The 57671-nt window shown below is 35.9% G+C and carries 58 protein-coding genes and 1 riboswitch (1 of these 59 running past the window's edge); of the genes, 16 read left to right on the forward strand and 42 right to left on the reverse strand.

The genetic code is table 11. The features are described 5' to 3' along the window. On the forward strand, window positions 1–90 hold a 90-nt coding region (locus tag HP569_RS05450), incomplete at its 5' end, for an IS3 family transposase (protein ID WP_182200158.1). Between the two features lie 59 nt (window positions 91–149). Here HP569_RS05450 and HP569_RS05455 read toward each other — a convergent pair. After that, window positions 150–1682: an AbgT family transporter gene (locus HP569_RS05455; protein WP_425501822.1), complete on the reverse strand. Its 1533-nt coding sequence runs from the start codon at window positions 1680–1682 to the stop codon at window positions 150–152. A gap of 229 nt (window positions 1683–1911) precedes the next feature. Here HP569_RS05455 and HP569_RS05460 point away from each other — a divergent pair, with 229 nt between their 5' ends. Then, window positions 1912–2847 carry an NADP-dependent oxidoreductase gene (locus HP569_RS05460; RefSeq protein WP_182200160.1) on the forward strand — a complete coding sequence of 312 codons (936 nt, stop codon included), beginning with the start codon at window positions 1912–1914 and terminating at the stop codon, window positions 2845–2847. Window positions 2848–2874: 27 nt separating this feature from the next. Here HP569_RS05460 and HP569_RS05465 read toward each other — a convergent pair whose 3' ends face one another. The 3 genes from HP569_RS05465 to serC all read right to left on the reverse strand — a co-directional run bounded on the left by HP569_RS05465 (window position 2875) and on the right by serC (window position 7154). Continuing rightward, the gene (locus HP569_RS05465) at window positions 2875–4911 is read right to left on the reverse strand and encodes a bifunctional diguanylate cyclase/phosphodiesterase (RefSeq protein WP_182200161.1); all 2037 of its coding nucleotides are present in this window, start codon (window positions 4909–4911) and stop codon (window positions 2875–2877) included. A gap of 105 nt (window positions 4912–5016) precedes the next feature. Continuing rightward, window positions 5017–5853, reverse strand: coding sequence for a transporter substrate-binding domain-containing protein (locus tag HP569_RS05470; protein ID WP_182200162.1), 837 nt, complete (start codon window positions 5851–5853; stop codon window positions 5017–5019). 212 nt (window positions 5854–6065) lie between these two features. After that, entirely contained in the window at window positions 6066–7154 is a 1089-nt protein-coding gene (serC, locus tag HP569_RS05475; protein WP_182200163.1) for a 3-phosphoserine/phosphohydroxythreonine transaminase, read from the reverse strand. 268 nt (window positions 7155–7422) lie between these two features. On the opposite strand from serC, the gene HP569_RS05480 reads away from it, so the two are divergent. The 8 genes from HP569_RS05480 to HP569_RS05515 all read left to right on the forward strand — a co-directional run bounded on the left by HP569_RS05480 (window position 7423) and on the right by HP569_RS05515 (window position 15122). After that, window positions 7423–8124 (forward strand): HAD family hydrolase, encoded by a 702-nt coding sequence (locus HP569_RS05480; RefSeq protein ID WP_182200164.1) that lies wholly within the window; start codon window positions 7423–7425, stop codon window positions 8122–8124. A 40-nt stretch (window positions 8125–8164) separates the two neighbouring features. Next, complete coding sequence (locus tag HP569_RS05485) at window positions 8165–8941, forward strand: MurR/RpiR family transcriptional regulator (RefSeq protein WP_220464449.1); 777 nt, start codon at window positions 8165–8167, stop codon at window positions 8939–8941. Window positions 8942–9044: 103 nt separating this feature from the next. Further along, complete coding sequence (pfkB, locus tag HP569_RS05490) at window positions 9045–10004, forward strand: 1-phosphofructokinase (protein WP_246366934.1); 960 nt, start codon at window positions 9045–9047, stop codon at window positions 10002–10004. Beyond that, complete coding sequence (locus HP569_RS05495) at window positions 9991–11391, forward strand: PTS fructose transporter subunit IIC (protein ID WP_182200166.1); 1401 nt, start codon at window positions 9991–9993, stop codon at window positions 11389–11391. Before pfkB ends, HP569_RS05495 begins: the two co-directional genes overlap by 14 nt. An 18-nt stretch (window positions 11392–11409) precedes the next feature. Beyond that, window positions 11410–11865, forward strand: a complete 456-nt coding sequence (locus HP569_RS05500) for a PTS sugar transporter subunit IIA (RefSeq protein ID WP_182200167.1) — start codon at window positions 11410–11412, stop codon at window positions 11863–11865. Between the two features lie 19 nt (window positions 11866–11884). After that, window positions 11885–12739: a class II fructose-bisphosphate aldolase gene (locus HP569_RS05505; RefSeq protein ID WP_182200168.1), complete on the forward strand. Its 855-nt coding sequence runs from the start codon at window positions 11885–11887 to the stop codon at window positions 12737–12739. A 134-nt stretch (window positions 12740–12873) separates the two neighbouring features. After that, complete coding sequence (locus HP569_RS05510) at window positions 12874–14094, forward strand: NAD(P)/FAD-dependent oxidoreductase (protein WP_182200169.1); 1221 nt, start codon at window positions 12874–12876, stop codon at window positions 14092–14094. A gap of 113 nt (window positions 14095–14207) precedes the next feature. Further along, window positions 14208–15122, forward strand: a complete 915-nt coding sequence (locus tag HP569_RS05515; protein WP_182200170.1) for a Gfo/Idh/MocA family protein — start codon at window positions 14208–14210, stop codon at window positions 15120–15122. A 46-nt stretch (window positions 15123–15168) separates the two neighbouring features. Here HP569_RS05515 and HP569_RS05520 read toward each other — a convergent pair whose 3' ends face one another. From HP569_RS05520 to HP569_RS05530, 3 genes are all read right to left on the reverse strand, one after another. Then, window positions 15169–15444, reverse strand: a complete 276-nt coding sequence (locus HP569_RS05520) for a hypothetical protein (RefSeq protein ID WP_182200171.1) — start codon at window positions 15442–15444, stop codon at window positions 15169–15171. Between the two features lie 193 nt (window positions 15445–15637). Next, window positions 15638–16204: an NADPH-dependent FMN reductase gene (locus HP569_RS05525; RefSeq protein WP_182200172.1), complete on the reverse strand. Its 567-nt coding sequence runs from the start codon at window positions 16202–16204 to the stop codon at window positions 15638–15640. 14 nt (window positions 16205–16218) lie between these two features. Continuing rightward, a complete protein-coding gene (locus tag HP569_RS05530; RefSeq protein ID WP_182200173.1) occupies window positions 16219–17277 on the reverse strand; it encodes an LLM class flavin-dependent oxidoreductase in 1059 nt (352 codons plus the stop codon). A gap of 116 nt (window positions 17278–17393) precedes the next feature. Between HP569_RS05530 and HP569_RS05535 the strand changes: the two genes are divergently transcribed. Further along, entirely contained in the window at window positions 17394–17747 is a 354-nt protein-coding gene (locus HP569_RS05535; protein ID WP_182200174.1) for a winged helix-turn-helix transcriptional regulator, read from the forward strand. Between the two features lie 116 nt (window positions 17748–17863). Further along, window positions 17864–18760 carry a fructose bisphosphate aldolase gene (locus HP569_RS05540; RefSeq protein WP_182200175.1) on the forward strand — a complete coding sequence of 299 codons (897 nt, stop codon included), beginning with the start codon at window positions 17864–17866 and terminating at the stop codon, window positions 18758–18760. Between the two features lie 108 nt (window positions 18761–18868). Here the strand turns inward: HP569_RS05540 and HP569_RS05545 are convergent, their stop codons facing one another. Both HP569_RS05545 and HP569_RS05550 read right to left on the reverse strand, forming a co-directional pair. Next, window positions 18869–19636, reverse strand: a complete 768-nt coding sequence (locus tag HP569_RS05545; RefSeq protein WP_182200176.1) for a YibE/F family protein — start codon at window positions 19634–19636, stop codon at window positions 18869–18871. After that, window positions 19633–20730, reverse strand: coding sequence for a YibE/F family protein (locus HP569_RS05550; RefSeq protein WP_182200349.1), 1098 nt, complete (start codon window positions 20728–20730; stop codon window positions 19633–19635). The genes HP569_RS05545 and HP569_RS05550 overlap by 4 nt, the downstream gene beginning before the upstream one ends. 293 nt (window positions 20731–21023) lie before the next feature. Between HP569_RS05550 and HP569_RS05555 the strand changes: the two genes are divergently transcribed. Further along, window positions 21024–21518 (forward strand): fasciclin domain-containing protein, encoded by a 495-nt coding sequence (locus tag HP569_RS05555; protein ID WP_182200177.1) that lies wholly within the window; start codon window positions 21024–21026, stop codon window positions 21516–21518. 95 nt (window positions 21519–21613) lie between these two features. Here HP569_RS05555 and HP569_RS05560 read toward each other — a convergent pair whose 3' ends face one another. Next, window positions 21614–21769: a hypothetical protein gene (locus HP569_RS05560; protein WP_246366935.1), complete on the reverse strand. Its 156-nt coding sequence runs from the start codon at window positions 21767–21769 to the stop codon at window positions 21614–21616. A gap of 326 nt (window positions 21770–22095) precedes the next feature. Between HP569_RS05560 and HP569_RS05565 the strand changes: the two genes are divergently transcribed. Further along, window positions 22096–22839 (forward strand): polysaccharide deacetylase family protein, encoded by a 744-nt coding sequence (locus tag HP569_RS05565; RefSeq protein ID WP_182200178.1) that lies wholly within the window; start codon window positions 22096–22098, stop codon window positions 22837–22839. A 14-nt stretch (window positions 22840–22853) separates the two neighbouring features. Next, complete coding sequence (locus HP569_RS05570; protein WP_182200179.1) at window positions 22854–23810, forward strand: ABC transporter substrate-binding protein; 957 nt, start codon at window positions 22854–22856, stop codon at window positions 23808–23810. A 35-nt stretch (window positions 23811–23845) separates the two neighbouring features. Here the strand turns inward: HP569_RS05570 and HP569_RS05575 are convergent, their stop codons facing one another. Beyond that, window positions 23846–24601, reverse strand: a complete 756-nt coding sequence (locus HP569_RS05575) for an ABC transporter permease (RefSeq protein WP_182200180.1) — start codon at window positions 24599–24601, stop codon at window positions 23846–23848. Then, window positions 24576–25355, reverse strand: coding sequence for an ABC transporter ATP-binding protein (locus HP569_RS05580; RefSeq protein WP_182200181.1), 780 nt, complete (start codon window positions 25353–25355; stop codon window positions 24576–24578). The genes HP569_RS05575 and HP569_RS05580 overlap by 26 nt, the downstream gene beginning before the upstream one ends. A 318-nt stretch (window positions 25356–25673) precedes the next feature. Here HP569_RS05580 and HP569_RS05585 point away from each other — a divergent pair, with 318 nt between their 5' ends. Beyond that, complete coding sequence (locus tag HP569_RS05585; protein ID WP_220464450.1) at window positions 25674–26555, forward strand: ferritin family protein; 882 nt, start codon at window positions 25674–25676, stop codon at window positions 26553–26555. Window positions 26556–26606: 51 nt separating this feature from the next. On the opposite strand, the gene HP569_RS05590 is transcribed toward HP569_RS05585, so the two are convergent. The 30 genes from HP569_RS05590 to rbsK all read right to left on the reverse strand — a co-directional run. Beyond that, window positions 26607–27140 (reverse strand): phosphoribosyltransferase family protein, encoded by a 534-nt coding sequence (locus HP569_RS05590; RefSeq protein WP_182200182.1) that lies wholly within the window; start codon window positions 27138–27140, stop codon window positions 26607–26609. A 15-nt stretch (window positions 27141–27155) separates the two neighbouring features. Next, window positions 27156–28229, reverse strand: a complete 1074-nt coding sequence (locus HP569_RS05595; RefSeq protein WP_182200183.1) for an NCS2 family permease — start codon at window positions 28227–28229, stop codon at window positions 27156–27158. A gap of 222 nt (window positions 28230–28451) precedes the next feature. Further along, a riboswitch (purine riboswitch) is annotated at window positions 28452–28553 on the reverse strand. 81 nt (window positions 28554–28634) lie between these two features. Continuing rightward, on the reverse strand, window positions 28635–28817 hold the full coding sequence (locus tag HP569_RS05600) for a hypothetical protein (protein ID WP_182200184.1): 183 nt from the start codon (window positions 28815–28817) through the stop codon (window positions 28635–28637). A gap of 122 nt (window positions 28818–28939) precedes the next feature. After that, entirely contained in the window at window positions 28940–30280 is a 1341-nt protein-coding gene (locus tag HP569_RS05605) for a glycoside hydrolase family 1 protein (protein WP_182200185.1), read from the reverse strand. Between the two features lie 109 nt (window positions 30281–30389). Next, a complete protein-coding gene (locus HP569_RS05610) occupies window positions 30390–31280 on the reverse strand; it encodes an ROK family protein (RefSeq protein ID WP_182200186.1) in 891 nt (296 codons plus the stop codon). A 38-nt stretch (window positions 31281–31318) separates the two neighbouring features. Next, complete coding sequence (locus HP569_RS05615) at window positions 31319–31939, reverse strand: DUF624 domain-containing protein (protein WP_182200187.1); 621 nt, start codon at window positions 31937–31939, stop codon at window positions 31319–31321. A 27-nt stretch (window positions 31940–31966) separates the two neighbouring features. Beyond that, window positions 31967–32836, reverse strand: a complete 870-nt coding sequence (locus HP569_RS05620) for a carbohydrate ABC transporter permease (protein WP_182200188.1) — start codon at window positions 32834–32836, stop codon at window positions 31967–31969. A gap of 15 nt (window positions 32837–32851) precedes the next feature. Beyond that, complete coding sequence (locus HP569_RS05625; RefSeq protein ID WP_182200189.1) at window positions 32852–33724, reverse strand: carbohydrate ABC transporter permease; 873 nt, start codon at window positions 33722–33724, stop codon at window positions 32852–32854. Window positions 33725–33749: 25 nt separating this feature from the next. After that, a complete protein-coding gene (locus HP569_RS05630) occupies window positions 33750–35051 on the reverse strand; it encodes an extracellular solute-binding protein (RefSeq protein ID WP_182200190.1) in 1302 nt (433 codons plus the stop codon). 217 nt (window positions 35052–35268) lie between these two features. Beyond that, a complete protein-coding gene (locus tag HP569_RS05635) occupies window positions 35269–36354 on the reverse strand; it encodes a DUF871 domain-containing protein (protein ID WP_182200191.1) in 1086 nt (361 codons plus the stop codon). A 26-nt stretch (window positions 36355–36380) separates the two neighbouring features. Next, window positions 36381–37892 (reverse strand): response regulator, encoded by a 1512-nt coding sequence (locus HP569_RS05640; protein WP_182200192.1) that lies wholly within the window; start codon window positions 37890–37892, stop codon window positions 36381–36383. Then, window positions 37889–39631 (reverse strand): cache domain-containing sensor histidine kinase, encoded by a 1743-nt coding sequence (locus tag HP569_RS05645; protein ID WP_182200193.1) that lies wholly within the window; start codon window positions 39629–39631, stop codon window positions 37889–37891. The genes HP569_RS05640 and HP569_RS05645 overlap by 4 nt, the downstream gene beginning before the upstream one ends. A gap of 167 nt (window positions 39632–39798) precedes the next feature. Continuing rightward, the gene (locus tag HP569_RS05650) at window positions 39799–40521 is read right to left on the reverse strand and encodes a GntR family transcriptional regulator (protein ID WP_182200194.1); all 723 of its coding nucleotides are present in this window, start codon (window positions 40519–40521) and stop codon (window positions 39799–39801) included. A gap of 15 nt (window positions 40522–40536) precedes the next feature. Continuing rightward, entirely contained in the window at window positions 40537–41550 is a 1014-nt protein-coding gene (locus HP569_RS05655) for a sugar kinase (RefSeq protein WP_182200195.1), read from the reverse strand. Then, window positions 41543–42298 carry a 2-dehydro-3-deoxy-phosphogluconate aldolase gene (dagF, locus tag HP569_RS05660; protein ID WP_182200351.1) on the reverse strand — a complete coding sequence of 252 codons (756 nt, stop codon included), beginning with the start codon at window positions 42296–42298 and terminating at the stop codon, window positions 41543–41545. The genes HP569_RS05655 and dagF overlap by 8 nt, the downstream gene beginning before the upstream one ends. Further along, window positions 42298–43344, reverse strand: a complete 1047-nt coding sequence (locus HP569_RS05665) for a DgaE family pyridoxal phosphate-dependent ammonia lyase (RefSeq protein ID WP_182200352.1) — start codon at window positions 43342–43344, stop codon at window positions 42298–42300. The genes dagF and HP569_RS05665 overlap by 1 nt, the downstream gene beginning before the upstream one ends. A gap of 37 nt (window positions 43345–43381) precedes the next feature. Beyond that, window positions 43382–44485, reverse strand: coding sequence for an amidohydrolase/deacetylase family metallohydrolase (locus HP569_RS05670; protein WP_182200196.1), 1104 nt, complete (start codon window positions 44483–44485; stop codon window positions 43382–43384). A gap of 200 nt (window positions 44486–44685) precedes the next feature. Further along, window positions 44686–45723: a lactonase family protein gene (locus tag HP569_RS05675; protein WP_182200197.1), complete on the reverse strand. Its 1038-nt coding sequence runs from the start codon at window positions 45721–45723 to the stop codon at window positions 44686–44688. Window positions 45724–45807: 84 nt separating this feature from the next. Beyond that, window positions 45808–46521 (reverse strand): GntR family transcriptional regulator, encoded by a 714-nt coding sequence (locus HP569_RS05680; RefSeq protein ID WP_182200198.1) that lies wholly within the window; start codon window positions 46519–46521, stop codon window positions 45808–45810. Window positions 46522–46630: 109 nt separating this feature from the next. Beyond that, complete coding sequence (locus HP569_RS05685; protein ID WP_182200199.1) at window positions 46631–47248, reverse strand: YesL family protein; 618 nt, start codon at window positions 47246–47248, stop codon at window positions 46631–46633. Between the two features lie 45 nt (window positions 47249–47293). Beyond that, a complete protein-coding gene (locus HP569_RS05690) occupies window positions 47294–48190 on the reverse strand; it encodes a carbohydrate ABC transporter permease (RefSeq protein WP_182200200.1) in 897 nt (298 codons plus the stop codon). 11 nt (window positions 48191–48201) lie between these two features. Then, a complete protein-coding gene (locus HP569_RS05695) occupies window positions 48202–49137 on the reverse strand; it encodes an ABC transporter permease (RefSeq protein WP_182200201.1) in 936 nt (311 codons plus the stop codon). 234 nt (window positions 49138–49371) lie between these two features. Continuing rightward, window positions 49372–50997: a type 2 periplasmic-binding domain-containing protein gene (locus tag HP569_RS05700; RefSeq protein WP_182200202.1), complete on the reverse strand. Its 1626-nt coding sequence runs from the start codon at window positions 50995–50997 to the stop codon at window positions 49372–49374. Between the two features lie 340 nt (window positions 50998–51337). After that, window positions 51338–52561, reverse strand: a complete 1224-nt coding sequence (locus tag HP569_RS05705; RefSeq protein ID WP_182200203.1) for an MFS transporter — start codon at window positions 52559–52561, stop codon at window positions 51338–51340. 57 nt (window positions 52562–52618) lie between these two features. Continuing rightward, window positions 52619–53263: an ArsR/SmtB family transcription factor gene (locus tag HP569_RS05710; RefSeq protein WP_182200204.1), complete on the reverse strand. Its 645-nt coding sequence runs from the start codon at window positions 53261–53263 to the stop codon at window positions 52619–52621. A 232-nt stretch (window positions 53264–53495) separates the two neighbouring features. Then, window positions 53496–54440: a ribose ABC transporter substrate-binding protein RbsB gene (gene rbsB, locus HP569_RS05715; RefSeq protein ID WP_182200205.1), complete on the reverse strand. Its 945-nt coding sequence runs from the start codon at window positions 54438–54440 to the stop codon at window positions 53496–53498. A 57-nt stretch (window positions 54441–54497) separates the two neighbouring features. Then, window positions 54498–55433 (reverse strand): ABC transporter permease subunit, encoded by a 936-nt coding sequence (locus HP569_RS05720; RefSeq protein WP_182200206.1) that lies wholly within the window; start codon window positions 55431–55433, stop codon window positions 54498–54500. Window positions 55434–55437: 4 nt separating this feature from the next. Continuing rightward, window positions 55438–56937, reverse strand: coding sequence for a sugar ABC transporter ATP-binding protein (locus tag HP569_RS05725; RefSeq protein WP_182200207.1), 1500 nt, complete (start codon window positions 56935–56937; stop codon window positions 55438–55440). 18 nt (window positions 56938–56955) lie between these two features. Next, entirely contained in the window at window positions 56956–57351 is a 396-nt protein-coding gene (gene rbsD, locus HP569_RS05730; RefSeq protein WP_182200208.1) for a D-ribose pyranase, read from the reverse strand. 2 nt (window positions 57352–57353) lie between these two features. Beyond that, window positions 57354–57671: the end of a ribokinase gene (gene rbsK / locus HP569_RS05735; RefSeq protein WP_182200209.1), read on the reverse strand. Its footprint extends 570 nt past the window's final position; 318 of the gene's 888 nt are visible here — the last part of the coding sequence; the start codon falls outside the window, past its right edge — the gene reads right to left on this strand; it ends in the stop codon at window positions 57354–57356.

Raw genomic sequence — 57671 nt, forward strand, 5'->3', positions numbered from 1 at the left:
TATATAGAATACTATAATATGAAACGGATAAAGGCGAAATTTAAAATGAGTCCGGTACAATACCGAACTCATTTTGAACAAGCTGCCTAATGAAATAACCGTGTCTAACTTTAAGGGGTCACTTCATAATGTTACCTTGACTTTTTTTATTAGACTTGATAGTAAATCGGTGAACCCGGTCCTAGATCGATACCTAACAACATCCATACAACGAGCATTAATGTCCATGCTAGCATGAAGAAGATCGTGTACGGGAACATCGTAGAAATCAGTGTTCCAATCCCCATTTTCTTATCATATTTTTGCGCGAAAGCAATAACTACTGCGAAATAAGTCATTAATGGCGAAATTATATTTGTAGCTGAATCAGCAATACGATAAGCCATTTGCGTTAATTCAGGTGAATACCCCATTTCCATCATAATCGGAATAAACACAGGAGCCATCATTGCCCACTTTGCTGTAGCACTTCCAATGAAGATATTAATAAATCCAGCAATTAGAATAAATAATATAATTAACGGAATACCCTCTAATTGAATACTTTGCAAGAATTCCGCACCATAAACACCAATAACTAGCCCTAAATTAGATTCATTAAAGTATGCAACAAATTGTCCAGCAGTAAATGCTAGAACAATGAACATACCCATAGAAGCCATTGTATCTGTCAGTTTATTTGCAACGTCTTTATCACTTTTAATTTCTTTCGTTACAATCCCATAAACTAAACCTGGAATGAAGAATGCAAAGATAATAATAACAACTAATGATTGCATGAATGGAGATTGAATAATCCCTCCATCTTCACCTCGTAATGGAGCACCCTCAGGCACAATCAAAAATGCTGCCACAATAATGGTTACTAGCAAGCTTAAACCTGCATAAGTTAAGCCTTTCTTCTCAATCTTACTTAAACCAGTTAAATTTTCATTGAATTCCCCTTTATAGGAACCCAACCTAGGCTCAACTAATTTCTCCGTAACAAAAGCCCCAACAATTGTTAGCAAGAATACTGAAACAATAATAAAGTAATAGTTCATCGCTATGTTCATATCCGCTGCATAATCCGGATTAACAATAGCCGCTGCTTCAATTGTCATATTTCCTAATAGTGGTTCAAGCGAAGACAATAATAAATTCGCACTAAAACCTGCTGAAACCCCAGCAAATGCAGCCGCTAAACCAGCAAGTGGATGACGTCCTAACGCAGCAAAAATAACGGCACCTAATGGTGGTAGAACAACATAACCAGCATCAGTCGCTACACTAGACATAATACCAGCAAACACAAGTCCTGCTGTAATCAAGCTTTTTGGAATAGCTAAGACAAAACCACGCAAGCATGCACTAATAAGCCCTGTACGTTCTGCTAATCCAATTCCAAGCATTGTAGCAAGCACAACACCTAATGGAGCAAAATTAATAAAATTGTCCACCATACTTGTGAAAATATAAGCAATCCCTTCTGCATTCAAGAGATTCTTTACAGTAATCATTTCTCCCGCTTGTCCAGGATGTTCCACAGAAATTCCTGTTGCTGAAACAAGCGCAGACACTACTAAAACAAGTAATGCAAGCAACGCAAATAAGGTGACAGGATGCGGTAGTTTATTCCCAATGATTTCTATCCTGTCTAGGCTTTTTTGAAAAAGCCCTTTCTTTCTCTTTGACACGTCCATCTACTCCTTTGATCAAAACATGAATTTTCTAACAATTTAATGAATATTAATACACGTTGTCAAAATATATCACATTTTTTATTATATGAAAAGATAAAAACAATTATTGCAAAAATTTAGAATTTTATCGTATTTAACTAGATGTTTTGGTACACAAGCGTTTCTTTTGCATAACGATAATTATCACCCTATAATTGGTAATAATACCAGTATAGAAAGGGGCTTTTTAATGAAAGCAGTAGTTATTAACCATTATGGCAACAGTGATGTGCTAGAGGATACAGAGATAACTAAACCCACACCTGAACCTAATCAAGTATTAGTGGAGGTATTCGCTACATCGATAAACCCTATTGATTGGAAAGTACGAGAAGGATACATGAAAGAAGTCATCCCATTTGAATTTCCTATCATTTTGGGATGGGATGTAGCAGGAAAAATTGTTGCAGTTGGTGATAAGGTAAAAAACTACCAAGTTGGTGATGAAGTATTCGCTAGACCAGCCAATACAAACAAAGGAACCTATGCTGAATATACACTAGTAGATGAGGATCTTTTAGCTAAGAAACCAACAACTATTACATTTGAAGAAGCCGCTTCTATTCCATTAGCTGGATTAACCGCATGGCAGAGCTTGCTAGATGTCGCTAAACTTCAAGAAGGAGAAAAAGTGCTTATACAGGCTGGAGCTGGTGGTGTCGGTAGCTTAGCGATCCAAATAGCGAAACATGTTGGAGCTTATGTAGCAACTACAGCAAGTAAAGAAAACGAAGATTATGTGAAAGCATTAGGTGCAGACTTATTTATTAACTATAAAACAGAGGATTTTGAGAATATAGTAAAAGATTTTGATGTTGTCTTTGACATGATGGGCGGAGAAATTTTAGATCGCGGAATTACTGTTTTAAAGCCTGGCGGGCGAATTGTTACCATTGCCGGACAACCGAATCAAGCATTGGCAGATCAATATCAAGTGAAAGCATATAGTTATTGGCTTGAGCCAAATGGAAAGCAATTGCAAGAAATGGCTGATTTGTTGGATAAAGAAATTATTAAACCTCAAGTGAACCATACATTCTCTTTTTCCGCTTCCGGTATCAAAGAAGCACACGACTTAAGTGCAACACATCACGCCAAAGGAAAAATAGTAATCAAAATGAAATAGACGTGTATTTTAAAAGCATTATCTCCACTAATGGAGATAATGCTTTTTTGACCATTCTAATAGCTCTGCTGCCTTCATCGGTTTTGCAAAGTGAAAACCTTGAAATAACAGTGATGAGGCTACTTGTCGTAGGTAAGTAACTTGATCCTCGGTTTCAATCCCCTCAATAACAATTTCCAACCCTAATGATTGTCCTAAATCTATCATTGCTTTTAATATGGCGGAATCTTTCGGTGAATGTGGAACGTGATCAACGAAAGATTTATCCATTTTCAACGTTGATATTTCCATTTTCTTTAAATAAGACAAAGAGGATAGTCCCGTACCAAAATCATCAAGCGCCACAGAAAAACCTAAAGAACGAAATTTAGCTATCGAATGGTTTGCCTCTTCAATCGATTGAACAAACCTTGTTTCTGTTAGCTCCAATTCTATTGATCTAGGTTCAATCTGATACTTATCTTGCATTTTTTTTAGCTTTTTCACCAATCTAGTAGAACTAACATAATCTCCCGGAATATTTATTGCGATTGTCCAGTCAGCTCCTATTTGTTGTTGCCAATCACTTAATTGCTTGCAAGCATTCTCAATTACCCAGTCAGTCAAATCGGTAATTCTTTCTGTCTTTTCAATGATAGGGATAAATGTTGCCGGGCTCAAGAATCCATGTTCTGGGTGGTTCCAACGCACAAGCGCCTCCATTCCAGCAATCCGCTCTAAATCTGAGTGTATTTTGGGTTGATAAACAAGAAACAGCTCATTTTTCTCCATTGCTTGATCTAAATCCGCTAGTATCTTCTTCTCAAAGGAGTAACGGTGAAAGCTTGGTTGATACACAGCTACTTCTTGTTGAAAAAGTGTAGATGGATGGTTGAACACAGTTTGTGCATCGTTATATAAATACTTCACCTTTTTACTTTGTTCAACAGAAACAACGGCACAGGAAGCTTTTAAATAAAATGGCTTGCCTTGATACCTAGCATCATCCCAAATCCGTGCTATCTCTTGCATTTTCCTTTCTAGTAAAGGTAAACGATCTGTTCTATACATTAAGTATGCAAATCGATCCTCTTCCATACGATACAGCATCGTGTTTGGTAAGTGTACAGCTTTTAATGTGTTCGCAATATAGTTTACTAATTTATCACCATCATTGTAGCTATAAGCATAGTTCACATCTTTTAAACTATTAATCTGCCATACCGCCAAAACAAGCTGATTATTATTTTTTTGTATCTCTTTTTCATAATAACGTCCATTAGGTAAATTAGTCTGTGTATCAAAAAATCTAATTCGATAATCAATATACCGATCTAAATAAATAGAAACCATTAACAATAAAAGCAGCACACTAACACTGACAGCCACCATAGCAATCAATAATGCTTTCCCGGCTTGACCCATCTCACTATCTATATTGTGATAACCGTCAGAAACGTAAAAGGTTGTTCCGAACATCCCTACGTAATGCATCATAGAAACCGCAGAAGCAAGCATCAACGAAACAAGGATTTTAAATCCTCGATGTTCAAATTTTTTATTAAATGCCGAAATGGCATATAGAGCAAAGAATGACACAGCCACAGCTATAATAATAGAAAAAATAAAGATTTCAATCTGGTAAACAATTTGCGCATCAATAAGCATGGAATACATACCCAAGTAATGCATTAAAACAATCCCCAAGCCCATCAATATACTAGCCATAATGTTATTTCGTAAAGATTGCTTTAATCGATTAACTAGATGAAAAGCGATAAACGAAGCCCCAACAGCCGGAAAAATAGACAAAATCGTTATAATATGATTATATTTCATCGGGATTGGAAGGTGATAAGCACTCATACCAATAAAGTGCATTGCCCATATCCCAATTCCCATTGCTATAGAAGCAAAAAACAACCAAACATCTCTATGAAAAAAACTATTCATCCGAACACGTTTATTTAATGAGATGGCTACATAAGACCCAAGACAAGCAATCATAAGAGACAATAAAACAATTGCCCAGTTATACTGTCCTTCTAAAACAATAGAATAATTGGAATCTGGGTGATTAAACATCGTAGGCACTTCCGTTTCTGTAGTGTAAATCTTTTGCTATTACTATCGGATCATGGTCGTTTAATTTTAATATAAAAAACGCAAAAGAAATATATATAGGTTATATTATTCTACACCTTCTATTTCTTTTATATCTGAATCTAATTTTTTAGAGACATCTTGTCCACCGAAAAATTGTTTCGAAATATTTGTTAGAGCTCCGTCTTCTCTCATTCCCTCAAGGACACCATCAATTTTTTCAGAAAAAACAGTTGCTTCTTTCTGTGTAACAACATTCACTGTTTGCGGGTGAAACTTCAGTTCTGGATGTAATGTGATATCCATCTCTGGAAATGCTTCTAACGCTAATGACTGTAGGTAGTAGTCGTTAATTACAACGTCTGTTCTTCCGTTATCTACATCTCTTAAATAAACATCATTTGTCGCATTCCCATAAGTAATTACCTCTGCTCCGTATTTACGCGCAATATCACTATAAACTGTTGTTGCAGCGCCTCCAGCTTTTTTACCTTTCAAATCTTCCAAAGTATTTATTCCTGAAAGATCTTCGGAACGAACAATCATTGTAGAATAGGAGTATTTTATTGGTTCACTAAAAATAAATTTATCTTTACTTTCTTCTCTTGGCCCAGCTGTAATTAGATCCACTCGACCAGATTGCAAGGCTGCTAACATTGCATCAAAAGCCATAATCTCAAACTCTACTTCTAGACCTAGCCGATTAGCCAATTCACGTATAACCTCAACATCGTATCCAGTTAAACGATCTGATCCCTCCGGATAATAAGATGCTGGATACAAAGTGCCCGCAGTAGCTACAACAATTTTCCCTGATTGTTGAATTTCCGACCATTTTTCTCCTGCAGACTCTTTCCCCTCTTCACTTTGTCCACAGGCTGTGAGAATAGATATTAAAAAGAACAAACAAATAATTTTTTTCACAAAAACATCCCCCTATTTTAATTTTTTATTCGAAATAAATATAACAGTTATACCGCTTAATATCAATACTTCTATAAACTGTAATAATAATGAAAGATTAAAATATATAACACAAGGAACGCTTTAATTTCACAATCGAACATTTTTTCTTCAAACAAAAAGCCGCCTCTTTAATTAAAAGGCAGCTTCATCAATATTTTAATTATCTAGTACTAAATATGTTCTTGTTCAAACTTACGAATAAACGCAACTAATTTTTCGACTCCCTCTTTTGGCATGGCATTATAAATACTAGCACGCATACCTCCTACAGAGCGATGGCCTTTTAACGTTTCTAACCCTTCTTTTTTTGCCTCATTAATAAATTTAGCTTCTAAATCTTTATCTCCATTTGCCGCAACAAAAGGTATATTCATCAATGAGCGATCTTCTGGTGCAACAGGAGATGTAAATAGTATTGATTCATCAATACATTGATAAAGCAACGCTGCCTTCTCACGATTCATTTTTTCCATTACCTTCAGACCACCAAGATCTTGAATCCACTCAAACACTAGTTTCGCCATATATATTGCAAAAGTAGGCGGCGTATTATACAGTGATCCACTATCTCTATGTGTTTCATAATTCAACATCGTCGGGGTTTGAGATGGTGCATGACCGATTAAATCTTCTCGAATAATGACAACGGTTAATCCCGCTGGACCGATGTTTTTCTGTGCTCCTGCATAAATCAATCCAAATTTTGATACATCTATTTCCTCCGATAGAATATTGGATGACATGTCTGTTACAATTGGAACAGATCCAGCATCAGGTATATCTTGAAAGACAGTTCCTTCTATCGTGTTATTCATTGTGATATGAAGATAATCTGCTTCCTGATCGATCAAGCTTGAATGGACTTTAGGAATGCAAGAAAAATTCTCGTCCTCTGATGAAGCAATTGTTCTAACTTCACCAAACTTTTTTGCTTCAGCAATTGCTTTCTTTGACCAAGAACCTGTATGCACGAAGTCAGCTTTTTTATTCTTTATTAGCAAATTCATTGGAACCATAGCAAATTGCTGGGACGCACCACCTTGTAAAAACAACACCTTATAATTATCCGGAATAGACATTAATTGTCGTAACAAGCTCTCTGCTTCTGTAATAATATTGGTAAAAAACGAGGAACGGTGGCTAAGTTCCATGACAGACATTCCAGATTCCTGAAAGTTTAATAACTCCTTTTGCGCCTTTTCTAAAACCGGTAAAGGCAGCATAGAAGGACCAGCTGAAAAATTATATACCCTATTCATTTCCTCACACCTATCTAAAATTTTATAAAAAAAGAGAAGGATTTGGTAATCTACAATCCTTCTAATTTCCTCTAAGTAAATAAAAAAATATGTATGCTTCCCTTTCATCTTTGTGATTATTCTATCAATATTGCAGCTTAGTTTCAATAAATAATTTTCTAAAAATTGTGTCAATTATCTGAATTTTTAACCTTTCTAATTCTGTTCATTGCTTCTATCATTCATGTTATTATAAGGACAATTGATTATTCGTTTAGGAGATGTTTTTGTGAAAACAGTAATTTTTGATGTAGACGATACACTATATGACCAAATACTACCATTCAAAAAAGCAGTTCAGTCTTTTTTTGATAGAAGTTTTACTAATGAAGAATTAAACCAATTTTATATTAGCAACCGGAAATTTAGTGATGAATTATTTCACCAGAGCGCAGCTGGTGAGATACCTTTGGAACAATTACATATTTATCGCATTACAGAGGCAGCCAAGCTATTTGGCATTACACTTAGTCCCACAGAAGCACTCTTATTTCAAGAAAAATATTTACTTGAGCAACACAACATACACTTATTCCCTGAAATAAAGCAATTAATTAACTATTTACATGAACAAAACGTACAATTAGCTGTTCTAACAAATGGCGAACAAGCACATCAGATGATGAAAATAAAACAATTGCAGTTAGAGCGCTGGATTCCAGAAGAACACTTATTTATTTCAGGGGCTTTAGGTATGGCTAAGCCAAGTAAACAAGTCTTCACTCACATTGAACAACAGCTGACTTTAGATAAAGCACAAACCTTTTACATCGGAGATTCTTTTGACCACGATATAATAGGGGCAAAACAAGTCGGTTGGAAAGCTATCTGGATGAATCATCGTAGAAGAAAAGTACCGAACACAAGAATATCACCAGACTTTGAGGTGCAACACCCAGGGGATTTATTTAAACTACTTCAACAATATTGATATTTTTTATAAAAATAACATGCTTAGTAGGAGTGATTCTGTGAATAATATACTGTTTGATATTGAACCAAATGTTTTTATACAACTAAGTGAAACAGATAAATATTTACTTGAATATATTCAGCAACACATTGAAGAAATTTCTAACATGTCGATTGTCAAGCTAAGTGAAAATGCAAATGTTTCTACAGCGACAATTGTCCGCTTAATGAAGAAAATCGGATATGACGGGTATACTTCATTCAAATATAGTTTAAAAGAAAAAGTTAATTTTTCTGATGAAAATAATGAGATGCATGATATAAACTCAAAAATTTCTCAAGCAATTCAGAAAAACGAACACGAAGTTCAAAAAACAATCCAACTTCAAAGTATTGGGAAGATAGAAGATGCTGTTCAGAAAATTTATAACGCTGATAAAATCTATATATTCGCACGTGGTTTTTCTGAAATGATTGCAAAAGAAATGGGAATCAAACTCCAGCTAATGGGAAAAAACTGTGAAGTACATGACGATCCAAATATTATTCGAATTAAATCTAAAAGCATCGAAGGTAACGAATTAGCTATCTTCATATCCTTAAATGGGGAAACAACTGAATTAGTTGAAGCATGTAAAAACTTAACTATTAGACAACTAACAACCATCACCTTAACAACACGAGTTGATTCTACTTTAAGCTCAATGTCCGAAATGACGTTTATTGGATTTAAGGGAAGTCACTCCTACATTCCCGACTATGAAGTTCGTTCGAGACTCCCCCTTAATGTTATTGCTAGAATTTTATTAGATGCCTATGCGATTAGAATGCTCTAAACAAGGAGCATTCTTTTTTTATTACATCTCATTAAAACGTTTACATAACTTGAAAACATTTTCATCGAATCCTGTGCAATAATAAAATTAAATAAAAAGACAGATGGAAGGTGATCAATTGCTTTACACACTTACACCAAATCCAGCCATTGATTTATATATAGGAATGGATCAATTGCTTCCTAATACGGTTAATCGAACAAACGAAGAAGATTATCAAGCAAATGGAAAAGCAGTTAATATTTCTGTGATGCTACAACGTTTTGGTTTACCTAATACAGCTCTAGGATTCATTGGTGGATTTAGCGGAAGATTTATAGAAGAAGAACTGCAAAAGCAAGGTATTCAAACAAATTTTGTTCGCGTAGAGGGAACAACAAGAATAAACGTATTTGTTAACGCTGACAAAGAGTATAAAATTGTTAACCAAGGACCTGAGATACCGAAAGATAAGCTTAATGAAATGAAAAAACTACTTAAAGAGCTACCAGAACAAAGCACATTATTTTTATCTGGCAGTCTACCAAAAGGTTTAGATGATAAGTTTTATTTAGAAACAGCAAAAATTTGTAAAGATAGAAAGATCAAATTAATCTTAGATATTAGTTCTCCTATTCTACTAGACTGTTTAGCATACCAACCGTATCTAATAAAACCTAATGACGATGAGTTAGCCAGCTTTTTTAATATTGATACAGAGGAATTAACTGATAGTAAGATTATTTTCTATGCTAATAAATTAGTACAACTTGGTGCACAACACGTTCTAGTTTCTAGAGGAGAAAAAGGCGCAATCTATGTAACTGATTCTGATGCAATAAAAGTAACAGCACCTAAAGGCGAGGTTGTAAACACAGCCTGTGCTGGCGACTCCTTACTTGCTACATTTGCATCTCAAGAAATAAAAGGAGAATCCATTGAACAAGCACTAGTTCTAGCCTCAGCTGTTGGATCATCAACCGCTTTTAGTAAAGGTTTAAGTGACCTTTCAGATATTAATGCACTAATAAAACAAATATCTATTCATTCATTAAAGGAGGAGTTAAACAATGTCAAAGGTTAAAATCATTGCAGCGACTGGTTGCCCAACCGGAATCGCTCACACATTTATGGCAGAAGAAGCGTTAAAAGTAGCAGCAAAAAATCTAGGTGTGGATATTAAAGTCGAAACACACGGTCAAGTAGGTGTTGAAAATGAGTTAACGAAGCAAGATATTATAGAAGCTGACGGCGTTATCCTTGCAGCTGACAAAGATGTTAATCCTAGCCGTTTCCAAGGTAAACCTACCATCCAAGTATCTGTTGCAAAAGGTATTCATGAAGCGGAGAAGTTAATTCAGCAAATTATTGATGGAAAAGCGACTGTATACAAAGCAAAAAAGAGTGATGTATCAAATAATGATGAAGATGAAAACGCTACATCAGGAAAAAACAAATTTTTGCACAGCATTTATACACACCTAATGAATGGTGTTTCACACATGCTACCATTCGTAGTAGGTGGAGGTGTATTAATCGCAATCTCCTTTTTATTTGGAATTCACTCAGCTGACCCTGAACACAGCTCATACAATGAATTTGCAGCATTATTAAAGAATGTCGGGGGATTAGGTTTTTCACTAATGGTACCTGTCCTGGCTGCATTTATCGCTGATTCGATTGCCAAAAGACCAGGGATGGTTGTTGGGTTTATCGGTGGTTTAATCGCTAATGATGGTGGTGCTGGATTTTTAGGTGGTATCGCAGCTGGTTTTATCGCTGGTTACATCATCGTTTTATTAATGAAATTATTAGAAGGTATGCCTAAATCACTTAATGGTTTAAAGTCCATCTTCTTATACCCTGTAATTGGTATCTTCCTTATTGGGGTTATTATGACTTTACTTGTAGAACCAATGACAGCGATTAATGAAGGAATGAAAACATTTTTAGGTAACTTCCAAGACTCTAATCCAATCGTCTTAGGATTGATCGTTGGTGCGATGAGTGCATTTGATATGGGTGGCCCTGTAAATAAGGCAGCATATGTTACAGGAACCGCTTTACTTGGTGAGGGGAACTACTTCTTTATGGCTGGTGTTTCTGCCGCATGTATTACACCACCATTAATAACTGCATTCGCAACTGTATTCTTTAAAAAGCATTTTAATCAAGCAGAAAGAAATGCTGGAGGGGTTAACTTTATCCTTGGTGCGACACATATTACAGAAGGAGCAATCCCATTTGCAGCTAAAAACCCAATTGTTGTTATTCCTATACTGATGATTGGTTCATCTATATCTGCAATTTTAACTTACATGATGAAAGTGCAAGTACCTGCACCACACGGCGGATTTTTAGTACTTCCAGTTGTGACTGGCGCATTCCAATGGGTTTTTGCAATTTTAGTAGGATCACTTGTAGGAGCATTCTTATACGGGTATTATAAAAAAAGAGCGAACAATAAATAATAGAGAGAAGGAATAGCAATGGGAAACAATCTAATTAATGAAAATTACATTAAACTAGAGCAAGATATCCATTCTCAGGATGAGTTATTTGAAGCTGTCGCTAACTTGGCTATTGAACAAAACATAGCTACAAATAAAGCAGATATCATTGCAGGTTTAAAAAAACGTGAAAGTGAAAGCACAACTGGGTTTCAAGATGGGTTTGCTATCCCACATACACAACTAAATACGATTGCGCATCCATCCATTTTGGTAATTACCACTAAAAATGAATTGGAATGGAACTCCATGGATGGAAAGCCTGCTAACTTTTTCATTGTTTTATTAATCCCAAAAGATCAAGCAGGATCTACACATATACAAGCATTATCAGCAGTATCTAAAATGCTAATTCATAGCAATAATAGAGAAAGTCTTAAAAACAGTACGAAGGCAAGTGATATATATCAACTTCTACAAGATTTCGTAAACTAACTACTAGGGGGAAATAAAAATGGCACTTGTTTCATCAACACCAATGTTAGAGAAAGCACAAAAAGGAAAATATGGAGTTGGCGCGTTTAATGTCCATTCATTAGATATGATTTATGCAGTAACAGAAGCTGCAGCCGATTTAAATGCTCCAGTTATTTTACAAACAACAATGGGGACAGTTCGATCATTAGGTCCAGATAATATCGTTGCCGCAGCTACAGCAGCAGCTGATACTTATGGCATACCAGTTGCGCTCCATCTTGACCATTGTACTGATTACGGTCTAATTGTTCAATGTATTCGAGCTGGCTATACCTCCATCATGATTGATGCATCTATGCATTCATTTGAGGAAAATGTCACTCAAACAAACAAAGTAATGGAAATAGCAAAACACTTATCAATTAATGTTGAAGCAGAACTTGGCAAAGTTGGCGGCGTTGAGGATGATATCGTTGTTGACGAACAAGATGCACAAAAAGCTATTCCTAGTGAATGCGTTACTTTTGTAGAACAAACCAATGTTACTACATTAGCTCCAGCGATAGGTACTGCTCACGGGATTTACACAGGTGACCCTGACATTGATTTTAATCGAATAAAAGAAATCGCGTCATTAGTAGATGTACCGCTTGTATTGCATGGAGGATCTGCAATTCCAAACGAGGATGTTAAGAAATGTATTGCTTTGGGCATGGCTAAAATGAATGTATCAACCGAATTAAAACATGCTTATTCTAAAGCTATTCAGAAGCATTTCGAGGAAGATCCAAGCGGTTTAGACCCAAGAGCATATTTAACTAAAGCAAAAGATGCAGCTAAAGCACTTGTAAAAGAAAAAATTAGATTAGTCGGCTGTGACAACAAAGCTTAAGAAATTTTTGTGAAGATCCAAAAGTAAAGAAATATTTACTTTTGGGTCTTTTTAATTTTTAGTCCATATAAGTGTAAATGTAGTAAACATGGGTATCCTAAGTTGAGAAAATTTACGATAAAGGGGCCCATTTAATGAATATACAATCAGGTACTTATTACTGGCCAACTACACTAATGAACACTCCAACTTATCCACAAGTAACCGAAGATATCAATTGTGATGTATTAATAATAGGCGGCGGAAGTTCAGGTGCACAATGCGCCTACTATTTAGCTGAAACTGATTTAAACGTCGTATTGATTGAAAAAAACACGCTAGGGAGCGGTAGCACTAGCGCAAATACAGCACTGATTCAATACGCTGGCGAAAAAATGTTTATTAACTTACAAAACACATTTGGAGAGGCCTATATATCCAAGCACCTGTCATTATGCAGACAAGCAATTGATGATATTGAAAAAGCAGCTAAACAAATGAACCGTGATTGTTCTTTCACAAGAAGAGACACGTTATACTTCGCCAGCCATCATGAAGATGTGGAGAAACTGAAAAAAGAATATCAACTTTTAAAAGAAGCACAATTCCCGCTTCAGTTTTTAACAAGAGATGAGATTGCATCTATCTATCCTTTTTCAAAAGAAGCAGCGATTTACTTTAAAAATGATGCAGAAGTCAATCCGTTTATTTTCACGCACGGTTTAATCGAATATGCATTGGAACATGATGTAAAGATTTTTGAAAATACAAAAATGATTGGTCATGTTTATCATGATGACGGTGTTACTATCTATACCGATACAAAGCATAAGATCCATGCCAAAAAAGTTATCTATTGCGCAGGATATGAAAATGTTGAGTTAAAAAATGAAAAACAGGCTTCATTTGTCAGTACATATACTGTTACAACAGAACCGGTGAATGATTTCTCGACTTGGCATAATCGCACGTTAATATGGGAGACTGCAAGGCCTTACTTATATATTCGAACGACTGCTGATAACCGAATTATTATTGGGGGATTAGATGATAATACGATCTATCCAGAAGATCGCGATAGTAAGCTTGCACATAAAAAAGATAAACTAATACAAGGATTTAATAAGCTTTTTCCAGACATCTCTGTTAAACCAGCTTACTATTTAGCTGCTCATTATGGTGGAACTAGAGACGGGCTTCCTATTATTGGTCAATACGAAGCATCGCCCCACAGTTACTTTTTATATGGCTACGGAGATAATGGAACAGTGTATAGTCAATTATTAGCCCGTATTATTGCTGACGATATTATTTCAGGAAACAGCGCAGATCTACCTTATTACTTACAAAATAGACCGAAACAAAACGAAGCATAGTATTTCTATGTTTCTTTTTTGTATATTATAAAATACTACCATTCGCTTGAAAGATACGAACGTAGTATACTTTAGCTAAGAATAATTCAGTAATAAAGAAGCGAGGTGGCAATATGAAAATTGGATTAATCGGTTTAGGTGATATTGCTAAGAAAGCATACCTTCCTGTGTTAGCAAATAAAGAGGATATCGAGTTGATCCTTTGCACACGCAATCGAAAAACATTGCAGCAATTAGCAGATAAATACCGCATTTCTACTTATGTTGAAACAGTAGATCAGTTAATTGCTGAGAATATCGATGCAGCTTTTATCAGTACTGCAACTAAAGCACATATTGAAATTGCAAACGAATTGCTAGAACACGGCATTCACACGTACATCGACAAACCTATTTCTTTTCATTTTAACGAGACAAAACAAATTGTTGACAAAGCACAGGAACAGAATGCAATCGCAATGGTCGGATTTAATCGTAGGTTTGCTCCTATGATCAGTGACTTAATAGGAAAAGGTAAGCCAAACCTTGTTCTTATTCAAAAGAACCGTTTTGCTTTACCTGGTGTGCCAAGACAATTTGTTGTTGAAGACTTTATCCACGTAGTAGACACATTAAGATTTTTAATGCAAACAGAAGTGATTGATGTAAAAGTTGATTTTTCATACAAAGACGACTTACTTCAGCATGTTGTTCTTCAATTGATTGGAGACGGCACTACTGCTATCGGAATAATGAATAGAAATAGTGGGGTAACAGAAGAAATCATTGAATATACAACAGAACAACACAAATATGTGATTGACGGCTTAGTAACTATGACACATTACCATAATCGCGAGAAGAATACTCAAAGCTTCGGAGACTGGGAACCTACTTTATACAAACGAGGATTTTATCAAATTGCAGACCATTTTATTGATTGTGTTAAGCAAAATAAAACTCCAGAACCATCAATTAATGATTCCTTACTCACTCACGATATTTGCGAACAGATTATTAGCCAGATAGAAGCATCAATTTCCAAATAAAAATAAGGCCACTACCTTCTAGTGGCCTCACCGTTCATAAATTCTTCTAACAGCACGCTTCATCCGATGTCATTTTCACCAATTCTATTTGATATGCACCCGATTCAATCTTAGGTTGAATACTTGTAATATACTTTCTGACATCTTCTCTTTGTTCGTCTACCATTGATAATGGAAAATATATAAACCCTTCTTCTTGATGAAGAATTGTTAATTGGACATCTTCATCATCTTTCACCGTCGCTACTAATCTGCACGTGTCACATTTCGGCGCCATTTCAAATGAGATCGTAATCTCCTCCTGATTGTCTGTTTTCTTCATTTCTTTATGCTGTTAAAAATTGTACCACAGCAATCAAAAGAATGAAAACAGGATAAGCAAGCCTATTTTTTAACATACAGCGATAAAGAACAAAGAACGATACATAACTAGGTGAAACTATTACTTTTTTAATTATTCCCCCAATTAAGCTTAATTGCTCTGAATTTGTTATAGATTAGAAATTAACAAGGCGTTAGAAATCATAAGATGCCTCTTTTTCTTCGCGTATGCTTCTCATCGTATCTGCCAACATGATCGTATCCTCGATTAATCGATCGATACGAAAGAACACATCATCATTAATTATTTCTTTGTTAAGAAAATCCTGCTCTTCTATAAAAACATAACTTTGCACTAAGTGCGCTTTCATATAAGCTAAAATCGGTTTTATTTGTTGCTCTGCAATTAAGTAGTGTTTAGCTGAACCAGCTGTGACGATGATACTCACCACTTTATCCCTCAGAGCATTAACCGGCAACAGATCGAAAACATTTTTCAATGTAGCTGGTATAGATGCTTGAAAAATTGGTGTCCCAATAATAATTGCATCTGCATGCATAATAGTTTGAAGAACATAGCTTGGATCACCAGTGTAATCCAAATAATGACGCCCATCACTAAACGGGAGATCATAATTCGCTAAATCTAATAGAGTTACTTCTGCTTCAGGGTATGTTTGTTTGATTTTATCTACGGTATGAGTCATAGCTATTCTTGTTTTCGAACCAATGATTGAACCTGATATGGCAACAATATTCACTGCTAGAACACCTCCTATTTCTTCTTAGTATATTTTTTTACCGCGGGCAAAATTTCTGTAGCAATTAATTCAATGTTCTTTTCTAAGCGCTCAAAAGGAACACCTCCAAAGTCAATTTGTGCAATATATCGCTGGTGGCCAAATACTTCATGTTGATACAATATTTTTTCAATAATCTCTTGTGGACTACCAATATTCATTACATGGCGTGAATCCACACCTTGTGCAAAAAGTTGCTTAGGAAACCCTTGGCCATTCGTGCGCTTCATCCCTTCGTTAATATGCGGATACATATCACGTAACGCTTGTTGTGACGTCTCTGCTGCATAGAAGAAACCAGCTGTTGCAACTGGCAATTCGCTAGGATCATGACCTACTTCCTTTGCAGCATTTCGATAAGCATCTATTGTACGTTTGAATACCGAGACAGGCCCACCCAAATGAGCCATAAACATCGGCACACCTTGATAACCAGCCTTAATTGCACTCGCTGGAGTTCCACCTACCGCACGCCAAATTGGCAACTTCCCTTCTTTTGGACGAGGAATCACTTCAGCATCTGTTAAAGGTTGACGGAACTGCCCCTTCCAATTGACCACTTCATTTTCATTTATTTGTCTTAACAAATCAAACTTTTCTTCAAATAATGCTTCATAGTCCCTAACGTTATACCCTAGCAAATCGAACAAGCCGACTCTTGATGCCCGACCTGCCACAATTTCCGTTCGTCCTCCAGATAAAAGATCAATTGTCGAAAAATCCTCGTATACACGTACAGGATCTGATGTACTAATAATAGTGGAAGAACTTGCTATCTTAATATTTTCCGTTGCTTGTGCTATCGCGGATAATACAACGGTGTGTGCTTGTGTTGCAAAATACGCTTGGTGACTTTCTCCAACACTAAAAAAATCAAGACCTGCTTGGTCAGCTAATTTTGCGTATTCAACAATTTCCTTGAGTCGTTGCTGTGCGGCTATGCGGTTACCTGTCGTTGGATCAGGTAAATGATCACCTAATGTATATATACCAAATTCTAACCCGTCACTCGGATCAATACGATATTGTTTCATTTTTTTCACTCCCTACTCTTCCTTACTATGTATATTCTATTAAATAACATTCTTTTTTGTAAGTACGCACTTAAAAGTGGTATAGTATACAAAAAGATACTAAGGGAGACTTTCAGATGGAACGAGTGCCAAGCAACTGTCGAGTAGAGAACGCTTTAGGTATTTTAGTGGGGAAATGGAAGCCGATTATTATATTACATCTTCTGCAACATGGAACGAAACGATTTAATGAACTTAAACGAGCGATGCCAGGTATCACACAAAAAATGTTAACCAAGCAATTACGAGAATTAGAAGAAGAAGATATTATTGCTCGTGTTGTTTATCCGCAGGTACCACCTAAAGTAGAATACTCCATAACATCGTACGGAAAAACATTGGAGCCAATATTAGAGGCAATGCACGAATGGGGTACAAAGCATGCATTACACAAGCTAGAAAAACAGGAAAATATCAAAGCAAGCAATTGAAACGCTGAGCGCTTCACTGTAATTACACCGCCCAAAAATGATATAGTGAATTTAAGATGTTAAAAATCTTTCAGTAGTACAATCTAGCAATAACGATAAACAAAGGAGTGGATCACATGCTAGAAAGTCAACTAGAAACGATGAAAAACGGAAATGGATTTATTGCAGCACTAGATCAAAGTGGTGGCAGTACACCTAAAGCATTAGCGGATTATGGTATCAGTAAAGATAGTTATAGTACAGACGAGGAAATGTTTGAGCTTGTACATGAAATGCGTACACGTATCATCACTTCTCCAGCTTTTAATTCAGACCAGATCTTAGGTGCGATTTTATTTGAACAAACAATGGACAGCAAGATCGACAATCGCTATACAGCTGATTACTTAGCCAATGTAAAAGGAATTGTTCCTTTTCTAAAAGTGGATAAAGGGTTGGCCGATGAAGAAAATGGTGTACAAGTTATGAAGCCAATTCCTAACCTTGACGCATTATTAAAGCGAGCAAATGAACGTGGTATTTTTGGTACAAAAATGCGCTCCGTAATTAAAAAAGCAAATCAGTTAGCGATTAAAGAAGTCGTAGATCAACAATTTGAAATTGGCAAACAGATTATTCATGCTGGTTTGGTACCAATTATTGAGCCTGAAGTAGATATTCATAGCCCTGAAAAGGAACTAGCTGAAGAGATGTTAAAAACAGAAATATTGAAACATCTAGATAAGCTGTCATCGGAAGAACAGGTAATGTTAAAACTATCAATCCCTACAAAACCTAATTTATATAAAGAATTAGTGGATCATCCCCAAGTGGTTCGCGTTGTAGCTTTATCAGGCGGCTATTCCCGTGAGGAAGCAAATAGTAAGCTGAAAGAAAACGATGGAATCATCGCCAGTTTCTCTAGAGCATTGAGTCAGGATTTAAATGCAAATCAAACAGATGAAGCATTTGATGAGGAATTAAGAAAAGCAGTGAATTCCATTTATGATGCATCTGTATTCAAAGTTAAATAATTATACTAAAAGAGACATTAGTGGGTACATCCACTAATGTCTTTTCTGAATACATTATTTTCACATAGTTGACTAAGTGGATTTTTTTAACGTCACACCTTAATCCACTTAGTCCGCTTGTTTGGGCGTCCTCGTTAACACATATGCTGTAATCCATGCGGTTACTGGAATTATTAATGCAACACCGATCCCACCACAAAGAATTGTCATCATTTCAGCACTAAAAATTTTATTATTAATAATCTCTCCAAACGTATACTCTAAATCGATATACCGAATGAGTAATGCAAGATATCCACCAAAAAATGCGAAAAATAGTGTATTGGCATTCGTACCTAGAAGGTCTTTACCAATTCGCATTCCAGCCATAAACAGTTCTCTTCGACTAATTGTAGGATGATGTTTACGAATTTCAAACATTGGTGAACTTACTGCAATAGCTTCATCTGTTATCGCACCGATCGTACTCATAATAATTACGGATGCAGCAATTTTAACAAAGTCAATTCCAAGGTAATAAGAATAAATCGTTTGCTCTTCTACCTCTTCTTCTCCAAAGCCATGTATCATGGACTGCTCTGTCACTATAAAAATAAATAATAGCATGAGAGCAGTAGTTAGTAATGTCGAGATAAAAGCTGTTTTCGTTTTACTATTTACTTCATTAATAAAAAATAAAGTGACACAACTGATCAGTGCACAAGCAACTAAAGTCAGAAGAATTGGATCTGCATTAGGATCTGTCATAATTAAAACAGCTACAAGCAACACAAAAAAGTTTACAAATAACGCGATAAAGGAGCGTATCCCTTTTTTACCACCAATAATGGCCATAAGTAGAAACAATACTCCAGCTAGTACAACTAATGCATTCATGATTTCACCTGCTTCCAAAGAATAAATAGAATGGTAACGTACAAGCCAATAGGAATCGTAAGCACAATCCCTATTCCTCCTGCAAGTGCACGCGTTAATTCTAATGAAAGGTTCATGGAAAGGGTAAATCCTAAGGAAGCATCATTCATTAAATAGAGTAATAATGATGGAATAGTTCCACTTACATAGGCAAAAAACAAAATATTTGTCATCGTCCCCATAATATCCTTGCCTATTTCAATTCCGGATTCTCTTAAGTCTTTTATAGATATAGCATTATTTTTTTCGTATAAGCTAAACAGCGAAGAGGACATTGATACACCGATATCCATTACAGCACCTAATGCCCCTACTAATATACCTGCCATAAAGATAGCTTGTGGTGGTCGGCTTAAAAAGGACATCTCTTCGAAACGCAATCCTTGCTCGTTCGTTATATCTAAAACATACATCGTAATAAACAACAACATGAATGTCCCTAGCAAGGTCGCAATTATTGCTGCATAGGTTTGCGCTTTAAACCCGCTTACAAATAATAATGATAGGATAGACATGACAATAACGGCACCGCTCATAATAACTAACAAACTGACATTAGCTGTATCAATATATAAATCAAGTGCATAGGCAATGATTACTGCATTTACGACTAAACTAATCATTGCGAAAAGCCCTTGCTTTCTCCCTACGGCTAGCAAAACGAAAATAAACAGCCACGCAACAACAAGTAAAGCTTGGTCACGTTTGATATCAGCGATACTTCCAACTAATTGCCCTGAGCTTGATTCTTCAACAGAGACAAACACCTCATCACCAACCGACAGCTTAGGGTGATATGCTCTTGAGTCAGAATATTCATTTGTTAACTCTATCTGACTCCCCTTTTCTTCTCCATTTTTTAAAGTCGCATGAATCAATTGTGTATATACGACATCATGGTTTTCTTTACTGTCTGTTACATTCGCTTGCTCCTCATTTACTATCTCAGAAACCTCAGCAATAGGTTTATGATAAAATGTTGCATTATGATTAACAAAAACCAGTGAAACTAGGCATAAAAGAAAAAGAATACTTGCCAAAAACCACTGCTTCATTTTCACTTGCAATAAAATCTGTTTCAATTTATTCAAAATAACAACTCCTGCTTGATTTTACTACCAATCATCATAAATACAAATAAATGCCTCAGATGATTTATCTATTTTATCACATTAAATGGGACAAAGGGGACTGACCCCTTTGTCACCCCTTTGTCCCATTCTTTATATAGAAAAAATACGAATAAAATAATTAATTATTAGAATACTACTCTTAAAGAAGACGTGCTTAGCTTAAACCAAGTAGAAGAAAGTATGTCCAGCATATCAACAAAAGGAGGATGTATCTAATGTTAAAAAGAAAAATAGCTCTAGCTTTGTTGTTCTTTATCATGACCGTTCCGTTTGCAAGCAGTGTAGGTGCAATGGAAAATCCAGAGGAAGAGAAAAATATTGTCGACATAGCAACAGAATCAGGGAATTTCAATACCTTAATTGCCGCTTTAGAAAAAGCCAATTTAGTCGATACCTTAAAGGGAGATGGTCCTTTTACCGTATTTGCCCCAACAGACGCAGCATTCGAAAAATTACTTACTGATTTAGACATTTCAGCTGAAGAACTACTAGCAAGAAAAGATTTAAAGGAAATTCTACTTTATCATGTCGTACCAGAAAAAATAATGTCCACTGATTTAAAAGATCGAATGAAAATTAAAACATTGGCAGAAAAAAAATTAAAAATTAAATTAGATCCTGTTCGTGTAAATAAATCAACTGTTGTCAAGCCAGATATTGAAGCATCAAATGGTGTTATCCACGTAATTGATAGTGTGTTATTGCCATAATTAGAAACTCCCCAATCTTATTGTTCACTTTAGATAGGGGAGTTTTACTTTATATTCACCAAAAAAGGTTATTTAGTTATCAACACAAGAATAGGTTAAAGTTTGATCTGATAATCTCTTACCATATCCTTTAATGCTGGTCTTGTATTTCCTTCCCTGCCTACAACAGATGTTGCTGTAATTAAAGAGTTAAGCACTGCTTCTTCTGTCGCTTCGTCGATATCCTGCTCATGGATTTGCGATAATGCCAAGCATGCATTTGGTTTGTCATGAGGAACCTTATTTGCGGTTGAGAAAGCGGCAAATCGGTTGCAATAATAACAATAACTGAACCTTTATCTTCTTGTGGATATGTATCTTACATTTTTTCATTCTACTAAAAAACAATATGTTATTGTGTCAAAGGTGCATTCATGCTATTCTTTTATTATTGTTTGTGAATATTTTAACAAAAAGCCAAGGAAAAAAAAGAACGAAAATGCCTCCATCAAAAAAGAAGAGTTTATGACATCTTTCGTAAAGAAATTGACTGCACAGCAATTGGTTTTATAATCAATTAGAATAGGGAGGAATACACATGACATTTACAACTGTGCTATACCATGAAATTAGAAGAGAAGAAGAGTTTAATCCAGACAATCCCTCACACATTGATGTGAAACAAGCGTATGATGATATATTGCCATCCGCTTTGTTTGTTACGCTTGAACAATTCGAAGAGCAAATGGCTTATTTGAAAGACAACCACTTTCATACGCTATCATTAAGCGAAGTCAAAGATTATTACATAAAACAAACACCTATCCCTGAAAAATCAATACTACTTACATTTGATGACTGCTTTCAATCAGTAAAAGAATTTGCTTATCCAGTGTTAAAGAAGCATGGATTTCATGCTGTTTCGTTTGTGGTAACAGGATGGCTTCATGAAGATGTAAAAATTTTTAATCCAGAAAAATCAGTTTGCCTTTCCAAGCAAGATCTAAAAGACATGGAAGATGTATTTGAATATGCCAACCACACAGATGCGTTTCACCAAAGAAAAGATGAGTCTGTCAGCCTTATGATGGAAGCCACAGACGAGGCATTTGCAGCAGATTTAGCCGTGTGTAACGAATATGTTCCGGTTAAAAATGTATTCGCCTATCCATTCGGGTTATTCACAGACAGAAATGTTGCCCTTTTAAAACAAAATGGATTTCGTTTAGCATTCACATGTGAAAATGGTAAAAATGATAAACATACAGATCCATTATTATTAAAAAGAAATGTAATACCATACTTTTTAACGATAGAACAATTTAAAGCAATTGTTGACTAAGAAGGAGAAATACAATGAAACTAAAATTACTAAGCTACCTATTCCTTGCATCCAGTATTTTTTTACTAGCAGCTTGTTCAAGCAATGATACAGATGTAGATCAAACGAAAGGGAATGAACCTAGTGGTGAAGCGTTTACCATTGGTACATTACCAGCAGAAGCGTCACTTCCGATAATTTTGGCGGAAGAGAATGGTTATTTTGAAGAAAATGGTGTCAATGTATCGATTAAAACATTTACCTCACCAAATGATCGAAATGTTGCGCTACAAGCAAATGAATTAGACGCTGCTATTGGAGATGTTATGACAGCAGCCGCTTTCGTTGATAGAGGAATCAAACTTAAAATTACATCAGATATTAATGAAGATTTTAAGATTTTATCGTCACCTGATTCTAACATTATAGATATACAAGAGTTAGATGGAAAGGATGTCTCTCTCGTACCTAATTTTATTCTTGAATATATAATGGATGAAATTGCTAAGGCAAATGATTTCAATTACAACATTGTTGAAATTCCTTCTTTTTCAGGTAGATCAGAGGCTCTGTTATCTAATCAAATAGACGGTGTTGTCTTTACTGAACCTCAAGCTGGGATGTTAGTGAAACAAGGCGCACATCTATTAGCAAGTTCAAGCAAAGCAGGTATAAAAGGTGGAACTATTTTCTTTACAGAAGAAATGGTAAAAAACAACCCGGAAGATATACAAGCTTTTTACACCGCTTATAACAAAGCGATTGATTATATGAATGAAACCGATGCGAATGAATATGCTGATATTTTATCTAATTATCAATTTCCAGAGGCGATGAGTAACTATATTAATAATAAATCAACGCCTTATACACATGCAGCTAGTATTGATCAAGATCAATTTGACAGTATCATTACCTGGACAAAAGAAAAAGAACAAATCTCGCAAACCTATCGTTATGATGAGCTAACAGATTTTTCATTTATCAAATAGAATACATTATTATTGAAAAACCTTTTTGATTAAAATCAAAAAGGTTTTTTATTCCAAGGGGTGGTTTTCGCCTCTAATAAATCAATTGCCTTAAACATTAAAATACCTAAAAAACTTAAAGCCACGATACCACTAAACATTTCAATATAATCCATTTTGGTCCACGCACTTAGGATATAGTAACCGATCCCATATGTTGTTGCGTAATTTTCAGCAAAAAATAAAGTTGCTAATGAAATGCCAATACTAATACGTAATCCGGAAAATATATGAGGTGAAATTGCAGGAATAATTAAATATCGATATTTACTTAACGTGGAAGAAGCGAAACTATCCATCACAGTAAAATATGACGATGGAATTTGCCTTACTCCATCCCTCACCGACAAAATAATCTGAAACACTATAATGAAAATAATTAAGATGACTTTCGATTGATTTCCCAAACCATACAAAAGCATTAGTACAGGTAAAAACGCTACCTTAGGAATGGGATAAATATAATAAAGAAACGGTGAAAAAAATTGATTGAATAAATGATTGATTCCGGCGAATATGCCAATCGGCACTCCTATTATTAAAGCAATGCCAACGGCCACTAATACCCTAGACATGCTAGCTAGCACATGTAACAAAACAGGTAGTTTCATTGTGTATAAATATATTAATGTTTCCATTGGAGCTGGAATCGTATGTGTATCAATTAGAAAGTAAATTACTTGCCAAGCCAAAAGTGTAGTTAAGAATCCAATAAAAAGTTGATTGTTACTTATTGTGCGTAAATACTTCATCTAGCTCCATCTCCAGGTTTATATGTTTTCTTACATCAATACAGGCTTGATAAAAGGCTAAGGTTTCTCTATTATTTTCAATTCCAAAAAGCGGATTGGGAATGCGCGTTATTTTTCCGCCCTCACGCATAATTAGAATCACTTCTCCTAAATAGACTGCTTCTTCAATATCATGTGTTACAAAGAGCATGGTTGTTTGTTGTTTTTTATGTTGCGCTAAAATAAGTGCTTGAATGGATTCTTTTGTCATAGCATCAATTGCCGTTGTCGGTTCATCCATTAAAAGAAAGTCCGGTTCTGTAATTAGTGTTCTTGCTAAAGCTACTCGTTGCTTTTGCCCACCACTTAGTTCATGTGGATATCTTTCATGACAATCTTCTATTTGCAACTCTTTTAACCATTTAAAAACACTTGATTTGAGGGATTCTTTTTGTACAGATGTATGCATTTGTAGCGGCATTTTAATGGAATCAAAAGCTGTTTGCCACGGAAAGAGACCCAATTCTTGAAATAAAAATCCAGTTTTCACTCTTGGTTTGATCAGTTTTTTGTCATTGATATAAATTGAACCACTATCCGGTGAAATAAAACCAGCTAGTAATTGTAACAAGGTAGATTTGCCAATACCTGATTGACCAATCAACGCATACGAAACGCCCTTATCAAGCGATAAGCTTAGCTGATTAATGACCGCCCGCTCCCCAAATCGATAAGAAACATCTGACAGCCGAATAAAAGCATCCTTGTTTTTCATAACGCTTCCGTCCTTTCTGAATAATACTATCATACCATAAGGGAAATTGAACCTGCGCCTCCTCTATTTTTATAATACAAGCTATACAAGATTGAATAGATAAACACAATTAGGCCAGGCACGTAAATTAATATGCCTTGCATAACATAAAGTAATTTCAATAAGCCCGCGTAATCTATCCAACTAATAATTACCCATTATAAGATTCACTTTTTACGAGAGGTTTATCCCAAAACTAACACTTACATTTCTCAAGTATTGATCAGTGTGTTCATACTGGATAAACGGACTCAAAAGTATAGTAGGAGGTTGATTATTTTGTATACCGATCCAAGTGATGAACAAAGATCGTCTGACTTTAATTTACAAAAAAGCATTCAAAAAGCAATCAATGGTGAGTATAGCGCTATTATTTGTTATAAAAAATTAGCCAATCTCTCCCCTTTGCAGGATGAAAGAAAGAGAATACTTGATATACGCGAGGATGAAAAACGTCACTTCAACGAATTTAACTCAATTTACAAAAAGATCACTGGAAAACAAGCAACCTATGAATTTATAGACAATTGTCAAAGTACTTTTAAAGAAGGGGTTATTGCTGCCTTTAAAGATGAACAAGAAACAGTGGATTTCTATTTAAATATTGCAGATATGACAGAAGATGTAGACATTAAGCAAGCTTTTCAACGAGCAGCAGCGGATGAACAAAAGCATGCAGTATGGTTTCTTTCATTTTTAAACAATAGCAATCAATCTGATACCAGTAGGCAAAAAGAGGACTATGGAGCAACGGCTGCTCTAACTGCTTCTTCTCTATCTATAGCAGATATGCTCACTTATGCGCTACAAGATGAATACTTGGCTCAAGCTCGATATGACAATATACTAGCCAACTTTGGCAATGTTAGAACATTTGCCAGAATCAAAGCGGCAGAATTAAGACATATTGATGCACTTCTTCCGTTGTTTGATCGCTATCAAGTTCCATTTCCAATTGATCAGTCAACATCATTCATTACTACTCCAGAAACGATTAAAGACGCATATGCAGCTGGTGTACAAGGTGAAATTGACAATATTTCTATGTATGACAAATTTTTGACACTTGCAATTCCAGTTGATCTTCAAGTAGTATTCACACAATTACGCAATGCCTCTATTAACCATTTAGCAGCATTTGAAAGAGGCCTTACACGATAAAAATGGGACATTGGGGTCAGTCCCCAATGTCCCACCCCTCAATATCCCATTTTAAAATAGTGGTAATTTCTCTAAATAGATAATATCTTCGCGTTCTGCTGCGCTTCCTTCTGCGAGAATAGCCGCTTTAGCTAAAACATCTGCTCCTGCTTCTTCTAATAATACTTCTAATCCTCTGATCGATTCGCCAGTACTAATAACATCATCTATAATAGCTACTTTCTTTCCTTTAATTACTGCTGCGTCTGTTCCATCTAAACAAAGTGTTTGTTCTTTTTGTGTTGTAATAGATGTAACCTGTTTGATCAAAGGAGATTGCATATAAGGCTTCACGCTTTTTCTTGCCACGATATATTGACTCATACCTAGTACTTTTGAGATTTCGTGAATTAATGGAATTCCCTTTGCTTCTGCTGTAACAATATAATCAATAGCTGGTAACTCTTCTGCTAATAGCGGTGCAAGGTATGCGACCAGCTCTGTATCTCCTAAAATATCAAAACTAGCAATACGTACATGTTCTGAAACATTGACAATCGGTAAATCTCTTTTTATGCCTTTAATATTTATCTCAAATGTCTCCATTATCATTCACCTCATTTAAAATCCAAAGATATTTATTAAAAATTGTATAATGACTCCTGAAACCATTCCTACAAACGGATCGGTTATCGCTGTAACGATCATTGTGATAGCACCAACAACGCCGAAAGAGGCTTCACCAGTTGTTAATGCTGCAATCGCATTGTCTGGTAATGTAACAATCGCACCTAACACAAATAAAAAACCAGAAATAGATGCAGTAGGGATATACTTCCCTATTTTCGGAAGAATACCGAAAATTAAAATAATCGCCATGATGACCATCATTAATACTCCCGACCAGACAGGATGCGGTGCGCTAGCTGTTGCAGAAATAATTACCTCTACCGGACCACCACCGAATAAAGATGAAGCCATATCTGCTACACTACTAATCATGGCTAGAATATCTACATTTACATCTCGGTCAGCAATCGAGCCATTTATATTTCCAAAAGCAATATTCGCACCAATATTTAAGCAAACCATCGCTAGTGCTCCACGAAGTACCATTGGATTTAAAATAAGGGACTGTCGAACTATTTTTTCTTTAACGAAAGGTTTCTTATTTTCACTGATTTGATCTTTTTTAAAAAAGTAGAAAACAAGACTAGATAACACTACAGATATAGTAATGGTATACACTAGATCTTTCGTAGCGATGTAAGTCAGTAACCCGGAGGCAAAGGAGACAATACCTGCAAGCTTATTCCCTTTCGCCATATCCCACGCAACTTTTGATAGCATAATTCCTACACCAGCCATCATACCACTCGTTATAACAGGGCCAATGATATTTATGATCGTTTCCAATAAACCAAATGCTCCGATAAAAAACATAATTGCTGCACCGAAGAAAATCATAGATAATCTTTCGCGTAAATTCTTTCCCATCGTTCCGGCAACAGTAATTGTTTCAGCTTGAAAAGAAATAACCGCTACCGAGCTTGTTAATGCGTTCCCTGCAGCACCAGCAACAAAGGCCAATGCAGTTGGGACAGATGCAAAACCAAAAGCTAAAGCTAGTAAGCCTTGCGGTAAACCATTTAACACACCACTTAATGCTGCTAATACATCTTTAATTATTTCCATACGTTTCCCCCGATTGCACCCATATCTCTTTGGATCGGAAAACCTTTTGATAGCACAGCTCTATATAATAGACTGCTACCATGTATTGACGGTAATATATTCTAGCCACTGTGATTTTTTGTTAATAAAAACAGAAAAAGCCGCCTATAAGTATAGACGACTAGATAACTAGAATGAATGACAAAAAAAGCACACGTATTACGATGCATATCTTTGTTAGTTATTCTACTATTAACCGTCCATAGTAGAGTAATTCTCGGTTACTCTGTAGAGACTCCCAGACCATATTTCCAGGAATATATGGGGTGCTTTTATTTTTTTATGTACAAAAAGAACTTATCATAAACTGTTTACATAAGCAACTACAAAATGGGACATTGGGGTCAGTCCCCAATGTCCCAAAATCTATTTACCTTCTGTTTTTGCTGTTTGTCTGACCGATGTAATAAAGGAACCTAGCATTAATAATATACTGAAGATGATTAACAAGACTGCAGGAATAGTGGTAATAAATAATTCTTTAGCTATATAGAACAGTTGTAAACCTATTAACAAACTTATAAATCCACCTAAAAAATATTTAACCACCCCTATACTTCCTCTCTACAATTGAAACAATTTTGAAAAATTAGTACTCCACCTGATTATAACAAAATAAATGTAAAAAACATACTTTTACAAAAAATAAATGGGACAAAAGGGCCTGACCCCTATGTCCCATTTATCATTTGTTTAAACCAGTAAAAGCTTTTTTTCTTGTATCGTTTTAGGTCGAGTAAGTCTTGCTCATCGCGATTGACATAAATCAGTCCATAGCGCTTTGACATTTGGCCTTTTGAGCTTAGAATATCTGTTGATCCCCATGTCAAGTAACCAATGACATCGACACCTTCTTGCATGGCGATTTTAATTTGTTCTATGTGCTGTTCTAAATATTCAATTCGGTAGTCATCATCTACACTATTGTCTTCATTTAAGCTTTCTCTCACACCGATACCATTTTCCGTAATAAAGATTGGTAATTTATAACGTGCATAAATATCTTTTAAAGCAATTCGTAGACCAATTGGATCGATCGCTGCATCCCATTCAGTCTTTTTTAAATGAGGATTTTTCATCATGCCAGCTACAGGATTAGCATCATCTGTATGCTGTACCACTCTACTTTGATAATAGCTAATAGATAAGTAGTCTGCGGTATTCTCCTGTAGCAAAGCTAAATCATCACGATCCATTATGGGCAACATACCCTTTTGCTCTAATTTAGCTTTGAAGTAACTAGGATATTCTCCATTCACAAAAATATCAAGATAACAATCAATTAATAATTGCTTTACTTCGACATTAGCCAACACATCTTCTGGTTGTGATGTTGCTGGATAAGTTAGCAGATAGGAAATCATGCCACCCATCTTCGCATCCGGAATAATCGCACGCATAGCCTTTGTTGCTTTCGCATGAGCGATTAGCACATTATGACAAAGCTGATATTTTAATGCTTTAGAAGGCTCGTCATCTAAAACACCCCAATATTCCGGGTTAAGTAAAACGACATTGATCTCATTAAACGTAAGCCAGTATTTCACTTTATCCTTATAACGATTGAATACACATTTTGCATAAGTTTCGAACAAATCCACTACTTTTCTTGAAGCAAAACCGTTATACTTCTCAGCCAAAACGAGAGGTAAATCAAAGTGGTATAAAGTAATAACTGGCTCGATCCCGTTTGCAAGTAATTCATCAAAAAGCGCATCATAAAACCTTAGCCCTGCTTCGTTTACTTCCCCATCACCATTAGGAAAAATTCTTGACCAAGAAATACTTGTTCGATATGCGTTGTAACCCATCTCTTTGAATAGTGCAATATCCTCTTTAAAACGATGATAAAAGTCTATCGCTGTTGTCCAATCGGAGTAACCTTCAGGAATTTCTCTTGCATCAATGATTGATAGGCCTTTTCCATACAAATCTGCTGCACCTTCTGTTTGGAACGATGTAACCGCTCCTCCCCACATAAAATCTTCTCGTATAACACCTTTCGATTGCACGTTTCTTGCCCCTCTTCTGCTTTACTTTTTTTGAGCACACTGATGTTTTTCCTAGCCCTAAACCAGCGCCTCATTTTTCATACTAAAATGGGACAGAAGGGTCTGACCCCTATGTCCCGCTTAATTGTTTTTTAAGACCATATACAGCGCCTAATAAATTAGCATTTTGCTTGAATTTGCAAATACCGACAGTTGGTCTTACTGTCGCTTTAGGCATTGTTTTTAAAAATCGATCTAATTTATCATAAATACGCTCAATTAAGTCTTCTCGCGCACTAATCCCACCACTTAACAAGATTACCTCGGGATCATAAACATATTGCAAATTAAAAATACCCAATGCTAGCAGATGGAAAAAGTCATCAATCGCCTCGATACAAATTTCATCACCAGCCTCCGCTAAGCTGAAAATCTCTTCACCTGATAACGCATCAACTGGAAGGTTTTTCTTTTTTGCAACTTTTCTTATCATCGAAACGGTTGAATCCATTCGCGTCCAACCGTCTCCAGCTATCTCTTTATTTACATTCAGTAGCATAAATCCGAACTCCCCACCATGAAGGTTTGCTCCTTTATGCAATTTACCATCCTTAATAATTGCACCACCAATTCCGGTACCAATAGCCATGACGATAACGTCCTGCTTTCCTTTCGCCGCACCAGCCCAAACTTCTGCATAACCCGCACAATTCGCATCATTTTCCATATAAACAGGCAAGTTCGTTCCTTGCTGTATTAATTCCTTCATGTTTGGACCATGTATATAAGAAATAGCACTTGCACCATAAACAATTCCATCATCTGACACAGCACCCGGTATACTTATCGCTACTCCTTTTGCATCATTATGTAATTCGGCATAAAGTTGTATAATTGTCAGTAAGTCTTCCAGCTCTGTTGGTGTCTTTACCTTTTGATGCTCAAGAATAGTGCTATCATCATCAATCAGGCCATACTTTATATACGTGCCACCAATATCGAACGCAATAAATTTATCCATTACTATACCTCCCCATCTAATAACTAACGCCTACGCGCTCAATTCAAACTTTCTCCACCATCGTTCTTATCACCTATCAATGTTAGTAATCTTTGACTTTCTTCTGAATTACCAATTTTCACAACAAAGAACATCGTTATACTCACTCCAAAAAAGAATGCAATCCCAGGTATAAAAGCTATCGAAAGTATGAATCCCATAAACGCAAGTACATAACCTACATTGTTTTTTGGTAATACCCATACAAACGAAAATGCTCGTTTCACCTGATAGACGATCGGTTTTCCCAATTCAAAATACTGAAAAAAGTGAAGCATGCTCAAGAACACTAAGCCGAGCATCCCTAATGCTAAGACTTTCATATATACCACTTGAAAAATTATTACGTTGATAATTAAGAGAACGAACATGAATAAAAACACGATTCCAGCGCCACTCAACTTTATAAAAGAACGGGTAAAAGCATTTCGAAATATACGAAATGCTTCTATACTGGATAAATCTTTTTCTTTTAAGACCATAATAAGGGCATGCGTGGCAGGAAAAACTCCAAACACAATGAAGCCTAGCAAACTAAATAACACCCAAAGAACTTGTAAATAGGCAAACCAATATATCTTCTCTATTACAATAGCGTATTTTGAAAGAATTGTATTCAACTGCCACACCGCCTTATCTATTATTCTTTATCCTTTCACCGAACCAGCTACCATACCCTTCATAATTTGTTCCTGGAACATTAAATACATTACAATCGTTGGCAAGACTGCAATTGTCATTGCTGCCATCGTTAACGCATAATCTGTACTAAAGCCATCTGAGAATATAGCAAGACTAAGTGGTAAAGTTTTTAATGAACTATCATTAATAAACACTAATGCGAAAACAAATTCATTCCAATATCTCAAAAATGCTAGAATTGCCACTGTCGACAAAGCCGGGACACTTAACGGAAGCATAATTTTGAAGAAGATTCCCCAATAACCACTTCCATCAATAACCGCCGCTTCTTCTAATTCCTTAGGGATCGTACTCATATAAGCAACCGTTAAAAATATTGCAATCGGAAGCTCAAATGCAGTATAAGGCAGAATCAATGCCCAATAGGTATCTAATAGACCCACTTCATTCATCAATGTAAATAAAGGAACTAACGTACTATGAACTGGGATTAACATACCTAGCATAAAGAATACGACTAAAACTCCTTTTAACTTAAAGGTAAAACGTGATAACACATAAGCAGTTAGCGCACCTAAGAATATAGTCAATACGGTGGCCGTAACAGTAACAATCGTTGAGTTAATCATTGCCTGACCAAGATTAGCTACTTCCCAAGCCCGTTGGAAATTTTCAAACGTGAAGCTTGTTGGGAATGCATATGGTTGTGTAAAAAACTCTTCATTCGTCTTAAATGCACTCGTAATTAACCAATATAGTGGGTAAACCATTAATAAAGAGAATGTGGTTAAGAACAATACCCTAATGGTTTTAAATAATCCTGTTTTTAATGAAAAACCCAAAGAGGAATTCTGTTTATATGTTTCAGTACTCATCTGATCGACACCTCCTTAGTCCTTTCTTCTCATTAAAACTTGGCTTATTAAAATTAGAATTAAACTTAGAATAATGATCATCGTTGATATTGCAGATCCAAATCCATATCTATAAACCAAAAAGGTATTATTGTACATATAGGTGGCCAGAATCTCAGTTGATTGTGCTGGTCCCCCTCCAGTCATAACGAATACTTGATCAAATGCTTTCAAGCTACCAGAAATACACAATATGATTACTACTTTAATGGTTCCCCACATATTAGGTAAAATAATGTAGACAAGTTTTCTCCACCCAGTAGCCCCATCAAGTAAAGCTGCTTCTTCAATTTCTCCTGGAATGTTTTGTATCGCAGCAATAAAAATAATTAAATATGGGCCAATATAGTTCCAAATAATCGGAACCGCTACTGCATACATATTCACCTCTGGATCAGCTAACCAAGCTCTCGTCCATGACTCTAGACCAACAGAGCGTAAAACTGCGTTAATAACACCTAGCTCAGGGTCAAAAATATAGCCCCAGATTAAACCTACTACTACGGTAGAGATAACCATCGGCAAAAATACTGCGGATCGTACAAATCTCTGGAACATATTACTCTTTCTTAATAACAGTGCAAGCCCTAATGCAATTGGTACTTGCCCTAAAACGGATGCCCCTACAATAATTAAGTTATTCTTAAAGGACCTCCAAAATATTGGACTTTGAACAACTTCAAGATAGTTTTGAAATCCGATAAATGTTGCATCACCTAATCCCGACCATTCAAAGAAACCATAATATGAAGACCAGAAGATTGGTATGATGACAAAGAAACTGTAAAGCAAAAGGGCTGGAAGTAACGTAATTACTAACAATCCTCTTAACTTTGAACTAGATTGCATAATTTTCCCTCCCTTTGCCCTTTAATTATTTGTTTGCTGCTTGTGCTTTCTCGATATCTTGTGCTACTTTTTCAACGTCTCCACCTAACATAATTTCTTGTAGACCGTTATTAACTGCTTCTCCGCCTGCAGATGTTAAATGCAAATCATATACAGGAGCAAATTCTGCACTCTTAACAAGGTTAAATGCTTCATAGAAAAGAGGGTTTACTGTTTCTTGATCAAGCTCAAGATCATACATTACCATGGAATTACTTTCAGCAATGGTGTTCTGAGCCTCTTCATTACTCAATGTGTAGATTAAGTCCAATGCAGCATCTTTTGCAGCGCCTTCTGTTTTACTACTTAGTAAATAGCCACCACCAGGACCACCTGTAATGGTGTTTCCTGCACCTTTACCATCTTCAATTGCAGGTACCGTTGTAATACCAATATTTTTTAGTACATCCTCAGATACAGAAGCTGATAGACTACTAATTGTCCATGAACCATTGATCATCATCGCTGCTTTACCTTGTGCAAAATACTGTTCTGCTTGTGTATTATCCATGCTATTCGCACCTTCAGGATAAGCGTCATGCTCTACAAGCTCTTTAAAATGGTTTAATGCATCAATGAATACTGGATCGGTAAATGATGCGCCATCCTCGTTAACCGCATTCATAAACCACTCTGTACCAGTTACTCGATCAGCAATAGCGCCAAATGTCGTAGATTGTGCAACCCACGGTGCTTTGTTCCCCATCGCTAATGGTGTAATACCTTTACTATTAAACGTATCTATTACTGAAATAAACTCATCCCATGTTTTTGGCACTTCTACATTATTTTCCTCAAATAATTGCTTGTTGTAATACATAAACGATGTTGCAGACATTGCAACAGGCGCAGAATACAATTCACCATCATAGTTATATGGATCTAATGCACCTTTTAAAAACGAATCTTTCCATTCAGGGTTATCATCAAATAAAGGCGTGATTGGCTGAATAAGGTCACTCTTGTGAAATTCATCCGTAAAGCTACCTGCATACGTTAAGAAAATATCTGGAAGTTCATCAGCAGCCGCAACCGTACTTATACGTTGGCGATAACCATCAACCGGAATTGCTTGTTCATCCACTTCAATTTCTGGATTATCTTCTTGGAACTGTGCAATCATATCCCTTACAGATCTTGCACGTAAATCATCTCCAGCGAAGTTGTGCCAAATAGATAATTTTACTTTCTCACTGTCACCACTTGCTGCTTCTTCATTATCACCGTCGCCTCCACAGGCAGCTAAGGCAAGAAGAAGTACGAACATCATAGCTAACAACTTTTTCATAATTAACCACTCCTTTTTTTATGTTCTACAGTTATTATATAATAGCGCTTTCATTCCAATAAGGTAGGGATTATACAGATGTAGGGAGACAAATCAAAGTGGATAAATTATACACTCATATGAAAAGTCCGAACCTCATACATGTCGCTAGGTTCGGACTTACTTTTCCCTAATCACTTAACCTGTTATTTTTATCCCTTAGCAAAAAGTCGTTCGATCACTTTTCCGCAAAAGAAAATGTACTCCATGGCTTAATATAATCTAATAGAAAGAGATTTTCGGGTATAACCTTTGCCACAAGATTCTTCCTCGGATCCTCTGGCATTTCTTTTAATACGATTTGTAGCTCTGCTTTATATTTTCCAAATGAATCATTGCCAATTACGATATCGCCGAACTTTTGCTTTTCAACAGAAAGAGCCGGAATAACGCTTTGACCATATTTTTTTCTTACTTCTGTAGAACGTACTAGATATTCACTAATATCGCCACGACGAACATGTAACTCATTTAGAACAATCTGCTTTTCTACATGAGATATTTTATCTTCAAACTCTATTTCCAGCTCTAAAAGATACCTATTTAACTTTCCTAGCTTAATAATTTCCTCTTCACTAGCATAAGCATTTCCAATAATGACATCATCGATCAGGTCTGTCGCCCATAAATGTTTCGCTTGTATTTGAATGGGCAAGTCACGATGCTCCTCTAATGTGCATAAGCCGTCATTAATATCCCACGGTCCTATTGTTGCGCTAGAAGATGACACAAATGCCGCCGTTCGAATGCCACGCTCCTTAAATCTCTTAGAACACTTCACAAAAAAATCATAAGGAAGCCCTGTATATTTTTGTGGATAGAAGTTGTGACAACCAATCAAATGATGCTTATTGGGCTGATGAGAAAGAATATTATTTAAATAATCAATATCATTACTCATATTCAACTCGATTTTTAAATCGTACGGATTATAAGTTAATGCTGCTTCCCCTTTACCATCAAAAGCTGCATCTAACCGAATCCCGTCTGCACCTAGCTCTGCGAAAAAACTTAGGTCATCATAACTAACACCTAATTTGTCAAACACAGCAGGAGCTACATCTAAAATAACCTCTAATTCCAAGTCTTTTGCATAAAAAATAATTTCTTTAAATGTCTGTACAATTTCTTCTTTCGGTTGCTCTGCTGAAAGTAAACATGTAAATACACGAGAAAAGCCATTTTCTTTAGCAAGCGTTAAATATGCTTTATCTTGCTCTAATGTAGATTTCTCTGGATAAATCGAAACACCAAGTTTACGCATGTAATCACATCTCCTTTAGAAGTACATTATTTGTTTTGTAAATGTTGCTCTCGATACTGTGTCGGTGTCATCTTATAATGCTTTTTGAATATTTTTGTAAAATATTTACTATCGTTATATCCAACTAATTTCGTAACTTCCTTCACATTAATTGATGTGTGCAATAAATAGTCAGCCGCTTTTTTTATACGTAGATCCGTTAATAGTTCAACATAAGACTTGCCAGTTTTCCTTCGTATGACAACACTTAAATAATTCGGATGCACTGGAATCTTTTCTGCAACCTCTTTGAGTGATAAGGGTTCTCCAAGATGGCTTTGCATGTATATGATGGAATCCTCCACGTAATTAGAACGCTTTTGATAACAATCTGTAAAGTTTTTGGAAATTACAGATAATAATGAAAACAATGCTTCCTTCGGTTGTTGAAACCATCTATGAAATGGAGGGATAGAATCATAATTATCCATACTTTCCTTTTGTCCATATTGATGAATAAAACGAATACTTTCCATATATAAGTGCTGTACATAAAATTGAATCGATTCAGGGGTGGACTCCGGGTGATCGATTAACCAATCAACAAACTGATTCGTCCATTGTTTAAGTTTTTGCTCATCACTAGCTTTCACGCAATCAATTAAATCGTTTTTGTGATCTGTCATGTTTTCTGTAAAAGGAATTCCCTTTCGTCCTATAATATCGTTCTCCGTTAACATTCGATTGTCTGTTAAAATCCATTGATATGGTATGAATGAAACCACCTGTTTATACAGGTTAGCTAGTTCATTAAGGGAGCTGACAGCAGAACTCATAATAATCGGCTTGCCATAAATCTCTTTTATTTTTCTAGAAGCAATTTGTATCAGGTAATCATCTTTTAAGTATTTGTCCCGTTTGAGCAAAACTAATGTATGATTTTGATAGCTGAACCATTTCCCATTGATATAACTGTTCCATATTTCCTCATTTAGTTGAATGTCATGTGCATTTGTAGCTTCATCGATTAACAGTAACTGATACGGACCTTCCTTCAATACGGGAATCGACGCAATTAAATGCTCTTGATTAAAAGTTTTTAAGTTTTTACGCAATACTGTTTTTAATTGATCCACTACCGATCTTTCTACTTCAGATTCTTTTAGTTGATCATATTCTTTCGCTCGCTCTAGACGTTTTTTCGCTCTTTCAACAGCAGCAATAATTTCTTTAGGCGAACTCGTTTTTAATAAATAATCACAAACATTTTGACGAATGGCCTCCTGAGTATATTCAAAATCGTCGTAGCCAGTGAGTAGGATCGATTCGATTTGGTGTGGACTTTTTGCAATATATGAAACCAACTCAAGTCCTGACATTCCTTTCATGCGAATATCTGTAATTAGAATATCGGGACACTCTTTGTCTAGCTGCTTAATCACTTCTTCCGCTGAAGCAACTGGTTCTAGCAACGTAAATCCTAACTCTTTCCACGGTATTACATTTGAAATTCCATCTCTAATAATCACTTCATCATCTGCAATTAAAACCTTCATCATTTGATCCCTCCCTTTATTGGAGTAGAAAAACTGATTACTGTTCCTTTATTCTGTTCACTTTCAATATGCAACCCGGACGATTCACCGAAATGTAGCATTAGTCTTAGATTCACATTACGTAGTCCATAATTTTTTCCGACAACTACCTCTGTGTCTTGGTCAGTAATAAATTGATGATTTAGTTCTTCTACTTTCTCTGCTGACATTCCAATTCCATTATCACTCACTTGAAAAAAGATCGATCCATCACACGCTTCTGCTGTTACATCAATCACACCGTAATGTCCCTCGATAGAGAAAAAACCATGGTTAATACTGTTTTCTATCAATGGTTGGAGAACAAGCTTTAACATTGTGTGTTGCTTTAGCTCGTCAGGAATATCTACATGAAGTTCAAAGCTGTCTGGATATCTAATTTTTAAAATTTCCAGGTAATGAATTAAATTACCTACTTCTTGTTCTACCGTACAATACTCATTACCTTTGTTAAGACTAAATCGTAAAAATTCACTCAGATGAGAGACTACCTTTACAATGTCATATGATTTCGCACTTAAAGCAATCCAGTGAACAGACGCTAACGTGTTGTACAAGAAGTGTGGATTGATTTGTGATTGCAATGCTTGTAAATCTAATGTTCGTTTGTTTGATTCATTCTTTTTCACTTCGTCCATTAAGGTGGCAATTCGTTGATTTAGATTATTATAACTTGTAATTAATTCACCTATTTCATTATCCGAATAAGAAACGACTGACTGTATACGATCGCCTGGATTAGATTCTTGAATCGACTTAGTCAATGTTGTCAGCGGCTTAAATACTTTTGATATAAAAAAGATGACTAAACCAGTAATAAGTAAAACTGCTAAAGCAACAAAATAGGTGGTCAACGATAGAACATATTGATTTTGTGAACTATATTCCTTGAACGGGATAATTTCTATTAACTTCCAATTAACTGAGGAAATCTTTCTTGTAAACACTGTTGCTTTATCGTTACCAAAAGTGTGAACAAAACGTTGATTATTTCCCCAATCTTTAACAGACTGACTCAATGTTTCCCTATCTATTTCAATTGGAGCTTGATTTGTGTTTTGTGCCAGTAATTGCTCCTCATTCATAATTAATACGAGCCCACTCCACTCTAGGTCAATGGAGTCTAAATACTCTGTTATCACTTCTTGACTTAAACTGATTGACAAATAACCAATTAAATTATAGTTATGCGTGCTACGAATTGGTCTTGTAAGGGTTATCATTTCTTTTCTTCCATCTAACGTTTGATTTTTTTCTTTTACAGACCACCATTGCCCCTTTGTTTGATTATTCGTATCGATTTGAATATCTTCCGAAACTAATGAGGTAGAAATGGTTTCGTTTCCATTTATAGGTGTGATCTTAATGTTCTCAATATATCTTTTCGAAAAGGCTAGATTAGACAAGAATCCATAGATTTCCCTTTGTTGCCCAATAAGATCTTCTTTTTGTCTTAAATAATCTTGAACAGATTGATGGCCAATTAAGAAAACAGAGATATTCTCTATATCACTTACAATAAACTCAATCGTATCCTGCAACTGATCAATGGAGCTTTCTCCTGAGATAGCGGCTCGTTCCTTCGAGACTTGAATCGTCATCATGTAGGCGAACATTCCTAGAAGACATACCGGAATTAAAACAACGACTAAAATGAAAACAGTTAGCTGATTTTTTAAAGAACGGCGAAACCATTTTTTCATAGCATGCAAATCCTTCTCTCTAAATTAGGTGAAAATTCAACAGCTGTATAAGCTAATCACAGTAATATCTTGAAATCACATGTCGTTTATCATACACTTCCTAAACGATCCGCTTTATCACTAAAAATCAGCACTTCATTCGTTGTCATGTCTTGCTACTATTTATCTTAATGATTTGTGTCATTGTAGGCTACAACGTAATTATGCTTTTCGGTATGATAATAACCTTCACTATATTCAACGACCTTACCATCTTCATCACTTGAACGACGTATTCTTTTTAAAATAGGTGCTCCCGTTTTTATTCTCAAAAAATTACTAATATGAGATGGGGCAACTGCTACAGCAAACTCATCTCGAAAGGTCTCTAAGCGAATGTTGTATTGTTCTAAAAAACGATACAATGAGCTAATTTGAACATGTTTTAATTCCTCGTCACTTAAAGGTAATAAAACGAAATGATTAAAGTAAATATATGGCTCTCCATTTAAAGAGTATACCCGTTCAATTTTAATACATTGATCACCAAAGATCGTGTAAAGCTCGGAATCCTTTGGTGGTGTTGCACGCTGAATCGCTAAAACCTCTTTCGTTATTTGGTGTCCCTCTTCTACCAACACCTCGGTAAAACGTTTCCCTTTAGAGAGTCGAGCGCCAGCAGAATTAGCAATTACTTTGGTACCCTTCCCACTTTTTTTCTCCAAATATCCTTCTTGAACTAATTCTTTAATCGCATTTCTTACCGTAATTTTACTGACGTTGAAAGCTGCTTCTAGCTGAGGTTCAGAAGGAATATTTGTATTTAAGGGATATTCACCATTAAGAATCCGATCCTTGATAATCTCTTTGACTTGTAAATACAATATCCCTTTATTTCTCTTGATCTCCATTATTAATCTCCTAACCTACCGTTTAATATCTTCCACATCTTCTATCATAGCAGATAAGATTTCCGTTTCCGTTGACATTGGTGTATCTCCAGCAATTGTACAAGCTAGCATACCTGAAGCAACAGCAAAGTCGACTGTGTTTTTTTCTGAGAACCCTGCAAGCTCACCATGGATAATACCACTCGCAAAAGCATCCCCAGATCCTATTCGATCATAAACTGAAAAAGAGCGATCATCTGAAAAGAAGAAATTGTTATTTTTATACATATACCCTGTTAAAGCATGTGTATTATCACTATTAATCTTTCGATGAGTACCTGCTATCGTTTTAATCGCAAACTTTTCCGCTACTTTCGGAATAAGCTCCATTAATTGTTCATCTTTTTTTGCTTTATCCGTTTCCATCCCTAGAATAAACATCGCATCTTTTTCATTCATCATGACAATATCAGCTAATGCCAACATATCTTCATAATGAGGCTTGGCTTGGTCATAACTTCCTTCCCATAAAGAAGGACGATAATTACAATCGAAACAAACAATTCCGCCTCTCTCTTTGACTTTCTGAGCTAACTGCTTCATGTTCTCACGGACTTGATCAGTCATCGCTAATGTAATGCCACAAAAATGAATCACATCCGCTTGTTCAGAAATTTTATTCATATCATAGTCAGCTGCTTGCGACGTATTAAAGCTACTTTCTAGACGGTTAGTATAGGTCACACGACTTGGACGTTGAGCAAAGCCATTCTCCAAAAAGAACATTCCCAAGTATTTACCGCCCCTAGCAATAAAATCTTTTTGGATTCCTAACCGTTGTAAATAGGAGGTAGCTGCGTCACCTAATGGATTATCGGGAATTTTTGTAACTAGGTATCCGTTATAACCTAGCTTCGTCATTGCAGAAGCAACATTTACTCCCGTTCCAGAAAAAGAATATTGTAATGTATTTGCTTGCGGTAACAATTCATAACCAGGAACTGTCATACGCATCATCACTTCTCCAAATGCAATGATGTTTTTAGGCATATTTCTCAACCAACTCTTTTGTCATTGCTAATAAGTTACGCACATCCGCTTCATTTGTATTACCTGTTTCTTTGTCGATAATTGATGAGTAAACATGCGGAATGATTTTAGGTACTTTTGCTGCTAAAGCAATTTCTAATATAGTTGAAAAATTATCTAAATCAATGCCACCGGTAGGTTCTAAAGCAAAACCTTCCTCGGCACAAGCCTGCGCAACTGCTCGAAACTCATCCTCATGCTTTAGTCCTTTCATTGGAAAGTACTTCAATGCATCTCCACCCATATCACGTACCAGGGCGATAGCTGATTTTATTGGTACAATTGCCTTCTCTTCAGAATCAGCACTTGCAGGACCAGTCGAGATATTTACATAGCCTACTTTACCTGTTGGAGACACAAGTGAATTAATCCAGCTATTCTGTTTATCAAGATTCGCTCGTGTCGCCCCTACTGCTGGGAACACTTGATTAATATGACTGCCAGGGTAATACTTAGCAATTTCAGCTACTACAGCAGCCTGTCTATTGTCACCAGCACCAAGGCCAATCGAAACAGCGTGATCAATAGCCTCACCGTATTCCTTCATTGCTATAACAGCTTCATCAACGGTATCATAATCCTTCGACAAGACACCGACTAAAACATGTCCTTCTGCAGCATCAAAAACCTGCTTTGCATTTTCAACACTTCCTGCTAGAACGTTTAACGCTACTCGATTTTGATAAAAACGCTTTTCTATATTCATGATTACTCTCCTCCTAATAAAATAGCTTTCAATCTATCTTTAATTATATGAATCTCGTCATCTTTCAATGGGCGAGGATCAATATCAAAGAAACCTTGTCGCACACCGTAATCTCTTGTATAAATAGCAATTTCTCCACTTTTCAGTTTTTCATTCACTTCTGTCGCTGTTACATTGGCTTGTTCAACGTCAATGTATACTCTACCTCTGAATATTGCTCTCCCCGCTTCATCTTGAACAATTTTTATCTCGACACCGTTAATAGAATTAAGATCTCGTAGCACTTCCAGACTTTCTTTTTCCTTTTCACTTTTATCTTGTTTAACAAAAAATTCATCTAATGCTTGAAGCAAACCAAAGGTCGATTCCTTCCCCACCTTCATACTTCTACCTATACAATGCATTTGAACTTTCAGCCAGTCAATATATTCTTTTTTACCCGCAACAATCCCCGAAGTCGGTCCTTCAATAGCTTTGGAACCACTGTAGATTGCTAAGTCAGAGATTTGGACATATTTCTTTAAATCTTCTTCAGCAGCTGCATCGACAATTAGTGGTACATGATTTTCTTGCGCTACCTGCCAAGCCTCTTCAACAGAAATCATATTCTTTTGTACTGCATGATGAGACTTTACATATAATATTGCTGCTGTATGATGATTAATCGCTTCTGCAATATGTGCTGCTTTTCCCTCGTTCGCATAACCAACCTCTACTAGCTCCCCACCACCGAGGTGTACCATCGTTTCAACCGGTGCACCGTATTGAACATTATGACCTTTTAGCATGATGATTTCATTTTTAGGTATTATTTCTTGATGAAGTCTCTCGCTCTTGCGACGCTTCCCTTCCGTAACAATTGCTGCTACAGATAAAGCAATACCACTCGATGCCGAGTTAACTACAATTGCTGCTTCTGATTCAAGAAGGTTAGCAATATATTCACCTGCTTTATCAACCAAATCAGCTATTTCCACATAATTCTTTCCACCTGTTTTCATTGCTTCCATTACCGTGTCAGATGGAGCAGACACACCTAAAATACTCATTCGTCCACTAGCATTGATTACCCGCTTCAATCCGTATTTAGCATTCAATGAATTCACCGTTAATGACAACTCCTTTTACTTCTATTTGTTTATTATAAAATCGCTCTATCCCTTCAGAATCCGTTAATTTAATTGGTTTTTCTTCAACAGAAAACAAGGTGAGATTAGCAAGATCTCCGGTCGCAATTCTACCAAGCGCTGGCCTACCCAACCACGTTGCTGCATTCACTGTCACAGCATCAATCACGTCCTTTAAGGAATAACCCAAACAGAGAAACTTAGTTAGGGTGTCAGCCAAGCTATATACAGGACCTTGCAGACGATTTTTTCGATAAATATCTGTACTTATCGTATCAAATGGAATGCCATATTTCTTTGCATCCTCTGCTGTTCGAAAGGAAAAGCTCGCATTACCATGTCCTACATCCAAGTGAACTCCTCGCTTCCTTGCTTCTAATAAACAAGGAAGTGGTTCTCCAAAGTTATTGAATAGATTATTTCTTTTACCGTGCAAATAATGAGTAATAACGTCTTTTTCTTTAAGCAGTTTAAGAACCTCAGATATGTCTGGTGGACCAGATCCAATATGCACCATTAACGGTAATTTTGTAGACTTAGAAAATTTCCTTGCTAGTTCTAACGGCTTTAAGCCATTCTCTCCAACTACACTATTACTAATTCTCGCCTTTAACCCGACAATAAAGTCTTGATATTTCTTGGCGGTTGTTAGCAATTCTTCTTCGTTTAACCAAGACAGATCCGACAATTCATCAATGCGTTGTAATCCAATCTTAGAAATATTTAAAAAAGCAAATACATTTGTTTTAGCTGTTTTTGAATATGTATACAGGTCATGTATCCGGTCAGCACCAGTACTTCCTGCATCAACAATTGTTGTTACACCTAATTTATAACCAATCTCATCAATTTCGTCTCCATATGGGTTAAATTCGGGAAATGCATGCACATGTAAATCAATCCAACCACTTGAAATATATACTGTTTGATTAAAATCTATGATTCTATCTGCCTTTCCCGTATTTGGTGGTGCAATTTCTACAATATTATTATTAGCTATTACAAGATCAATTACTTTTTCATCCGTAGTTCTCACATTTCGTAACACAAAACTATCCATCATGTCATCATTCCTTTTATACAGCCTGTTTGTAAACGCTTTGTTTTTCTTGTGTTAAAATTAGATTATCACCTAAAATGGCGTTGGTCAAGATAACGTTATAATGTTTATGGTGGTCAAAATTAAGATAAGTACATTTTTATATGGAAAAACGGAGCTAACACATTTACGTTTAGCTCCGCTTTTTTATTTATTTAACCAATTTATTCTGAGGGAAAATCAAATGATTTGAGACATACAGGTGCTTCAATAGAGAATTGATTTCCAGTATATTTAGGTACACCTTCAGCTTGAATTTCCATTGCCACTACAGCGTTTGTATGTTGATTAGCAACAAGCATAGTCGTTTCATCTGGAGTAATAACAAAATTCCTTGGCCATTTACCTTCTGCGGAAACATTATCAATATAGGTCAGCAAACCATTGTTGTTAATTTTAAAAACAGAGATACTGTCGTGACCACGATTGGAAGTATATAAAAATGACCGTTCATAAGCAATATGAATATCAGCACCAAAATTCTTTCCATTAAATGTTTCATTGAGGACGTTTATTTCTTGGACTAACTCAAGCTTAGAGCAAGTTTCATCATAATTATAAACAGCTATTTGAGAATTGAATTCATTGACAATATATATTTTTCTGTGTTCACCAAATACAGCAACATGTCTAGGACCTGACTTGGAAGTTGTTGCAAATTCATTAATTAACGTTAATTTACCCTTATTTAATTCATACAAATATACTTTATCTAATCCCAGGTCCGTAACAATATATCTGGACGTATTAGGAATTTGTATTATCATATGTGGGTGAGAGCCAGGTAAATAAACGTGTTGATCCGTCAATTTCTCTATTGTCTGATAACTTGCCAATTGATAGACCAACAAAGACCCTCCTGCATAGTTCACAACAAATAAATATTGCTCACTTTCGTCAAGTGTAATATAGCAGGGACCTACTATCTCGCCATCCTGTAGATTACCTTTTTCCTCTAACCGAAACATATCTTTAATAATATCATAACAAGCCACTTTACCTTGCTTCTCTTCACTGATGACATACAGTGTGTCTTGCTTCCTATTTACGGCTAGATAGGAAGGATTCGCTATACCTTTTACCGAATTCAATTGTTTGAAAGAACGTGATGTAGTATTGAATGCTAGCACTTGTATTGCATAGTCCTCTTCCAATCCATAAGTGCCCGTATAGATAATAAATGTATCTTTCTCAGAAACCATTTAAAACCTCTCCTCCATTACACTTTTAACCCAAATATTTCATGCGGAAAATAAAAGTACTTACTCTTTTACTAAGCTACAACATTAAACATCAAAATTAACAACATATTTATGAATGTCAGTATTATAATAACCAACAGAGAATTCAATTAATTGATCATTTATATCATAAGAATAACGAATTCGTTTCAAGAGAGGCTTCTGCTCTAATTGTAATTGATCTGTAATTGATGCATCAGGAACTTCAATGCCAAACTCATCTTTAAAACGATTGAACTTTATTCCTTGCTCAGAAATAATTTCATATAAAGATCCTAACAGCACTTCAGAATCATTTGGTAACATAATATCTTTTGTAATAAAATGCTTAAAATGAATGTATGGTTTTCCTTCTAACGTATACAGTCTTTCCACACAATGACATGTTGCTCCAAAATCATCTACTAGTTCAGGATAATTTTCAAGAAGGTCTACGGTTAAAATTGATGCAGATTCTTTTTTCAATTCATAGCCTTCTTCAATAAGGTGTTGAGAAAATCTCTGACCTTTAGACAGTTTAGATATCGCATAATTGTCTAATACAGTAGTTCCGATCCCACTTTTCTTCTCCACATATCCTTGATTTGATAGCTGCTCAACAGCTCTACGTATCGTAATCAGACTCACATCAAACTCTTCTTTTAATTCCACTTCTGAAGGTATTAGACTGCCTTTTGGATACTTTCCACTAACAATGCGATTTCTGAGAATTTCTTGCACTTGTGCATATAACGGGCCCTTTTTTAACGTTAATTTCATTTGAATTCCACTCCTATTCTTACTTCTTTCGTATTAAGTAGATCAAAAGCTGCTATTTAAACTATACTAACAAATAGTTTAACATGTAAGCTACTTAGACCATTACGAATTACACTTCTTTATATTCATATTTTGAAAAGCTTTTCGACACAGCCCACATGATAAACCAAGCGGAGACACTTCCTCCAAAAAAGAATAGCAGCGCCGGAATGGAAGTCCAAATAATGTAATAAACACTCCATAGAACCCCAAGGATGAATAGCGTCAGAATAGGATGAGAAAAACTAATAATAAATGGCCACTTAAAATAATCTAACCATTTCAATTTAAAATGAACAAATATCGGAAAGAAATAAATACAGACAATAACATATAAGATTAAAATCCCTAATACCGTATAGCTAACAAATAAATAGATAAAATGATCTTGTAATCTCAATATATTAAATTCAATTACGAGTAAATAACCTACAAGAAACAAGAGCAAACCGGCACTATTTGTCTTTAAAAACTCAGATTTATACACCTTCCAGTAAGATTGCAGTATTGGGAAATCCTCATCACCATTAATCCACTTCCTAACGATAGAAAACATAGCTGCAGTAGCGGGCATAAATCCAAACACAATTAAACCCAAAGCACTAAATATTACCCAACATACGTTTAGATATGCGAATCGAAGCGCCCATACCGCAAAACGATAATATCCACTAACAAAGGAATCCATGTTTCCGCCCCCTGTATTTATACCATATTATTTCATTACGCTAGACTACTCCTTAACTGACCCAATCAAAACACCTTTAACAAAAAAGCGTTGTAAGAATGGATACACAATTAACAACGGCAAAGCGGAAACAATAATTACCGCATATTTTACTAAAGAGGCTGTTTTCACTTGATCAGAGAATGACTGAGCCGCCCCTGCTGCTGTAGCCGCACTATCAGCACTCACTTCATTCAAGATTAAGATCTGTCTTAAAATTAATTGTAATGGAAATAGTTTTTCGTCCGACAAATAAATTAACGCATTAAAATACTGATTCCATAAGGCCACCGCATGAAACAATGCCATTACCGCAATAATCGGCAAGGATAACGGAAGAACCACTTTAAGAAATAAATAGAAATCACTTGCTCCATCTATTTTAGAAGCTTCAACTAACTGATCAGGAATGGTTTGCTGAAAGAATGTACGTGCCACGAGTACGGACCAAGCACCTACAACTCCTGGTATTACGATTGACCACATTGTATCGACCATTCCTAAATTTTTTACAACTAAATATGTGGGAATTAACCCACCATTGAATAACATAGTAAACAAAATAAACCACATGAATGCCTTTTTTGCCATTAGTTCTTTTCGAGATAATGCATAGGCAGCAGGCAGTAGAATAAATAAATGAATGAGCACCCCAACCACTGTATAAATAATTGTATTGCGGTAACCTGTCCAAATAGCTTCGTTCTGAAATACCCGCACAAACCCATCAAATGTAATATCTACAGGCCATAACCACATTTCACCAGAATTTACGGCTTGAGGATCACTAATCGAAGCACTAATAACAAAGATGAGCGGGTAAATAATGATTAATGTAACTAATAATACAAATATTAAATTTAACCTATCGAACGCTTTATCTGATAATGTGAATCGGGACATGTTTTTACCTCCTACCATAAGCTATTATTACTTACTTTTCTAGCAATCTGGTTAACAGTTACTAATAGAACAATATTGATTAAAGATTCAAATAACCCAATGGCTGCAGCAAAACTATACTGCCCTTCCAATAAACCCGTCTCATAAACAAACGTTTGAATAATATCTGAGGTTTCGGAATTCAGATTGTTTTGCATTAATAGAACCTTTTCAAAACCTATTTGCATAAAATTACCTATATTTAGAATGAAGAGAATAATAATCGTCGGTAAAATCGTTGGGATATTAATATGTATAATGCGCTGAAATCTCGTCGCACCATCCACTTTAGCTGCTTCGTGTAGTTCAGGATTAACTCCTGCAAGCGCCGCAAGGTATATGATTGTACCCCAACCAAGTGATTGCCATTGCCCCGACCAAACGAATATATGCCTAAACCATTCTGGACTAGTAAGGAAATGGATCGGTTCCATTCCAAACAATCGCACAACATGATTAATAAGCCCAGTATTAGGATCTAGAAATGCCACTAACATTCCGACAACAACTACTACGGAAATGAAGTGGGGGGCATACGTTAATGTCTGAGACCATTTTTTAAATGCACCATTTCTTAATTCATTTAATGATAAAGCAAAAATAATAGGTAAAGGGAATAAGAGAAGATTGTAGGCATTCAAAATAAGTGTATTTTTTAATAGCCTCCAGAAATAATAGGAATCAAAAAACCTTTCAAAATGTTCAAACCCTACTAAAGGACTTCCGAACATACCGAGGTTTGCATAATAATCCTTGAAAGCAATTTGAATACCGTACATAGGGATGTAATGAAAAACAAAGAAGTAGGTGATAGCTGGTAATAGGAAAATGTATAATTGCCAATTTTGCTTAAAACTTTTTGCAATCTTAGAATTTCCTTTTCTTTTTACTGATTTGACTACTGCCATACTTTTAAACCCCCTTATTACAATTGTTTGACTACTAAAGGATAGTTAGCTAAAAACATGTAACATACAAAAAATAAAAAGGGCATGCTTTTCTAAGAGGAATGAAAACGCGCACTAAATTGTTTGTTGATTGTCATGCCCATGATAATTATTTTACATAAACAAATATCTTAGATGGCTTAACAAGTTGGTTATCTCTTTTTATTTTGCAGACAGATGGCTTAGAAAATGTAATTAATTTTCCTGGTATCTATCATAAGCTTGTTGGTAAACATTTAGAAACTCATCAAAATTCATGCTTTCGATCGTCTCTACATATTGATCCCATTCAGAAAAATCAGCTTTTCCTGTGATAAATTTATCACGCATTTCTTCTGTATATTTAGAGATATCTTGACCTGCTGATTGAAGTACTTTGTTCTCTTCTTCGGTAAAAGTAAATCTAGGCCATATTTCATCTGCGGCAAATGGTTCGATTTTTTCTGCAGCAGCCATGGATTGCGGTGCAGATTCCCCACCTTGGAAGTAATCAGCTTTGATAATACCATTGATTGAACCAAGCCATGTTAATTGCTTAGCAAGCGCTTGTTCAAACGTCATATCCCCTTCAGGATTAAGAATGTGATCCATGTATTGCTTCTCTCCATCAACGTTCTCAAATGTTTCTCCTTCAACACCCATATAATAGAGCTCTGCCCCTTCATCACTATAGAAGTGATCCATCCATCTTACTGTAGCTTCAGGACTAGGATTCTCTTCTGTGATTACTAGATTAGATGTTGCCCAGACAGGTGATGATATTTTGTTGTATTGCTGGTGACCATCTTCACCCTCTAAAGCTGCTAAACTATTATATTGTGATCCAATTTCTTCTCCAAATAATTCAATAGGATCATAGAAAATCATACTTCCATATAAATTATTTGAGGCATTTGCAAGGAATTGCCCCCACTCAATAGAGAAAATACTTTGGTCAATCAATTGTTCTTCATATAGCTTATTGATGTATTGTAACAACTTTTTATATTCATCAGATGTTGCATAGAACCTGACCTTACTTTCATCGCTCGGATCTACATCAATATTTGCTCCGTTCGATGGTCCTCGGTTCATGACACCATAGGAACCTGACAGCCATTGCACTAGCTCCTGAATATCCGTACCACCATAAGGGATGGTTTTCCCTCCCCCTACTGGATCTAGTTCCTTCACCGCCTTTAAGTATTCGTAATATTCTCCAGTTGTCTCAGGAATATCCATATTCAATTCCTTTAACCATGCTTCATTAACCCATGGTCTTGCACTAAGTCTTAAGGATAAGAAATCCTCTTCTATAAGGGATGGCATAGAATAAATATTCCCATCCGGGAACGTAAGCGCTTCCTTTATAGTCGGATTTTCTTCCATTAATTTCGTTAAATTAGGGGCATATTCAGCTATTAGATCATTTAAAGGAATAAAAACGCCCTGTTGACCATATCTCAATAAATCTGAGTTAGGTACCTGTGAAAGGTAAAATGCATCTGGTAACTGTCCACCACCAAGCGCGAGGTTTCTTTTCTCCTCAAGTGCATCAAGACTAACTAAATCCCAATTAACATTAATATTAGTCATATCTCGATAATGATTCCAGACTAGAATATCGTTCCAATCATTGTCCTCATTTTGCGCTGGTTTATAAGCAAAGAAGTTTAAATCAAGGGAATCTTCAACAATCGGCATACCCGTCTTATTGACATCACTAGCTTCTGTTTCATTCTCAGTCTCATCAGTATCTGTTTTCTCACTGTTACACGCTGATAACGCAAACACTACTACAACCATAAGAAAAAACACGGTTAAAAAACTTTTTAACTTCACTAAAAACCCTCCTTTAAAAACTACTTTCTTCACTCACTAAAAACAAAGCGGCATCTTACAGCATCTTCACGTATATCCATTAATTCCTCCTTCTGATAACTAGGTTAGCAACTGGAAAAAGATTTGCTATCATTCTAAATAATACCATCGCTTACTCACCTAGTCAATATAACATTATTATGTTATATCTTTATATAGTTATTACTACAACTACTAAATTAGACATGACAATTAATTTTTTATTTTGAAAAGATTTAGAACAATTGAAAAAGGTATGTGTTTGATATATGATCAAACACATACCTTAAAGACTAATGAATATAGTTCATTTCCTATTACACTATTTAATTGGATCATGTATTCTAAATCGTGATAATAATCCGGCAATAAAGGGCACTAACGCCACTAGTCCTATCGCCCAGGTTACACCTAACAAATCAGCAATAAATCCTGCTAATAATGCCCCAAAGGCATAACCACTATCTCTCCAAAAACGATAGACTCCCATTGAAGAAGCGCGCCAACGTGGATCAGCAACATCTCCAATAGCCGCTTGCAGTGTTGGATATACCATTGCCGTTCCCAGCCCTAATAAAATCGCTCCAATAATCCATAAAAAATAACTATTAACAGCGATAATAAACCACAAGGCAATTGCTTGTGTCCACATCCCATAAGTGATTAAGCTTTTCCTACCAATCTTGTCACTCAATGCGCCTGTGAATAGTTGAAACACTCCCCAAGAAGCAGGATACAGTGCAACAATTGTACCAACTTCATCAACATTCAGGCCTACTGTAGTGAAAAATATCGGGAAAAGCCCCCAAGCCATCCCATCTTTTAAGTTCGTAGCTAAGCCAGAAAAGCTAATCGTTGATAGATTGCTATTTTTCCACGTTGTTAAATGAAAGATTTCCTTTGATGAGAAATTATTATTATGTTTAGGGGATGTGTGGTCTTTTATATATGTTTTTAGTAAATGATCGGTATCTTTTACGATAAATGATAGAATGATTCCGACTATCGCAATGCCAATTCCAATAAAGAACGGATCAGGCCTTAAGGAATAAAAAGTTGCTACATAACCTGATATCGCAGCAAACAACGCCACCCCGGAGTATCCAGCAAATTCATTCAAACCGACCGCTGTTCCCCTTTGATTGGGTTTTGACAAATCTATTTTCATATTCACTGTCATTGACCACGTTAGCCCTTGATTAATACCTAATAGAATATTAGCAACAACGATTACCCACCATGCATGGGCAAAAATAATTGAAACAGGAACAAATAAACCGATCATCCAACCAATCAATAATACTTTTTTTCTACCAAAACGATCAGCTATTTGACCAGCAAAGTAATTTACGATTGCTTTAGAAAACCCAAAACTAACAATAAAAGATAGGGCTGCACTAGTAGATGCTAATCCGAACTGTTCCTCTCCTAATATTGGCAAAATGGTTCGCTCTATCCCAACCATGGATCCGACAAATAAGTTTGTAATAACAAGTAAAACAAACTGCATGCGATTTTCTTTTATACCTATTTTAACTTGATTCATTTGATTTACCTCCAAAATGAAAAAAGCCTGAATCAAAACAGACTTTTTCTTAGATCATTACTTCATTTCTCTCCATTCATTTACTCCCGCTTCAAGTAAAGAAGCCTTATAACCTTTTGACTGTAGTAGCTGTACCGCTTCTGTTGCATAAACACAATATGGACCTCTACAATAAACAACAACGTCTTTATCTTTCGGTAATTGTTCAATTCGCTTTTCCAATTCCGAAATAGGGATGGAAGTTGCACCCGGAAGATGATCAACTATATATTCATCTCTTGGTCTAACATCAATTAACGTAATAGAATCTTCCTTCGTTTTTTTTGAAAAATCATTTTGCTGAAGTACATTTAATTGATGGTTTTTCGAAATGAAATCAGCTCTAACATCATTTATTTCATCGGTTCGATCCTCAGTCGTACTTCTTAAAGCTAGAAATAGATGCCGCACTTCATTACTCGCTAGTTGATAAATTATATAATTTTTTTCTTTCGCAAACACAACTAGCTTCGCATCAAGTAAAGCTTGTAAATGTTTAGACGTATTAGCTATACTCATCTTCGTTTCAGTTGCCAATAATTCTACCGATTTAGATCCTTGTGTTAATAAATCTAACAATTCAATTCGCTTTGGACTCGATAACGCCTTACCAATACGAGCAAACTCTCCATAAACAAAATCTTTAAAGCCTCTAGCGTCCATCGCTTTTTCACCCCACACACAAATGATACTATTCAACCAATTAGTTGAATAGTATCATTTGTCGAATTTAATGTAAATGGATGTGACTTACCTAAACATTTCATCTAGCTAATTCTTAACCCATTAAAATCGATAGAGTATGTTTCAAACATTCATAACTTGACAACAAAACACCCCTAGAATTAGATTTTTAGTTCTAGGGGTGTAAATTATAAGTGGGTGGGTATTTGTTTTAATTGTTTGTAACTAACTCTAGTTCTACTGGAATTGTTCTTTCTACTTCATCACCATTCACGATTTTTTGTGCAGCTTTCACAGCTTCTTCTCCGATTAATTTAGGTTGTTGTGCGATCGTCGCGTCTAGAGTTCCATCTTCTACTGCTTTTACCGCATCGTCGATTGCATCAAATCCTACCACGATGATATCTTCGCTTAAGCCCGCCGACTCTATAGCTTCCAAAGCACCTAATGCCATCTCATCATTATGAGCAAATACAGCATCAATTTTTTCTGTACCTTGTAATATATTCTCCATTACAGTTAATCCTTCTGTTCTATCAAAGTTTGCCGTCTGATTGGCAACCATTTCTAAATCATTCATTTTGTCGATTACATTATGAAATCCTTCTCCACGTTCACGCGTTGCAGAAGCGCCAGGAACACCTTCAATTTCTACTAGTTTCCCTTGCTCTTCAAGCTGAGATACAATGTATTCTCCAGCCATTTCACCACCCGCAACGTTATCAGATGCAACATGTGTCACAACTTCTCCACCATCAGCACTGCGATCAACTGTTATAACAGGAACACCAGCCTCGTTAGCAAGCTCCACTGCAGAAACAACCGCTTCAGAATCAACTGGATTGATTAAAAGCACATCAATATTTTGTTGTAGCATATCCTCGATATCACTTAACTGTGTTGTAGGATCGTCTTGTGCATCAGATGTAATGATATCAAACCCCGCTTCTTTTGCTGCAAGTTCTGTACCATCTCGTAATGAAACAAAGAATGGGTTATTTAAAGTTGAAACAGAAAAACCAACTGTCACACTATTATCACCATCTCCTTCTTCACCTTCACCAGCATCTCCAGAACCCGGTGCATCTGTAGAGCAAGCCGCTAGAAATAGTACTGCAGCAATTAAAATAGCCATTGCTTTTAACCATTTAAACATATTGAATTCCTCCCTAATATTTTTTTATAGAAAAGATGCAAGTGCACTCTTAACTAACTATTTATTTGAGCTACGATCAAGTAATACAGCAAGCAGTATAATACCACCTTTAACAATTTGTTGATAAAACGAAGAAACATTCATTAAGTTTAATCCATTATCAATGACGCCAATAATCAGCGCACCAATTAACGTACCTATAATACGACCACGTCCACCTGCTAAACTAGTGCCACCAATTACTACAGCAGCGATTGCATCTAGCTCATATGATGCACCAGCTGTTGGTTGTGCAGAGTTGAGTCGACTAGTAATAATAATCCCTGCAAGAACAGACAACATCCCGGTTAATGAATAAACCCAAATTTTCACACGATCTGCTTTAATACCTGATAAAATCGACGCTTCCTCATTTCCACCAATGGCGTATACTTGTCTTCCGAATACTGTTTTATTTAAAACAAAATATAGAATCAGGAACATGATTATCATTAGAATCGCAGGGAATGGAATGCCGAAAACATAACCTTTTCCTATCATTTCAAATGTAAAGCTGTCAGAAAGACCTGTAATCGGTCGACCACCCGTGTATACAAGTGTTGCTCCACGATAGATTGTCATGGTTGCCAACGTTGCAATAAATGGCGCAACTTTTCCCTTTGTAATGATGACTCCATTTATTGCGCCAAGTAAAAACCCGATTAAAAGCCCAAGAAATATTGCAAGCAATGGATCCATTGAACTGGATAACAACCCAGCAGTTAAAGCACTTCCTAAGGCTAATATGGATCCGACAGATAAATCAATTCCTGCTGTTAAAATGACAAATGTCATCCCAAACGCAATTAATGAATTAACAGAAATCTGGCGAAGTAAATTTAAGATATTGTTTAAAGTTAAAAAGCTGTCATTCATAATTCCAAGAAAAATAGAAAATAAAATCAAACCAATTAACGGACCAAGAATTGAGATATTTTTTTTAATGTAGGACATGAGTTTATTCCCCTCCCGTAGCTGCTAACATAATTTTTTCCTGTGTTGCTTCATTACGATCAAAGAATCCTTTTACTTTTCCTTCATGCATAACCATTACACGATCACTTACTCCAAGTATTTCCTGTAATTCAGAAGATACCATAATGATTGCAACACCATTTTCGGCAAGTTCGTTAATAATTGTATAGATCTCTTTCTTCGCTCCGATATCTACCCCCCGTGTTGGTTCATCTAAAATCAATACTTTTGGTTCAATGCCAAGCCATTTGGCAACAACCACCTTTTGTTGGTTACCGCCACTTAATGACTTTACCTGTTGTTCACTGTTTGTCGCTTTCACGTTTAGTCGTTTTATTAATTGATTAACAAGCTCACGTTCCTTTTTTGTTTGAATTACTTGATTTTTGGATACTCTTTTGAAATTAGCTAACGTAATATTTTCACGAATTGGTGCTTCCAACATAAGCCCTTTTACTTTACGATCTTCGGTAATAAAGCCAATTCCTTGTTTAATTAAATTCTTTGGATGGTTTGCTTTCAATGGTTTTCCATCTAATTTGACATGTCCATTACTGCTTTTCCGATAGCCGAACAGTGCCTCCATTACTTCCGATCGTCCTGCACCCATTAATCCAGAAACACCTAATATCTCACCTTTACGCACGTCAAAAGTTACATTATCAAACCAACCAGGTGAGGAAAAGTTCTCCACGGAAAGAATTACATCACCTATATAATTATTCTTTTCAGGAAATCGTTGTCCTAGTTCACGACCTACCATCATTTTCACTACAGCTTCTAGATTGGTTTCTTTCACCATTCTGGTTCCTACATAAGAGCCATCCCGTAACACCGTTATACGATCACATATCTCAAAAATTTCTTCCATACGGTGGGAAATATATACAAAGCTTACACCTTGTTTCTTTAAATCTTGAACTAAATTAAATAGACTTCGAATCTCACGCTCTGTTAAAGCAGCTGTTGGCTCGTCCATAATAATAACCTTAGCTTCAGTGGCAAGGGCTCTAGCGATCTCTACCATTTGCTGTTTTCCTACAGATAAGTTTCCTGCAATATCATTGGGTTGGATATTTTTCACACCTAATTTATCCAATATACCCTTTGTTTGCGCTTTCATTTCATTTGATTTTATAATTCCTGATTTACCATAGGTGAGCTCTTTACCCAAAAACATGTTCTCAGCAACTGTTAAATATGGAATTATATTTAACTCCTGATGAATAACAATTATCCCTTCTTTTTCGGCTTCTTTCGGATTAGAAAACTTAACCTCTTCCCCTTTCCATCGAATGATTCCACTATCTCTTGGATGAATCCCGGTCAGCACCTTTATAAGAGTAGACTTCCCAGCACCATTCTCACCCATTAAGGCATGAATCTCTCCCTCTTGGATATCAAAATGAACGTCAGATAGCACTTGGTTTCCTACAAATGATTTATCAATATGCTCCATTTCAATGATTGGTGTGTCAGACATGTTCCTCACTCTCTTTCATTAAAATATTACACCAGACTGCAATATCACATTTGCATATGGTGTTGCTTCGCCTGTACGAATAACTACTTTTGCTTTGGATATGTCTTCTTTGAATTTTTGATGTGACAAATATGCAACTTCTACTTTTCCGATTTCTTTTTCGATATATCTTTCTAATTGAGGATTGTTGTCCTTGATTTCATTTGCAAGCGTTACTTTTTCAAATACCATGTCCTCTTTTACAGAATTAAAAATTGATTGAAAATTAGGCTCTCCAATTGTATAAGATAGATCGACACATTTTACTGTAGTTGGAATTGGTAATCCGCAATCTGCAATTACTACTGTGTCACCATGACCAAGTGTTGCAAATACTGCAGACAATTCTCTATTTAAAATCCCTTGCTTTTTCATGTTTATTTCACTCCCTTTCCAATGAAATCTATCACCGGTTGCTTAGTCGGCATTCCTACTTGTGCGCCTCGCTTTGTAACTGATAATGCAGCAGCTGCGTTTGCAAAATAAACAGCTTCTTCAAGTGGCTTCTTTTCCGCCAACTGCATCGCTAATGCACCATTGAATGTGTCACCAGCGCCGGTTGTATCTTTTACATTTACAGATAAACCTTTTACTTGTTTCATTTCTCCATTTGAAGAGAAATTAACTCCTGCTTTTCCTTCTGTAATAATTAATTTATTTAAAAAATTAATCATATCCACGCCTCTTTCAGCTTC

Origin of the sequence: Paraliobacillus salinarum (assembly GCF_014083865.1) — a bacterium.
Classification (GTDB): Bacteria; Bacillota; Bacilli; order Bacillales; family Amphibacillaceae; genus Paraliobacillus; species Paraliobacillus salinarum.

Bases quoted from the DNA above. Each gene is read 5' to 3' on its own strand.
- HP569_RS05455 (WP_425501822.1), bottom strand. From the start codon at position 1,682: ATGGACGTGTCAAAGAGAAAGAAAGGGCTTTTTCAAAAAAGCCTAGAC.
- HP569_RS05460 (WP_182200160.1), top strand. From the start codon at position 1,912: ATGAAAGCAGTAGTTATTAACCATTATGGCAACAGTGATGTGCTAGAG.
- HP569_RS05465 (WP_182200161.1), bottom strand. From the start codon at position 4,911: ATGTTTAATCACCCAGATTCCAATTATTCTATTGTTTTAGAAGGACAG.
- serC (WP_182200163.1), bottom strand. From the start codon at position 7,154: ATGAATAGGGTATATAATTTTTCAGCTGGTCCTTCTATGCTGCCTTTA.
- pfkB (WP_246366934.1), top strand. From the start codon at position 9,045: ATGGAAGGTGATCAATTGCTTTACACACTTACACCAAATCCAGCCATT.
- HP569_RS05495 (WP_182200166.1), top strand. From the start codon at position 9,991: ATGTCAAAGGTTAAAATCATTGCAGCGACTGGTTGCCCAACCGGAATC.
- HP569_RS05500 (WP_182200167.1), top strand. From the start codon at position 11,410: ATGGGAAACAATCTAATTAATGAAAATTACATTAAACTAGAGCAAGAT.
- HP569_RS05505 (WP_182200168.1), top strand. From the start codon at position 11,885: ATGGCACTTGTTTCATCAACACCAATGTTAGAGAAAGCACAAAAAGGA.
- HP569_RS05510 (WP_182200169.1), top strand. From the start codon at position 12,874: ATGAATATACAATCAGGTACTTATTACTGGCCAACTACACTAATGAAC.
- HP569_RS05515 (WP_182200170.1), top strand. From the start codon at position 14,208: ATGAAAATTGGATTAATCGGTTTAGGTGATATTGCTAAGAAAGCATAC.
- HP569_RS05520 (WP_182200171.1), bottom strand. From the start codon at position 15,444: ATGAAGAAAACAGACAATCAGGAGGAGATTACGATCTCATTTGAAATG.
- HP569_RS05530 (WP_182200173.1), bottom strand. From the start codon at position 17,277: ATGAAACAATATCGTATTGATCCGAGTGACGGGTTAGAATTTGGTATA.
- HP569_RS05535 (WP_182200174.1), top strand. From the start codon at position 17,394: ATGGAACGAGTGCCAAGCAACTGTCGAGTAGAGAACGCTTTAGGTATT.
- HP569_RS05540 (WP_182200175.1), top strand. From the start codon at position 17,864: ATGCTAGAAAGTCAACTAGAAACGATGAAAAACGGAAATGGATTTATT.
- HP569_RS05545 (WP_182200176.1), bottom strand. From the start codon at position 19,636: ATGAATGCATTAGTTGTACTAGCTGGAGTATTGTTTCTACTTATGGCC.
- HP569_RS05550 (WP_182200349.1), bottom strand. From the start codon at position 20,730: ATGAAGCAGTGGTTTTTGGCAAGTATTCTTTTTCTTTTATGCCTAGTT.
- HP569_RS05555 (WP_182200177.1), top strand. From the start codon at position 21,024: ATGTTAAAAAGAAAAATAGCTCTAGCTTTGTTGTTCTTTATCATGACC.
- HP569_RS05565 (WP_182200178.1), top strand. From the start codon at position 22,096: ATGACATTTACAACTGTGCTATACCATGAAATTAGAAGAGAAGAAGAG.
- HP569_RS05570 (WP_182200179.1), top strand. From the start codon at position 22,854: ATGAAACTAAAATTACTAAGCTACCTATTCCTTGCATCCAGTATTTTT.
- HP569_RS05575 (WP_182200180.1), bottom strand. From the start codon at position 24,601: ATGAAGTATTTACGCACAATAAGTAACAATCAACTTTTTATTGGATTC.
- HP569_RS05580 (WP_182200181.1), bottom strand. From the start codon at position 25,355: ATGAAAAACAAGGATGCTTTTATTCGGCTGTCAGATGTTTCTTATCGA.
- HP569_RS05590 (WP_182200182.1), bottom strand. From the start codon at position 27,140: ATGGAGACATTTGAGATAAATATTAAAGGCATAAAAAGAGATTTACCG.
- HP569_RS05595 (WP_182200183.1), bottom strand. From the start codon at position 28,229: ATGGAAATAATTAAAGATGTATTAGCAGCATTAAGTGGTGTGTTAAAT.
- HP569_RS05610 (WP_182200186.1), bottom strand. From the start codon at position 31,280: ATGGATAAATTTATTGCGTTCGATATTGGTGGCACGTATATAAAGTAT.
- HP569_RS05620 (WP_182200188.1), bottom strand. From the start codon at position 32,836: ATGAGTACTGAAACATATAAACAGAATTCCTCTTTGGGTTTTTCATTA.
- HP569_RS05625 (WP_182200189.1), bottom strand. From the start codon at position 33,724: ATGCAATCTAGTTCAAAGTTAAGAGGATTGTTAGTAATTACGTTACTT.
- HP569_RS05630 (WP_182200190.1), bottom strand. From the start codon at position 35,051: ATGAAAAAGTTGTTAGCTATGATGTTCGTACTTCTTCTTGCCTTAGCT.
- HP569_RS05635 (WP_182200191.1), bottom strand. From the start codon at position 36,354: ATGCGTAAACTTGGTGTTTCGATTTATCCAGAGAAATCTACATTAGAG.
- HP569_RS05640 (WP_182200192.1), bottom strand. From the start codon at position 37,892: ATGATGAAGGTTTTAATTGCAGATGATGAAGTGATTATTAGAGATGGA.
- HP569_RS05645 (WP_182200193.1), bottom strand. From the start codon at position 39,631: ATGAAAAAATGGTTTCGCCGTTCTTTAAAAAATCAGCTAACTGTTTTC.
- HP569_RS05650 (WP_182200194.1), bottom strand. From the start codon at position 40,521: ATGGAGATCAAGAGAAATAAAGGGATATTGTATTTACAAGTCAAAGAG.
- HP569_RS05655 (WP_182200195.1), bottom strand. From the start codon at position 41,550: ATGCCTAAAAACATCATTGCATTTGGAGAAGTGATGATGCGTATGACA.
- HP569_RS05665 (WP_182200352.1), bottom strand. From the start codon at position 43,344: ATGAGTATTTTAGGTGTGTCTGCTCCATCTGACACGGTAATGGAAGCA.
- HP569_RS05670 (WP_182200196.1), bottom strand. From the start codon at position 44,485: ATGATGGATAGTTTTGTGTTACGAAATGTGAGAACTACGGATGAAAAA.
- HP569_RS05675 (WP_182200197.1), bottom strand. From the start codon at position 45,723: ATGGTTTCTGAGAAAGATACATTTATTATCTATACGGGCACTTATGGA.
- HP569_RS05680 (WP_182200198.1), bottom strand. From the start codon at position 46,521: ATGAAATTAACGTTAAAAAAGGGCCCGTTATATGCACAAGTGCAAGAA.
- HP569_RS05685 (WP_182200199.1), bottom strand. From the start codon at position 47,248: ATGGATTCCTTTGTTAGTGGATATTATCGTTTTGCGGTATGGGCGCTT.
- HP569_RS05690 (WP_182200200.1), bottom strand. From the start codon at position 48,190: ATGTCCCGATTCACATTATCAGATAAAGCGTTCGATAGGTTAAATTTA.
- HP569_RS05695 (WP_182200201.1), bottom strand. From the start codon at position 49,137: ATGGCAGTAGTCAAATCAGTAAAAAGAAAAGGAAATTCTAAGATTGCA.
- HP569_RS05705 (WP_182200203.1), bottom strand. From the start codon at position 52,561: ATGAATCAAGTTAAAATAGGTATAAAAGAAAATCGCATGCAGTTTGTT.
- HP569_RS05710 (WP_182200204.1), bottom strand. From the start codon at position 53,263: ATGGACGCTAGAGGCTTTAAAGATTTTGTTTATGGAGAGTTTGCTCGT.
- rbsB (WP_182200205.1), bottom strand. From the start codon at position 54,440: ATGTTTAAATGGTTAAAAGCAATGGCTATTTTAATTGCTGCAGTACTA.
- HP569_RS05720 (WP_182200206.1), bottom strand. From the start codon at position 55,433: ATGTCCTACATTAAAAAAAATATCTCAATTCTTGGTCCGTTAATTGGT.
- HP569_RS05725 (WP_182200207.1), bottom strand. From the start codon at position 56,937: ATGTCTGACACACCAATCATTGAAATGGAGCATATTGATAAATCATTT.
- rbsD (WP_182200208.1), bottom strand. From the start codon at position 57,351: ATGAAAAAGCAAGGGATTTTAAATAGAGAATTGTCTGCAGTATTTGCA.